The organism is Nostoc sp. (assembly GCF_036917635.1).
GTDB lineage: Bacteria > Cyanobacteriota > Cyanobacteriia > Cyanobacteriales > Nostocaceae > Nostoc.
Genome location: NZ_JBALCW010000012.1, coordinates 57672 through 115342, shown reverse-complemented (window position 1 = coordinate 115342; position 57671 = coordinate 57672). Strand labels below are relative to the sequence as shown.

55 protein-coding genes and 2 pseudogenes (2 of these 57 cut by a window edge) are annotated in these 57671 nt (G+C 41.5%); 33 read left to right on the top strand and 24 right to left on the bottom strand.

Annotation, left to right across the window (positions count from 1 at the left end):
• From V7K32_RS03040 to V7K32_RS03020, 5 genes are all read right to left on the bottom strand, one after another.
• Nucleotides 1-1327 carry the 5' portion of a ferredoxin:protochlorophyllide reductase (ATP-dependent) subunit N gene (locus V7K32_RS03040; protein ID WP_334990214.1) on the bottom strand. It extends 77 nt beyond the left edge of the window, so 1327 of the gene's 1404 nt are visible here — the first part of the coding sequence; it begins with the start codon at nucleotides 1325-1327; its stop codon lies off the left edge, out of view.
• Nucleotides 1328-1490: 163 nt separating this feature from the next.
• Nucleotides 1491-2276 (bottom strand): DUF5331 domain-containing protein, encoded by a 786-nt coding sequence (locus V7K32_RS03035; RefSeq protein ID WP_334990212.1) that lies wholly within the window; start codon nucleotides 2274-2276, stop codon nucleotides 1491-1493.
• 32 nt (nucleotides 2277-2308) lie between these two features.
• Nucleotides 2309-3175 carry a ferredoxin:protochlorophyllide reductase (ATP-dependent) iron-sulfur ATP-binding protein gene (gene bchL / locus V7K32_RS03030; protein ID WP_012410753.1) on the bottom strand — a complete coding sequence of 289 codons (867 nt, stop codon included), beginning with the start codon at nucleotides 3173-3175 and terminating at the stop codon, nucleotides 2309-2311.
• A 604-nt stretch (nucleotides 3176-3779) separates the two neighbouring features.
• On the bottom strand, nucleotides 3780-4034 hold the full coding sequence (locus V7K32_RS03025; RefSeq protein WP_334883809.1) for a TIGR02450 family Trp-rich protein: 255 nt from the start codon (nucleotides 4032-4034) through the stop codon (nucleotides 3780-3782).
• 71 nt (nucleotides 4035-4105) lie between these two features.
• Nucleotides 4106-4480 (bottom strand): hypothetical protein, encoded by a 375-nt coding sequence (locus V7K32_RS03020; protein ID WP_334990210.1) that lies wholly within the window; start codon nucleotides 4478-4480, stop codon nucleotides 4106-4108.
• A gap of 254 nt (nucleotides 4481-4734) precedes the next feature.
• Between V7K32_RS03020 and clpB the strand changes: the two genes are divergently transcribed.
• Nucleotides 4735-7365, top strand: a complete 2631-nt coding sequence (clpB, locus tag V7K32_RS03015; RefSeq protein WP_334990208.1) for an ATP-dependent chaperone ClpB — start codon at nucleotides 4735-4737, stop codon at nucleotides 7363-7365.
• Nucleotides 7366-7487: 122 nt separating this feature from the next.
• Here clpB and V7K32_RS03010 read toward each other — a convergent pair whose 3' ends face one another.
• Nucleotides 7488-8054, bottom strand: coding sequence for an SRPBCC family protein (locus tag V7K32_RS03010; protein ID WP_334990400.1), 567 nt, complete (start codon nucleotides 8052-8054; stop codon nucleotides 7488-7490).
• Nucleotides 8055-8473: 419 nt separating this feature from the next.
• Here V7K32_RS03010 and V7K32_RS03005 point away from each other — a divergent pair, with 419 nt between their 5' ends.
• The 3 genes and pseudogenes from V7K32_RS03005 to V7K32_RS02995 all read left to right on the top strand — a co-directional run bounded on the left by V7K32_RS03005 (nucleotide 8474) and on the right by V7K32_RS02995 (nucleotide 10154).
• The gene (locus tag V7K32_RS03005) at nucleotides 8474-8668 is read left to right on the top strand and encodes a hypothetical protein (protein WP_334990206.1); all 195 of its coding nucleotides are present in this window, start codon (nucleotides 8474-8476) and stop codon (nucleotides 8666-8668) included.
• A 54-nt stretch (nucleotides 8669-8722) separates the two neighbouring features.
• Nucleotides 8723-8872: pseudogene (locus tag V7K32_RS03000) on the top strand (rubredoxin); the annotation flags it as partial.
• Nucleotides 8873-8921: 49 nt separating this feature from the next.
• Nucleotides 8922-10154: an NAD(P)/FAD-dependent oxidoreductase gene (locus V7K32_RS02995; RefSeq protein WP_334990204.1), complete on the top strand. Its 1233-nt coding sequence runs from the start codon at nucleotides 8922-8924 to the stop codon at nucleotides 10152-10154.
• A 265-nt stretch (nucleotides 10155-10419) separates the two neighbouring features.
• Here V7K32_RS02995 and V7K32_RS02990 read toward each other — a convergent pair whose 3' ends face one another.
• The gene (locus V7K32_RS02990; protein WP_334990202.1) at nucleotides 10420-10902 is read right to left on the bottom strand and encodes an SMI1/KNR4 family protein; all 483 of its coding nucleotides are present in this window, start codon (nucleotides 10900-10902) and stop codon (nucleotides 10420-10422) included.
• Between the two features lie 424 nt (nucleotides 10903-11326).
• Between V7K32_RS02990 and lpxD the strand changes: the two genes are divergently transcribed.
• The gene (gene lpxD / locus V7K32_RS02985; protein ID WP_334990200.1) at nucleotides 11327-12379 is read left to right on the top strand and encodes a UDP-3-O-(3-hydroxymyristoyl)glucosamine N-acyltransferase; all 1053 of its coding nucleotides are present in this window, start codon (nucleotides 11327-11329) and stop codon (nucleotides 12377-12379) included.
• A 35-nt stretch (nucleotides 12380-12414) separates the two neighbouring features.
• Here lpxD and V7K32_RS02980 read toward each other — a convergent pair whose 3' ends face one another.
• Entirely contained in the window at nucleotides 12415-12615 is a 201-nt protein-coding gene (locus V7K32_RS02980; RefSeq protein WP_334990198.1) for an ATP-binding protein, read from the bottom strand.
• Nucleotides 12616-12867: 252 nt separating this feature from the next.
• A pseudogene (locus V7K32_RS02975) lies at nucleotides 12868-13008 on the bottom strand (IS4 family transposase); the annotation flags it as partial.
• Between the two features lie 296 nt (nucleotides 13009-13304).
• On the opposite strand from V7K32_RS02975, the gene V7K32_RS02970 reads away from it, so the two are divergent.
• Nucleotides 13305-13502 carry a hypothetical protein gene (locus tag V7K32_RS02970; protein ID WP_322648027.1) on the top strand — a complete coding sequence of 66 codons (198 nt, stop codon included), beginning with the start codon at nucleotides 13305-13307 and terminating at the stop codon, nucleotides 13500-13502.
• A gap of 20 nt (nucleotides 13503-13522) precedes the next feature.
• Nucleotides 13523-15178 (top strand): PRC-barrel domain-containing protein, encoded by a 1656-nt coding sequence (locus V7K32_RS02965; protein WP_334990196.1) that lies wholly within the window; start codon nucleotides 13523-13525, stop codon nucleotides 15176-15178.
• A 253-nt stretch (nucleotides 15179-15431) separates the two neighbouring features.
• Here the strand turns inward: V7K32_RS02965 and V7K32_RS02960 are convergent, their stop codons facing one another.
• Nucleotides 15432-16337 (bottom strand): CoB--CoM heterodisulfide reductase iron-sulfur subunit B family protein, encoded by a 906-nt coding sequence (locus V7K32_RS02960; protein WP_334990194.1) that lies wholly within the window; start codon nucleotides 16335-16337, stop codon nucleotides 15432-15434.
• A 418-nt stretch (nucleotides 16338-16755) separates the two neighbouring features.
• Here V7K32_RS02960 and acpP point away from each other — a divergent pair, with 418 nt between their 5' ends.
• From acpP to V7K32_RS02920, 8 genes are all read left to right on the top strand, one after another.
• Nucleotides 16756-17010, top strand: coding sequence for an acyl carrier protein (gene acpP, locus V7K32_RS02955; RefSeq protein ID WP_334882072.1), 255 nt, complete (start codon nucleotides 16756-16758; stop codon nucleotides 17008-17010).
• A gap of 239 nt (nucleotides 17011-17249) precedes the next feature.
• Entirely contained in the window at nucleotides 17250-18500 is a 1251-nt protein-coding gene (gene fabF, locus V7K32_RS02950; RefSeq protein ID WP_334990192.1) for a beta-ketoacyl-ACP synthase II, read from the top strand.
• Nucleotides 18501-18816: 316 nt separating this feature from the next.
• Nucleotides 18817-20844 (top strand): transketolase, encoded by a 2028-nt coding sequence (gene tkt / locus V7K32_RS02945; protein ID WP_334990190.1) that lies wholly within the window; start codon nucleotides 18817-18819, stop codon nucleotides 20842-20844.
• A gap of 130 nt (nucleotides 20845-20974) precedes the next feature.
• Nucleotides 20975-21250 carry a hypothetical protein gene (locus V7K32_RS02940; protein ID WP_334990188.1) on the top strand — a complete coding sequence of 92 codons (276 nt, stop codon included), beginning with the start codon at nucleotides 20975-20977 and terminating at the stop codon, nucleotides 21248-21250.
• A 158-nt stretch (nucleotides 21251-21408) separates the two neighbouring features.
• Nucleotides 21409-22410 (top strand): ATP-binding protein, encoded by a 1002-nt coding sequence (locus V7K32_RS02935; protein WP_334990186.1) that lies wholly within the window; start codon nucleotides 21409-21411, stop codon nucleotides 22408-22410.
• A gap of 28 nt (nucleotides 22411-22438) precedes the next feature.
• Entirely contained in the window at nucleotides 22439-25048 is a 2610-nt protein-coding gene (locus V7K32_RS02930; RefSeq protein ID WP_334990184.1) for a S8 family peptidase, read from the top strand.
• A gap of 73 nt (nucleotides 25049-25121) precedes the next feature.
• On the top strand, nucleotides 25122-25253 hold the full coding sequence (locus tag V7K32_RS02925) for a hypothetical protein (RefSeq protein ID WP_334990182.1): 132 nt from the start codon (nucleotides 25122-25124) through the stop codon (nucleotides 25251-25253).
• 389 nt (nucleotides 25254-25642) lie between these two features.
• A complete protein-coding gene (locus V7K32_RS02920; protein WP_334990180.1) occupies nucleotides 25643-26044 on the top strand; it encodes a hypothetical protein in 402 nt (133 codons plus the stop codon).
• Nucleotides 26045-26224: 180 nt separating this feature from the next.
• On the opposite strand, the gene V7K32_RS02915 is transcribed toward V7K32_RS02920, so the two are convergent.
• The 3 genes from V7K32_RS02915 to V7K32_RS02905 form a co-directional block, all read right to left on the bottom strand.
• Nucleotides 26225-26416 carry a hypothetical protein gene (locus V7K32_RS02915; protein WP_118167650.1) on the bottom strand — a complete coding sequence of 64 codons (192 nt, stop codon included), beginning with the start codon at nucleotides 26414-26416 and terminating at the stop codon, nucleotides 26225-26227.
• A 492-nt stretch (nucleotides 26417-26908) separates the two neighbouring features.
• Nucleotides 26909-28453, bottom strand: coding sequence for a hypothetical protein (locus V7K32_RS02910; RefSeq protein ID WP_334990178.1), 1545 nt, complete (start codon nucleotides 28451-28453; stop codon nucleotides 26909-26911).
• Nucleotides 28454-28564: 111 nt separating this feature from the next.
• On the bottom strand, nucleotides 28565-29167 hold the full coding sequence (locus V7K32_RS02905; protein WP_334990176.1) for a DUF3318 domain-containing protein: 603 nt from the start codon (nucleotides 29165-29167) through the stop codon (nucleotides 28565-28567).
• A 273-nt stretch (nucleotides 29168-29440) separates the two neighbouring features.
• Here V7K32_RS02905 and V7K32_RS02900 point away from each other — a divergent pair, with 273 nt between their 5' ends.
• On the top strand, nucleotides 29441-29701 hold the full coding sequence (locus V7K32_RS02900; RefSeq protein WP_229483281.1) for a hypothetical protein: 261 nt from the start codon (nucleotides 29441-29443) through the stop codon (nucleotides 29699-29701).
• 365 nt (nucleotides 29702-30066) lie between these two features.
• Here the strand turns inward: V7K32_RS02900 and V7K32_RS02895 are convergent, their stop codons facing one another.
• From V7K32_RS02895 to V7K32_RS02875, 5 genes are all read right to left on the bottom strand, one after another.
• A complete protein-coding gene (locus V7K32_RS02895; RefSeq protein WP_334990170.1) occupies nucleotides 30067-31737 on the bottom strand; it encodes an iron uptake porin in 1671 nt (556 codons plus the stop codon).
• A gap of 127 nt (nucleotides 31738-31864) precedes the next feature.
• Nucleotides 31865-32494 (bottom strand): Crp/Fnr family transcriptional regulator, encoded by a 630-nt coding sequence (locus V7K32_RS02890; RefSeq protein WP_334990168.1) that lies wholly within the window; start codon nucleotides 32492-32494, stop codon nucleotides 31865-31867.
• Nucleotides 32495-32916: 422 nt separating this feature from the next.
• Nucleotides 32917-33585, bottom strand: a complete 669-nt coding sequence (phoU, locus tag V7K32_RS02885; RefSeq protein ID WP_334990166.1) for a phosphate signaling complex protein PhoU — start codon at nucleotides 33583-33585, stop codon at nucleotides 32917-32919.
• Between the two features lie 26 nt (nucleotides 33586-33611).
• Nucleotides 33612-34931, bottom strand: coding sequence for a sensor histidine kinase (locus V7K32_RS02880; protein ID WP_334990398.1), 1320 nt, complete (start codon nucleotides 34929-34931; stop codon nucleotides 33612-33614).
• A gap of 53 nt (nucleotides 34932-34984) precedes the next feature.
• Nucleotides 34985-35737, bottom strand: a complete 753-nt coding sequence (locus V7K32_RS02875; RefSeq protein ID WP_334990165.1) for a response regulator transcription factor — start codon at nucleotides 35735-35737, stop codon at nucleotides 34985-34987.
• Between the two features lie 628 nt (nucleotides 35738-36365).
• On the opposite strand from V7K32_RS02875, the gene V7K32_RS02870 reads away from it, so the two are divergent.
• Both V7K32_RS02870 and V7K32_RS02865 read left to right on the top strand, forming a co-directional pair.
• The gene (locus V7K32_RS02870) at nucleotides 36366-37349 is read left to right on the top strand and encodes a hypothetical protein (RefSeq protein WP_334990163.1); all 984 of its coding nucleotides are present in this window, start codon (nucleotides 36366-36368) and stop codon (nucleotides 37347-37349) included.
• A 53-nt stretch (nucleotides 37350-37402) separates the two neighbouring features.
• Nucleotides 37403-38482 carry a hypothetical protein gene (locus V7K32_RS02865; RefSeq protein WP_334990161.1) on the top strand — a complete coding sequence of 360 codons (1080 nt, stop codon included), beginning with the start codon at nucleotides 37403-37405 and terminating at the stop codon, nucleotides 38480-38482.
• A gap of 737 nt (nucleotides 38483-39219) precedes the next feature.
• On the opposite strand, the gene V7K32_RS02860 is transcribed toward V7K32_RS02865, so the two are convergent.
• The 4 genes from V7K32_RS02860 to V7K32_RS02845 all read right to left on the bottom strand — a co-directional run bounded on the left by V7K32_RS02860 (nucleotide 39220) and on the right by V7K32_RS02845 (nucleotide 41235).
• On the bottom strand, nucleotides 39220-39354 hold the full coding sequence (locus V7K32_RS02860) for a hypothetical protein (protein ID WP_334990396.1): 135 nt from the start codon (nucleotides 39352-39354) through the stop codon (nucleotides 39220-39222).
• A 346-nt stretch (nucleotides 39355-39700) separates the two neighbouring features.
• Nucleotides 39701-40474 carry a 1-(5-phosphoribosyl)-5-[(5-phosphoribosylamino)methylideneamino]imidazole-4-carboxamide isomerase gene (gene hisA / locus V7K32_RS02855; RefSeq protein ID WP_334990159.1) on the bottom strand — a complete coding sequence of 258 codons (774 nt, stop codon included), beginning with the start codon at nucleotides 40472-40474 and terminating at the stop codon, nucleotides 39701-39703.
• 135 nt (nucleotides 40475-40609) lie between these two features.
• Complete coding sequence (locus tag V7K32_RS02850) at nucleotides 40610-40903, bottom strand: DUF3593 domain-containing protein (protein WP_229472636.1); 294 nt, start codon at nucleotides 40901-40903, stop codon at nucleotides 40610-40612.
• Nucleotides 40900-41235 carry a DUF2499 domain-containing protein gene (locus tag V7K32_RS02845; RefSeq protein WP_334990157.1) on the bottom strand — a complete coding sequence of 112 codons (336 nt, stop codon included), beginning with the start codon at nucleotides 41233-41235 and terminating at the stop codon, nucleotides 40900-40902. The genes V7K32_RS02850 and V7K32_RS02845 overlap by 4 nt, the downstream gene beginning before the upstream one ends.
• A 388-nt stretch (nucleotides 41236-41623) precedes the next feature.
• Between V7K32_RS02845 and csaB the strand changes: the two genes are divergently transcribed.
• The 5 genes from csaB (at nucleotide 41624) to V7K32_RS02820 (ending at nucleotide 45616) form a co-directional block, all read left to right on the top strand.
• On the top strand, nucleotides 41624-42667 hold the full coding sequence (gene csaB / locus V7K32_RS02840; RefSeq protein WP_334990394.1) for a polysaccharide pyruvyl transferase CsaB: 1044 nt from the start codon (nucleotides 41624-41626) through the stop codon (nucleotides 42665-42667).
• A gap of 232 nt (nucleotides 42668-42899) precedes the next feature.
• Nucleotides 42900-44354 carry a glycosyltransferase family 87 protein gene (locus V7K32_RS02835; RefSeq protein ID WP_334990155.1) on the top strand — a complete coding sequence of 485 codons (1455 nt, stop codon included), beginning with the start codon at nucleotides 42900-42902 and terminating at the stop codon, nucleotides 44352-44354.
• Nucleotides 44355-44435: 81 nt separating this feature from the next.
• Nucleotides 44436-44708, top strand: a complete 273-nt coding sequence (locus tag V7K32_RS02830; protein WP_334990153.1) for a hypothetical protein — start codon at nucleotides 44436-44438, stop codon at nucleotides 44706-44708.
• Nucleotides 44709-44918: 210 nt separating this feature from the next.
• On the top strand, nucleotides 44919-45236 hold the full coding sequence (locus V7K32_RS02825; RefSeq protein WP_334990151.1) for a hypothetical protein: 318 nt from the start codon (nucleotides 44919-44921) through the stop codon (nucleotides 45234-45236).
• A complete protein-coding gene (locus V7K32_RS02820; RefSeq protein ID WP_334990149.1) occupies nucleotides 45233-45616 on the top strand; it encodes an aspartyl protease in 384 nt (127 codons plus the stop codon). Before V7K32_RS02825 ends, V7K32_RS02820 begins: the two co-directional genes overlap by 4 nt.
• 92 nt (nucleotides 45617-45708) lie before the next feature.
• Here V7K32_RS02820 and pgeF read toward each other — a convergent pair whose 3' ends face one another.
• Nucleotides 45709-46494 carry a peptidoglycan editing factor PgeF gene (gene pgeF / locus V7K32_RS02815; protein WP_334990147.1) on the bottom strand — a complete coding sequence of 262 codons (786 nt, stop codon included), beginning with the start codon at nucleotides 46492-46494 and terminating at the stop codon, nucleotides 45709-45711.
• A gap of 77 nt (nucleotides 46495-46571) precedes the next feature.
• Between pgeF and V7K32_RS02810 the strand changes: the two genes are divergently transcribed.
• Nucleotides 46572-47390 carry a biotin--[acetyl-CoA-carboxylase] ligase gene (locus tag V7K32_RS02810; protein WP_334990145.1) on the top strand — a complete coding sequence of 273 codons (819 nt, stop codon included), beginning with the start codon at nucleotides 46572-46574 and terminating at the stop codon, nucleotides 47388-47390.
• 90 nt (nucleotides 47391-47480) lie between these two features.
• Nucleotides 47481-49070 (top strand): M23 family metallopeptidase, encoded by a 1590-nt coding sequence (locus V7K32_RS02805; RefSeq protein WP_334990143.1) that lies wholly within the window; start codon nucleotides 47481-47483, stop codon nucleotides 49068-49070.
• Between the two features lie 107 nt (nucleotides 49071-49177).
• On the opposite strand, the gene V7K32_RS02800 is transcribed toward V7K32_RS02805, so the two are convergent.
• Entirely contained in the window at nucleotides 49178-49855 is a 678-nt protein-coding gene (locus V7K32_RS02800; RefSeq protein WP_334990141.1) for a riboflavin synthase, read from the bottom strand.
• 339 nt (nucleotides 49856-50194) lie between these two features.
• Between V7K32_RS02800 and V7K32_RS02795 the strand changes: the two genes are divergently transcribed.
• The 8 genes from V7K32_RS02795 to V7K32_RS02760 all read left to right on the top strand — a co-directional run.
• The gene (locus tag V7K32_RS02795) at nucleotides 50195-50692 is read left to right on the top strand and encodes a bifunctional nuclease family protein (RefSeq protein WP_012406891.1); all 498 of its coding nucleotides are present in this window, start codon (nucleotides 50195-50197) and stop codon (nucleotides 50690-50692) included.
• A gap of 200 nt (nucleotides 50693-50892) precedes the next feature.
• On the top strand, nucleotides 50893-52023 hold the full coding sequence (locus tag V7K32_RS02790) for an aldo/keto reductase (protein WP_334990139.1): 1131 nt from the start codon (nucleotides 50893-50895) through the stop codon (nucleotides 52021-52023).
• Nucleotides 51992-52135 (top strand): hypothetical protein, encoded by a 144-nt coding sequence (locus tag V7K32_RS02785; RefSeq protein WP_334990137.1) that lies wholly within the window; start codon nucleotides 51992-51994, stop codon nucleotides 52133-52135. The genes V7K32_RS02790 and V7K32_RS02785 overlap by 32 nt, the downstream gene beginning before the upstream one ends.
• Nucleotides 52136-52288: 153 nt before the next feature.
• Nucleotides 52289-54097, top strand: a complete 1809-nt coding sequence (locus tag V7K32_RS02780) for an ABC transporter ATP-binding protein (protein ID WP_334990392.1) — start codon at nucleotides 52289-52291, stop codon at nucleotides 54095-54097.
• 166 nt (nucleotides 54098-54263) lie between these two features.
• Nucleotides 54264-54881 carry a Uma2 family endonuclease gene (locus V7K32_RS02775; protein ID WP_334990135.1) on the top strand — a complete coding sequence of 206 codons (618 nt, stop codon included), beginning with the start codon at nucleotides 54264-54266 and terminating at the stop codon, nucleotides 54879-54881.
• 83 nt (nucleotides 54882-54964) lie between these two features.
• Nucleotides 54965-55858 (top strand): DNA adenine methylase, encoded by an 894-nt coding sequence (locus V7K32_RS02770; protein ID WP_334990133.1) that lies wholly within the window; start codon nucleotides 54965-54967, stop codon nucleotides 55856-55858.
• On the top strand, nucleotides 55828-56967 hold the full coding sequence (locus V7K32_RS02765) for a restriction endonuclease, SacI family (RefSeq protein ID WP_334990131.1): 1140 nt from the start codon (nucleotides 55828-55830) through the stop codon (nucleotides 56965-56967). The genes V7K32_RS02770 and V7K32_RS02765 overlap by 31 nt, the downstream gene beginning before the upstream one ends.
• Nucleotides 56968-57113: 146 nt before the next feature.
• On the top strand, nucleotides 57114-57671 hold the 5' end (the start) of the coding sequence (locus V7K32_RS02760) for a U32 family peptidase (RefSeq protein WP_334990129.1). The gene runs 2088 nt beyond the window's last position; only the first 558 of its 2646 coding nucleotides appear in the window; the start codon lies at nucleotides 57114-57116; the stop codon falls past the right edge of the window.

Below are 57671 nucleotides of genomic sequence, written 5' to 3'. Positions count from 1 at the left end.
TCACCAACTCTAACATGTCACGCGCATTCGTAAAGCCGTGAATTTGAGCAAAAGTGAACTCCACAGACCACTTAGTATTAATACCGCGTGCTTCCAACGGGTTAGCGTGAGCCATACCAGTAATTACCAAATCTGGTTTCAACGCATAAATTCGCTGAAGTTGATTGTAATTATCCGGCTTCTCCACAATCCTTGGCAGGGGTGAATTCATCTCCTGACAAGTTTTCTCCAACAGCGCCAACTCAGCAGCTTGATAGCGCTTATCCATGTAAGGAATGCCGATTTCGTGAACAGTCATCCCACAACGGATTAAGAATCGTGCTTGGGAAATTTCCAGCAAGTTATCACCCATGAAGAATACAGACTTACCGCGAATCAGTTTCACGTAATCTTCCAAACCTGCCCAAATTTGTGCTTCCCGTTCATCCAAACCCTTGGGAGTAATCCCAAACACCGAGCAGATTTTCTCAATCCAAGCGCGGGTACCATCGGGGCCAATGGGGAAGGGTGCGCCAATGAGTTTACACTTGCGGCGGCGCATTAAGGTAGTAGCAGTGCGGCTGAGGAAGGGGTTGACACCAGCGACATAATACCCTTCTTCTAATACTGGCAATTCTGTAAAGCGCTTGGCGGGTAGCCAGCCGGAAACTTTGATGCCTTGTTTCTTCAGTTCCAAGGTTAACTGAGTAACCACGGGGTCGGGAAGGGAGCCAAAGAGAACTAAGGGTGGATGATCCACGTATTCAGATTCATCTTGGGCGACATCTTCTTTCTTTTTACCGAAGTTTAGCAATTTAGCGATCGCATTTCGTTCAATTTTCTCTGTTTCCGCCACCGGAGCCTTATCAGGACAACGGTTAGCCATAGCAGCTAATACGGTGTCTTCCCCTTGGGTGAAGGCGTAATCTAGACCATTTGCCCGTGCTACAACGATGGGAATCCCGATTTCAGATTCTAGCTTTGGTGCTAAACCTTCCAAATCTGTTTTGATAATTTCGGTGGTGCAAGTGCCAATCCAGACAATTACACTAGGATTGCGATCGCGTTTAATTTGCAAGCACAACCGCTTTAACTCTTCATAATCATTCAGTTGTGCCGAAATATCCCCCTCTTCCAACTCTGCCATTGCATAGCGGGGTTCAGCAAAAATCATCACCCCCATCGCGTTTTGCAGGAAGTAGCCACAAGTTTTTGTTCCAATCACCAAAAAGAAGCTATCTTCAATTTTTTGGTATAACCACGCCACGCAGCTAATTGGGCAAAAGGTATGGTAATTTCCAGTTTCACATTCAAAGCTTAAAGCTTCTGGTTGTTGAGCGATAGTCATTTTGGTTTTTTCTCCCCTTGATTTTTCAAGTTAGGAGCAATTAAGTTATGAGTTATGAATTATGAGTTATGAATTATGAGTTATGAGTTTTTATTCCTAACTCCTAACTCCTAACTCCTAACTTTTTTTAACTTCTAACTTTTCTTAACTCCTAACTTAGTAATTAAGCATTGGGGAAGAGACGGGCAATTTCTGATTCATCAAAAACGCCTGCTGGCAGTTCTTCCCCCAAAAAATCGTTACTTTCTTCAGCTTTTTGCAAAGCGGTTTCATCAATCCAGACATCTGACAACACGTCTTTAAACGCATTCTCATCTAGTGAACTATCTTCAAGCGCCTCGTCTTCATCCAGCTTTATTTCCATTGCATCTGTTGTACCGAAGCCCATGTCCCCAAACTCATCTGCTTCTAAACTAGAGGTTTTGAGAGACTCTTCTTTTGAGTCGTGTCCGTTGAATAAAGAAACATCACCAAAGGCGTCTTCAATTTCCTCTAACTCGCTGATTTCTAAGCTTTGCTCCTTAGAATCCACCATTGTGATTTCTTGAACTACCGCCACCGCCGTAAAGCCATTTATATGAGAATGTGTCAAAGTTTCGTCTTCAGGCTTTTCGTCAATGACAGCTGCTGCTTCTTCTACGAATCTCTCTATTTCTGGGTTGACGAAGCGATTACCGAGAGCGAAATCTGGGTCAAAATGCAAATCCAGCACTTCAATCAGGGTATCAGCATCAGGATTGAGTTTGGCAAAGGGCAACATTAACTGCGCTAGTTTTGGCTCTAGGGCGTTAACTACTCCCAGGATGAGGTAAGAAGGTGGTCGCTTCCCGCCATCAGGTGTGTACACCGATTCCACTTGCATGTGCAGCGTGATCCAGTCCCGATTGTTCTGGAAAAATTGCAACCACTTTTGCTTTAATGAACCTGTAAAGCTATGAAAGAATGCCATGTTATTGTCCCCCATCCTGAGAACTTGATGATTTATACAATCATCAAGTCTAGTTCCTCTTCTGAATTAGGAACCTGGGGTTTACCCGGATTTAGATAAAAATCAGATAACAAAGAGAACAACTCACGGTCTGGTGTGTCATTAGGCACAACACCTTCTGGACGTGCCAGAATTTGGTCAGCGATGTTGAGATAGTAGTCGCAAACGTAGTCTAGGGAAGGATCTTGCTCTGCCATCTCAAACAAAGTCTTACCTTTTACACGGGAAACACGGATATCTTCAATTAAAGGTAAAACTTCTAGAACTGGCATTGGCACTGCTTCTATATATTTTTCAATCAAGTCGCGCTTGGAGGTGCGGTTGCCAATTAACCCAGCTAGACGCAGTGGGTGAGTTCGGGCTTTTTCCCGGACTGAAGCCGCAATCCGATTAGCCGCAAACAAAGCATCAAAGCCGTTGTCTGTAACGATCAGGCAGTAATCTGCATAGTTTAGTGGTGCTGCAAAACCACCGCAAACTACGTCACCCAGAACGTCAAAGAGAATTACATCGTATTCATCAAAGGCGTTGAGTTCCTTAAGTAATTTTACGGTTTCGCCGACTACGTATCCACCGCACCCAGCACCCGCAGGTGGACCACCAGCTTCTACGCAATCTACACCGCCGTAGCCTTTATAAATTACATCTTCGGGCCAGACATCTTCGTAGTGATAGTCCTTTTCTTGGAGAGTGTCGATAATTGTCGGAATCAAAAACCCAGTCAGGGTAAAGGTACTGTCATGTTTGGGGTCGCAACCAATTTGCAGCACTTTCTTGCCACGTTTCGCTAGGGCGACCGATATATTACAGCTAGTTGTGGATTTACCGATACCACCTTTTCCGTAGACTGCTAGTTTCACTTTTATTTGCCTCTTATAGCTTTTTGTCAAACTTGTGGCTCAAACATTTGCCTTCACCTTTCCTGAGATGGCGATGCGTGAGGTCTGTTGATGTCATTATTGGGCAAATTACCTAGAAAAGAAAGTGGCTCTTAATTTGGAAAACGGTCTTATGTGATGAATGAAGTTGCAATTGTATTTATCTGGGCTTTTATGAGTCTTAAAGGCTTTATTAGCTCTAAAAAGCATAAATAAACAGTTTTTATTAATTATTTATATAAAAATAGTTACAAAATAAAAAAAGCTGAAATGGTATTTTTTGAATGCTTTTTATAGAATTAGCTGATGGTCGGACAACGTGTTTTCAAGGCATTGGGGCGCAGGGTCAAGGGTAAAGAGAGGTATATGCAGCCAGATGCTTGAAATATTAGTGGAATTTGCGTTACCGTAGCTCACCGAAGGTATCGCAGATAAATTGCCAGTTTTCAGTCGATAGTCACAACCATTTAATTGCTGCTTGAGAGTAAGTTACTCTACTTTTGTAAAAATTTATTAAATTCCCAAATTTAGGAGGCGGTAGCCCTTTTGATGGGCATTCCCAGCCAGAGACTGGGAACGACGCTAATTAGGACACCTCACTTTCAACTCCGTGGATTTCCTGTAATGTTTGCCAGCCAGCTTGCCACTGGGAGTTATCTTGTAATAATTTGGCATTTATCCAAAAACGGACTTTCGGATCGCAAGCAGCAACCATTTCGGCGTAAACCCAGTTAGCCTGATTTTTCCGATTGACTACTTGAAAGTGCCGCCAGCCATCAACCTTTTGCTGTGCCGTCCACTTAGAACCAACTAGGTAAGGAAATTTCTGTTTTTTAGTCATTTGTCATTAGTCATTTGTCATTTGCCATTTGTCATTTCTCCCCCTCATCTCCCCCACTCCCCACTCCCCAATTAAGATGTCACCAAATCACCATTACGGGTAAACTTATGACAATTCAACTCACTATCTTGCTGGACACATAGCGAAAACCATCTAATATGGCTCCAGCAGGTGTTGATGTTGTTGGTAATTTTGCGCTTTTTCTTGGAAAGGCGTTGTCTTACGACTTCATTAGGGCAAAGAATTTCTAACGTACCCGTACCATCTTCGTAATTGACGATGCGAAATAGACACTCTTGCAACATCGCACGGCTGCTGCTGTCGAAGAACCGCTTAAAGCGCTGTAGCTTTTCCCCTTCAGTCATTTGGCTGATGGGTTTTATTTTCAAGAAATCTTCATCTTCAAAATCAAAGTTATCATCTTCAAAGTCGTAGGGGTCAATCATTTTCAGCATCCACTAGGCGACCTGTGATTATGGTAACTCTGTGTTGCTCCCCGCAAAACGAGCCAACCATCGTTGTACTGCCAATGGGAAATCCCAACTACGGGAAAATACGACTTTTATAAGACGTGAACACCGATCTAGGCGATCGCTCCCCTCTTCATACAATATCTATTAAGAACAGAAATTTTATTGACTTGGTGTTCTGGTGGTAGCCTGCGACAAGCCACTACACCTTTACGTTACTGAAAAAGCCTATGCAACCTACTAATCCTAACCAATTTACAGAAAAAGCCTGGGAAGCGATCGCCCATAGTCAGGATATTGTTAAACAATATCAACAACAGCAAATTGAAAGCGAACACCTGATGAAAGCACTGCTAGAACAAGATGGTCTAGCAACTGGGATTCTCACCAAGGCGGGTGTTAACCTCCAAAAACTGCGCGATCGCACTGAACAATTTTTCCAACGTCAGCCAAAAGTATCTGGTACTAGCAGTTCTGTATACTTAGGACGCAGCTTGGATACACTTTTAGATCGAGCAGACGGATATCGCAAAGAGTTTCAAGACGAATATATTTCAATTGAACACTTATTGCTGGCTTACGGTAAAGATGACCGCTTTGGCAAAGCTTTATTCCAAGAGTTTGGTTTAGACGAAGCCAAGCTAAAAAATATTATTAAACAAATTCGGGGGAGCCAAAAAGTGACCGACCAAAATCCAGAAGGCAAATACGAAGCACTGGAAAAATACGGGCGTGACCTTACAGAAGCTGCACGTAAAGGTCAACTCGATCCAGTGATTGGGCGAGATGATGAAATTCGTCGGACTGTGCAAATTCTCTCTCGCCGGACTAAAAATAACCCTGTGCTAATTGGCGAACCAGGTGTTGGTAAAACTGCGATCGCTGAAGGATTAGCACAGCGCATTATCGCAGGTGATGTACCCCAGTCACTCAAAGACCGCAAGCTGATTTCTTTAGATATGGGTGCTTTGATTGCAGGGGCAAAATTCCGGGGTGAATTTGAAGAACGCCTGAAAGCAGTATTAAAAGAAGTTACTGAATCTGGCGGCAATATTGTTTTATTTATTGATGAAATTCACACCGTTGTCGGCGCTGGTGCAACCCAAGGCGCGATGGATGCTGGTAACTTGTTAAAACCAATGTTGGCGCGGGGCGAATTGCGCTGTATTGGGGCGACAACTCTGGATGAATACCGCAAACATATCGAAAAAGATGCCGCACTAGAAAGACGCTTCCAGCAGGTTTATGTCGATCAGCCTAGTGTAGAAGATAGTATTTCGATTTTGCGCGGGTTGAGAGAACGTTATGAAAACCACCACGGGGTGAAGATTTCGGATAGTGCTTTAGTTGCAGCAGCAATCTTGTCGAGTCGATATATTAGCGATCGCTTCCTCCCTGATAAAGCAATTGACTTGGTAGACGAAGCCGCCGCGAGATTAAAAATGGAGATTACCTCCAAACCAGAAGAACTTGACGAAATTGATCGGAAGATTCTGCAATTGGAAATGGAGAAGCTATCGCTGCAAAAAGAAAGCGATGTAGCTTCTCGTGAACGTTTAGAAAGACTGGAAAAAGAAATTGCCGATCTCAAAGAAGAACAAAGAACCCTGAATACTCAATGGCAGTCTGAAAAAGATATCATTGACAAAATTCAGTCTGTTAAAAAAGAGATTGAACGGGTCAACTTAGAGATTCAGCAAGCAGAAAATCCCAATCACCCTCGTTTCAATCTCGCACTTGGTTCAAAGTTAAAATATACTACATTAGACGACCTGGATCGTCAATTGAAAGCAGTAGAAGCTGAATTGGCAAACGCCCAAAGAAGTGGTAAATCACTATTACGCGAAGAAGTAACCGAAGCTGATATTGCCGAAATTATTTCTAAATGGACAGGAATTCCGATCAGCAAGTTAGTGGAATCGGAAAAAGAAAAACTGCTGCATTTAGAAGACGAACTGCACCGTCGCGTAGTTGGACAAGAAGAAGCAGTCACAGCTGTAGCGGATGCAATTCAGCGATCGCGGGCTGGACTTGCTGATCCCAATCGTCCCATTGCTAGCTTTGTTTTCCTTGGGCCTACGGGTGTGGGTAAAACCGAGTTGGCGAAAGCGCTGGCGGCGTATATGTTCGATAGCGAAGATGCCCTCGTGCGAATCGATATGTCGGAGTATATGGAGAAACACGCCGTTTCTCGTTTAATCGGTGCGCCTCCAGGATACGTGGGTTACGAAGAAGGCGGACAACTTACAGAAGCGATTCGTCGCCGTCCTTATTCAGTAATTCTTTTCGACGAAATCGAGAAAGCACACCCCGATGTATTTAATATCTTCTTGCAAATTCTCGATGATGGTCGCGTCACTGATGCCCAAGGTCATAAGGTGGACTTCAAGAACGCTATTATCATTATGACTAGCAACATCGGTTCGCAGTACATTCTTGATGTCGCCGGAGATAACGCCCACTACGACGAAATGCGCCGTCGAGTCATGGAAGCAATGCGAAATAGCTTCCGTCCAGAGTTCCTGAACCGGATTGACGAAATCATCATCTTCCACGGTTTAGATAAGAAGGAATTGCGGCATATTGTGCTATTGCAAGTTGAGAGATTGCGGAAAAGATTGAGCGAGCGCAAAATATCCCTCAAGCTCTCGGATGTTGCACTTGACTTTTTAGCCGAAGTAGGCTATGACCCCGTTTATGGGGCGCGTCCACTGAAGCGGGCGATTCAGCGAGAGTTAGAAACTCAAATTGCCAAAGCCATCTTGCGCGGCGAATTCACCGATGGCAGCACCATCTTTGTAGATGTCCAAAATGAGCGTCTTTCTTTTAGTCGCTTACCTGCTGAGGTGTTTACCAGCTAATTCAGCGCTTTGTAGGGGGCATTGTATATTTGTGGGATGGGCAAAATGAGCGTTCCTTGTATTTCCGGGCGGGCAGGATGCCCACCCCACAAGAATCATCCCTTGATTCAGCAATATCCGAATTACGAATTATTTTGTCCCTTACAAAGTACTTGTCGCATTTTACGCATATTTGCAGGTAACTCTAAATTCATTGCTTGTTGAATGAAAATTGATGGAATTGGAATAATAGGTGTAGCTTGCACAGTATAAGCAAGCATTGTGCCGTTACCGCAATCCTTGAGTTCTAAATGAGCGTTAAAATCCTCAAAAGTCCCTTTTTCCATGCGAAATTGGATTTGTTGCCCTAGCACTTCTACAACGTTGAGGTAAATTTCAACTTGAGCTGTGAAAAAGAAAAAGGCTTTTTGTGCTGCTTGATACAGGCGTTTGACTTCACCTTTGTGTAATATCTCGCTTTTAGTGATATCGGGAAAATATTGCACCCACCGGGGGTAATCAGTTAATTGCTGCCAGACTTGCGATCGCACCATCGGCACATACATCCAGGCTGTTACCGCGCCACCCCAGGTTTTGTGCGATCGCGTTTCTATTAAAATTTCCCCCTGTACCAGCAACTTTTGCTTGTCTTGACTCCAAGCCATATCTGAACCTGCAATAATTGAGTCTGAGATATGAGACGCAGATATCATGATTTTAGTTACTCCTCAACTCATCCACCTAAATGGAGTTGAAACTACAAGTCATAGAACTTGACTTAAATCCAACCCACTAAATTTTAGTTCCAGTGTAATGCCTATCTTTCCAGAAACGGCGACTTTTGGTTATTCTTTCAGTTATCTTACTGGAAAAACTGTAGTTCTTATCACAATTAACACAATTAATATTTACGTAAACTTGATAATAGCCGTATTTATAAATTAAAAACTAAGTTCTTAACAGGTAGAATTGCACAAACACCACTTAATATCAAGTATCTTACCCCAACGTTTGGATAGGATATCTTGATTTTTACGTGTTATTTCTGATGAAACTGCAACTTCATCGTAACTTCATATTTTATTGTCAATATCAAGTGTAATCTCTGTTGAGTTGAGAGGAAAAGTAGGTGAGTCAATCTTCTTTAAATCGTAGATTAATCCAGATTTTTGGTATCCTTCTCGGCATTAGTGTAGCCGTCTGGGTACTGAGAGGTTTTGGTATTCTTACTTTTATTCCAGGTGGAATAATTTGGCTACTGCTACTAGGGGCGATCGCTGTGGCAATTATCAGTTATGCCCAAAGGACTTGGTGGCGTATTTAATCGGGAAGCAATGCCAACAATTTACTAAACCAAAGGAACATGGCAAAGTAGAAATGTAGTGTTTGCGGCTATGAATATGATCCAGAAGTAGGCGATCCAGATAGCGGTATAGAAACGGGAACAGCCTTTGAAGATATAGGAGATGATTGGGTATGTCCGGTTTGCGGTGCGACAAAAGATCAATTTGAACTAGTTGAAGAGTGAAGATAACAGCTAGCCTAGTAAAGTACGTGCTATTGAGAAATTTTAGAACTTGCTACCGTTACGAATCGTAGTTATTGGGGGTGGGGCAGCAGGATTTTTTGGCGCGATCGCTTGTGCTAAAGCCAATCCTGATGCCCAAGTTACATTACTCGAAGCCAGTCGCCAACCCCTAGCGAAAGTGCTAATTTCTGGTGGCGGGCGCTGCAACGTTACTCACGCTTGCTTTTTACCTGAGGAGTTGGTGCAAAATTACCCCAGAGGTGCAAAAGCTTTGCGGGGGGCTTTGACTCGGTTTGGGCCTCAAGATACAGTAGCTTGGTTTGCTGCTGGTGGAGTCTATCTAAAAACTGAAGCGGATGGCCGGATGTTTCCTGTCACCAATACTTCAGAAACCATTGTGGAATGTCTGATAAAAGGGGTGGCGACATCGGGTGTCAAACTCCGTATCGGTACACACGTAACTTCAGTGACCGCAACAGATGGGGGGTTTGATATTCTTTTGAAGTCGGGAGATCCGATTAAATGCGATCGCCTACTTCTTGCGACCGGCAGCAGCCTTATAGGTTATAAAATTCTCAAAGAGTTAGGTCATCAAATAGAAGCGCCAGTACCCTCTCTATTTACCTTTAACATTGCCGATCCTCAATTGCGGGCTTTAGCTGGAGTTAGCGTTAACCCTGTGCAATTGCGGTTATCTCTGGGCGGAAAATCCCAATTACAACAAACTGGCCCATTACTAATTACCCACTGGGGTTTGAGTGGCCCGGCTGTTTTGAAGCTTTCTGCTTGGGGTGCGAGAGTTCTGCACCAAAGCCGCTATCAAGCCACATTATTGATTAATTGGCTGCCTGATTTACAACATGAACTTGTGCGAGAAAAAGTTTTAGCAGTTAAAGATGAATGGGGAAAGAAAGCGATCGCATTACATCGCGGCGTTGACTTACCCCATCGTCTCTGGCAATATATCATTGCCCGTGCAGGCATTACCACAGAAGACCGTTGGGCAGAAATATCTAATAAAACCTTAAATCAACTGGTACAAGAAATTAGTCAAGGTCAATATTTAATCAGTGGCAAAGGAGCCTTTAAAGAAGAATTTGTTACCTGTGGCGGTGTCAATCTTAAAGAAGTCAACTTTAAGACGATGGAAAGTAGGTTAGTTCCTGGTCTTTATTTTGCCGGAGAAATCTTAGATATTGATGGCGTCACTGGTGGGTTTAACTTCCAAAGTGCTTGGACAACTGGGTATTTAGCAGGGGTAGCAATGGCCAGTAGCGAGTAGTACCAGCATAGGGATTATGACAGCTTCAGAGAGTTCGTATTAAGAAATTTAGTGCTTACAAAATAAGGATTAAAGTCCTTAATACGAACTTATCAAAATTAATATAGCAGACTAAGCTGTTCCACATTTGAATTGCATAAGCTAGGCGGGCAAGATGCCCACCCCACAATAATTATATTTAATTCGATTATGCAAATTAGATGTTTTTTAACTTATTATAACGGTTATCGTTAAAATTTATTATCAAAAAGATAAAATTTAAATTTTATTTTAATCCTCTTTTTATCAAATATTCAACTTGTTCTATAAATCCCTCTATCCAATCCATCACAGATTTACTTGACTCTTTGATTATGTCATCGTCACCTAAAAAATAAACATAACAGTCATCTTGTCCATCGGCAATAATAAACCACGGATATCCATGTAAAGCACAGATACAGAAAGCATTTTCAGGTAAGCGTGTACATTCTTCTCCCTCAGCAATTGACTCAAGGATAACCTCTTGCTGCCACTCATTCATTTTGAGAAGTTGATCGAAGTAAAACTCAAATTCCAATCCTCTAACAAGCTTTCCAGCGCTATGCCCAAGTAAGCCTAAGATTTCCCTATAAGTCCTTGGTAAAACTCCATATTTACTCTCAATGTATGCAATTTCTTCTGGGGTACATCCTTGTAGCTCTTGCTCATCTTTTACTATTCCACTAGTAAACAAGCGCTCTCTTAATTCTTGTATATTATTAATCATTTCCAAACCTCGAACTTTCTGGAAGAGGAATCATCTCTATCTTAATTAGGGATTTCCAAAAAATAAATTATCCAATCTTGTAGGGTGGGCATCTTGCTTGCCTTTGGCAATGGGCGAGCGGGCAAGATGCCCACCCCACAAGAAATAGTTGAGTATTTTTTTATTTGGAAGTACCTTACTTAACCTCTTACCAAAGTCAAACACCTGCCCAAAAATAAATTTTTGGGCTAATAGCTAAAGTCAGTTTCAACCGACTAATGACAGTAGTTGTAGTCCGTTTCAACGGACTTTTGCTATTAGCCAGGGACTTGAGTCCCTGGCGGTTCAAGTATTTTCGCTATAGGTTTATTAATTATCTAGCTAGTACAAACTGGCAAAAATAAAGCTACCATCCTTTGTAGATCAATTTTGAACACACCCAACAATGAAATTCAGCGAAATCCTGTGCCAATTTGGTGATGCCGCTACCAATCATAGCCTGACTAGCAACCCAGACCATGACCCAGAGATTACAGGGGTAGCAGCTATTGATGAAGCTAGCAACGGTACTCTCAGCTACGTAGAAGGGGCAAAATTTGGGTCTTTTGTTGGTAAGACCAATGCTAGTGCTTTAATTTTGCCCCAGGATGAAAAATTACAGGTGCTTGCACAAGAGAGGGGTATTGTCTGGCTAGCAACCCCAGATCCGCGATTGTTGTTTGCCAAAGCGATCGCACTTTTTTACCAACCATATCGCCCCATAAGAGAAATTCATCCTACTGCTGTGATTCACTCTACGGCAAAAGTTGGTAATGATGTTTACATTGGCCCCCATGCTGTGATTCAGCAAGGGGTGGAAATTGGCGATGGCGCAATTATCCATCCCAATGTGGTGATTTATCCAGATGCCAAAATAGGCGATCGCACCACCTTACACGCTAACTGTACCATCCACGAACGCACCCGCATCGGTGCAGATTGTGTGATTCACAGTGGTGCTGTCATCGGCGCAGAAGGCTTTGGTTTTGTTCCTACCCGGACTGGTTGGCTTAAAATGGAACAATCTGGCTATACAGTCTTAGAAGATGGCGTGGAAGTTGGCTGCAACAGTGCCATTGACCGCCCAGCCGTCGGAGAAACACGGGTAGGTAGCAATACAGTAATTGATAATTTAGTGCAAATAGGTCACGGTTGCCAAATTGGTGCGGGCTGTGCCATCGCAGGTCAGGTTGGCATGGCGGGAGGTGTTAAACTGGGAAATCGTGTTATTTTAGCTGGACAAACAGGAATAACCAATCAAGTGAAAATCGGAGATGGGGCAATGACATCTGCTCAAACTGGAATTCACAGCGATGTTGCACCAGGAGAAGTTGTCTGCGGAACTCCAGCCCTTCCTTACAAATTATATCTCAAGGTATGTGCTGTTTATGGTCGCCTGCCAGATATGTATCAATCGCTAAAACAATTGCAACGTCAATCTAAAAATAGCAATGATTAATCAATAAAATTTGGGAATGGGGAATTCACAATTCCCTACCAAAGGGTTTTGTAAATTCTAAATAGGAATGGCGATCGCAAATTGGTACCTGCACCGACTTCAGACTCCACAACAATTTGACCACCGTCTTTTTCTACCACAATTTGACGAGCGATCGCTAATCCTAATCCTGTACCTTGACCAACTCCTTTAGGGACTTCCAACAAATAAATTACCCAATCTTGTAGGGTGGGCATCTTGCCCGCCCATATACAAGGGCGGGTGAGACGCGCACCCCACAATAAGTAGTTGAGTCTTTTTTTATTTGGAAGTCCCTTAGTTGTAAATAAATAATCAAAAATTCTCTCTTTTACCTCTGATATCATCCCATTTGAGCCTCAAGTGCGACTCATGGGCGCGATCTCAAATCCTAAAACTCCGATTTTTTCGTAGCAGTTTCTCGCTAGCCAGGGTAGTGAAACAGACGCTGGACGACTTTTCAAACATCCTCTAATTTCATTATCAGAAACTGGTGTAATTCTAACAGCAGGTAAATTGGTGACTAAGCGAAACTAAGTTTTCGTTTCTAAATCGCAAAAATTAATGACTTTATAAGCTTTAGCATCAGGAGAAGAACCAATTTTTACTAGCTCAGTCCCTAACCTGATTCCTATAATTTACAAAACATATTAACTAAAATTATCCTTAATCTATTATAGTTAAAATATTATTAAAGCTATCTATAAAAATCATTTATTTCTCAAAAGAATTTTGGTAATAGATAGCAAATACATGTACTTTTGGAAATATCTTTTTTAAGAATAAACTGGTAAATCGCATATTCCGAAAGGTATATGTGTACGGACAACTAATAATGATATAAACAAAGTTGTATGATTCTTATAGCAAGCTTCATGATAAAAAACAAGAAATTAAGAGGTAAAAAATGCCCAGGCTTGTAGGACAGCGCTCTAATACTGGAGCAAACATCACCGTTCTCATCACCCTTGTCGCTATCTTTGGGATATTTCTCGAATACTTTGGCGTTATTGATATTGTCCCCGGTTTTGGCAGAGAGGGACGGTATTTTCAACTAAAAATTCAGCCAACCAACGAACAAGTTACTGGACAACCAAATAAATAAAAACTATCAGGAATAAATAAATGCGTAAAGGTAGTGATGTTATCGATAAAGTAGTCGTCACATACGACAATGGTAAAAAAATTGAGCGAATTATAGATTTAATTTTTGATCAAAAACATAATCAACTTTTGGGTTTCCTGGTTGAAGAAAAGGGACTGTTTCGGGATGCAAAAGTCATTCCCTTAGAAGAAGTGCAAGCGATCGGGTTAGATGCGATCGTCGTTAACTCGAAAAAATCTGTTGTTAAGGCACATCGCGTAGCTGCAATTAAAGAGATTCTGCACCAGAATATGATCCTGAAAGGAACGAGAATTCTGACCACTGAGGGACTCGACCTTGGTGGACTAGTTGATTTGTTCTTCGATGAACATAGTGGACTGGTGGAAGGATACGAAGTTTCTGGCGGTGTATTTGCCGATGCTTATTCGGGGCGATCGTTCGTTCCCGCTCCCGAAACGCTGACAATTGGTTACGATGTTGCCTTTGTGCCTCCACAAACTGCTCAAATGATGGAAGAACAGGTCGGTGGTATCCGGGGAGCCGTCCAAGCAACTGAAGATAGCTTGCAAGAATCGGCCCAAATGGCTAACCACAGACTACAAAAAGCCAGCCAGTCGGCAGGTGAGCATCTGCAAAGCTCAGTAGAGAATGTAAACCGCAGGCTACAGTCAGTAAGCGATAATGCAGGTGAGCAACTGCAAGCTGCAACTGATGCAACTAGCAGCAAACTACAAGACCTGAATCGAGATGCATCTGCCTCCCTGACAAACAATCTGGTTGACCCTGCGGAGCAAAAAATATACGTGATTGGCAAGCATGTTGAGTGGGATGTGCTGACTCCAGACGGTAGTGTACTGCTACTACAGGGGCAGAAAGTGACACTAGTCAATGCAGAAGCGGCCGATCGCCTGAGTATCCTCGATGAACTCTATCGAGCTACGGGTGGTAGTTTGACTGCAAACATTAGCCGCAATTTGAAAGCAGCAACAGAATCTAGTAGTAATCAAATTCAGAGCGCAACTCACAGCGTTAGTGCTAACTTGCGTAAATCGGTTGATGGGCTGACAGAATATGTGGCCATCCAGCAGGCAAAAGGGCGGAGAGTTCTGCAAACAGTGCGGGCTGACGATGGCTTAATTATTGCAGCATCTGGGCAAATTGTAACTGAATCCGTCCTTGTTCGGGCCCAAACTTACCGTAAAGAAGCAGAATTACTAAATGCTGCTGGTCTGGCTGTGGTAAGTGCAGTTAGTTCTAGCGCAAGTGACACATGGTTAGAAACCAAAGTTCAACTGCGCGATCAAGCAAGCGTTGCTCAAAAGAACCTCAACACTTTCTGGCAAGCTTTGAAAGATCAGGCAGAAAAGTTACAAGGACGCAGCACACGGGCGTTGAAGAAGCAACGAATTGAACAAGCACTGGGTCGTCCAGTTACCCGCGTCATTCTCGATCCACAAGACAATGTGATTTTGAATGTGGGTGAATTGATTACGCATCGTGCTGTCCGTCAGGCTGAAGAAAGTGGAGTCTTGAATATCTTAGTGAGTTCGGTCTATATTAAGGAGCCAGAAATATCCGATCAAGAACTGCGAGCCCAAGAACATGGAATGGCCGCTCTGGCGCATCACACTAATGGGCGATCGCAAATTGAAGTCAAATCAATCTCAGTCAATTAATCCTCGCATTTAACACTATCGTTTACATCCCCATCCTCAGCGCAGGCAAGGTGGAGATATAAGCGAGTCAAAAACAAAACGCCCGATTACTGATTTTTCCCCTAGGTAAAAGAAGTGATAGGGAAGTTGAGTTTTTAATAGTAGTAGCTTTTTGGACTTTCTTGAGATCGTATATACTCTTTTGCTATTTTCAATGGTGCGCCACCAAGCGATAGTTGCACTTTGTGCCGCTTTGCTAAGGTGTATCTACATACTAAAATCCTAATTTATTTAATACTGGCTTGGTAGAAACAACGTGACGTTCTAAACCCAGTTCTTTTGGGCTAACCCCAAGTGCCAAAGCAATCAATTGGGGTAAATGCAACACTGGTAAACCTAACTTTTGCTCAATCACCTTTTCCACTTCTGGCTGACGCGAATCTAAATTTAAGTGGCACAGTGGACAAGGTGTAACTATACAGTCAGCACCAGATGTCAAAGCGTCCTGAATATGCATCCCCGCCATCTTGAAAGATTGGGTAGTAGCATAACTAGCAAGGGGCCAACCACAACATTGTGTCCGGCCTCGGTAATAAATTGGTGTTGCACCCACCGCCCGAAACATATTTTCCATCGCTTCCGGTTGGAAGGGGTCGTCATAGGGCATAGATTTTTGGGCGCGGAGGAGATAACAGCCATAAAAAGCCGCACATTTTAATCCAGTTAACTTCCGGGTGACACGTTTGGTAATTTCCTCTAAACCGTAATCTGTTACCAAGGCGTAGAGAAGATGTTTAACGTCGGTAGTGCCGCGATAAGGTGAACAGCCTTCTTTATCCAGTAAGCCATTAACCTGTTGAATGTACGCAGGATCGTTTGTCTGACATTCTTTCAGGTGTTCATTCACATGACCCATAACACCCTGACAAGTGCTGCAATGGGTAAGTAATGGCAAATTTAATTCTTCTGCTAGGGCAATATTTCTGGCGTTGACTGTATCTTCTAGCAGTTGAGAATCTTCTTTAAATGTGCCAGAACCGCAGCAGGCAGCTTTTTTAAGTTCAACCAGTTCAATACCCAGTGCTTGGGTAAGCGCTTGAGTTGATTGGTAAAGTTCCCGACAGGCCCCTTGGGCAACACAACCGGGGAAGTAAGCGTATTTAAGTGTCTGAGATAGCATAGAGGTATGTTTGGGTTAGAGCGATCGCTCTAAAACAATAACTGTTTTACTATTCCTTGTTAGCACCTAAGTTCTGATATTTGACCACCGTCTCTTTAACCGTCTAGGTTCAAAGCCGCAGCGTCTATATATTCTGATTGCTAGCAAGGCTTTAAATACTGAGCGAGACATTGTAAAAAAAGTTAGTAATAATTGGACAATCGAAACATTTACATGCTGTTGGCAATGGCATAGTCCGCTCCTATACCCAATTTTAAGAAAACTTACCCGATTTTTTTGAGGAACGGGAGGGATTTTCTAACAGAAAAAGCCTTGGTAGTATACGGGCGATCGCGCTTGACGATAAGATGTATATGCTCAAAACAATGTTTTCCGTAAAGAGCAGAACCTAGCAACTGGTTAAGGACTTTTATTATTTATGAGCCAAGCTGAACTTTTTGAAAAGGTCAAGAAAATCGTCACCGAACAATTGAGTGTTTCCGACCCTGCCACAATCACACCCCAGTCGAAGTTTATGGACGATCTCAACGCTGATTCCCTAGATACCGTTGAACTGGTGATGGCCTTGGAAGAAGAATTTGATATCGAAATTCCCGACGAAGCTGCCGAGCAGATTTTAACGGTTCAAGACGCAGTAGATTACATCAATAACAAAGTTACCGCATCAGCTTAAAGAAGTTTTGAGTCTTTGAAGTTTAGATGGCTATGTCTGGCCCCTGTGGGCATCTAGGCAAAAACCACCGCTTTGACTTTTGACTGGGTGCTGAACAGTTAAAAGTTTAGGAGTTAGAGTTTTAGGAGGCAAAAGTTCGGAGTTTTCTCCATCTTTAGGTGCTTCCAAAACTCAGAACTCAGACTCACAACTCAGCACTGTTTAATGCCTGCTGCTTTTTCGCCACCTTTAACTGAATCATGACAGATTATATACGTAAACGCGTTGTTGTAACTGGTGTTGGCGCGATTACACCTATCGGTAACACAGCAACAGAATATTGGGATGGATTATTGAGTGGACGTAATGGCATTGACCGCATCACATTTTTTGATGCGTCTCGCCATGATTGCCGCATTGCTGGTGAAGTAAAAAACTTCGATCCACATGATTACTTGGAGCGCAAAGATGCCAAGCGCATGGATCGATTTGCCCAATTTGGGGTTTCGGCAGCAAAACAGGCTCTAGCTAACGCGCAGTTAGTTATAAATGAACTGAATGCCGAACAGGTAGGTGTCATGATCGGTTCTGGCATTGGCGGCATTAAGGTATTAGAAGACCAGCAAACTATCTACCTCAACCGTGGGCCAGATCGCTGTAGTCCATTCATGATACCGATGATGATCGCCAATATGGCAGCAGGATTAACGGCAATTCACACGGGTGCTAAAGGGCCAAATTCCTGCCCAGTAACTGCCTGCGCTGCTGGCTCTAACGCTGTAGGCGATGCTTTTCGCTTAATTCAAGGGGGATATGCCCAGGCGATGATTTGCGGCGGAACAGAGGCAGCTGTGACACCATTATCGATGGCTGGGTTTGCCGCTTGCAAAGCCCTATCTTTTCGCAATGACGATCCGCATAAAGCTTGCCGTCCCTTTGATCGCGATCGCGATGGATTTGTCCTGGGTGAAGGCTCAGGAATTTTAATTCTCGAAGAACTGCAACACGCCCTCACTCGTGGCGCTCACATTTATGCCGAAATGATCGGCTATGGTATGACCTGTGACGCTTACCATATCACTTCCCCCGTCCCTGGTGGACTCGGAGCCGCTAGAGCAATAGAACTAGCGCTCAAAGATGCCAACATAACCCCCCAACAGATTAGCTATATTAATGCTCACGGCACTAGTACCCCAGCTAATGATTCAACTGAAACCTCAGCCATCAAAAAAGCTTTGGGAGAACATGCCTATAAGGTGGCAATTAGCTCCACTAAATCAATGACAGGTCATTTATTGGGCGGTTCTGGAGGTATTGAAGCAGTCGCAACAGTACTGGCGATCGCTAATGACCAAATTCCACCGACAATAAATCTCGAAAATCCCGATCCAGAGTGTGACTTAGATTACGTGCCTAACTATAGCCGCGCTCAAAAAGTCGAGGTGGCAATATCCAATTCTTTTGGATTTGGCGGTCATAATGTCACGCTGGCCTTTAAGAAATACGTCTAAAATTCGGCAGGGAGCAGGGAGCAAGGGGAAGATGAGGAAGTGAGGGAGTGAGGGACAATAATTAATAACCAATGCCCCATGCCCAATGCCCCATGCCCCATGCTCCATGCCCAAAGTATCATAGATATCATTCCGATATAACTTAAGCGTTCAGCATGACCCAATTATCAGCTTGATTTATCACCAGAAACTCAGGAGATCCCGCTTGTCCATCAACAAGCGGGAGTGGGATGATGAGGATACTGTGGGGAATCTAAAATAACCCCAGTAAGAGAAGCTACGAAGAGTGCTAACCCGTCGTTAAAAACAAGAGATTATGACTGTTGCAACCCAATCCGCCAAAGAACTGTCCGTCGAAGAACTTTGTATTAACTCGATCCGCTTCTTGGCTGTTGATGCCGTAGAAAAAGCCAAATCGGGACACCCAGGATTACCAATGGGCGCGGCTCCGATGGCTTTTGTCCTCTGGGATCGCTTTATGAAGTTTAATCCCAAGAATCCCAAATGGTTTAACCGCGATCGCTTTGTCTTATCAGCCGGTCATGGCTCAATGCTGCTGTACGCCCTGCTGTATCTGACAGGCTACGATAGCGTCACCATTGAAGATATCAAACAATTCCGTCAATGGGAATCTAAAACCCCTGGACACCCCGAAAACTTCATGACCCCAGGCGTGGAAGTCACAACTGGCCCCTTGGGTCAAGGAATTGCCAATGGAGTCGGTTTAGCGATCGCTGAAGCGCACCTTGCCGCTAAATATAACAAACCCGATGCCAAGATTGTTGACCATTACACCTACGTAATTGTGGGTGACGGTTGCAATATGGAAGGAATTTCTGGTGAAGCTTGTTCTTTTGCAGGACACTTGGGATTAGGCAAACTCATCGCTCTGTACGACGACAACCACATTTCCATCGACGGTTCCACAGATGTGGCATTCACCGAAGATGTTTCCAAGCGCTTTGAAGCTTACGGCTGGCACGTTTTGCATGTTAAAGATGGTAATACCGATTTAGAAGCGATCGGCAAAGCAATTGAAGAAGCTAAATCTGTCACCGATAAACCATCAATGATTAAGGTGACAACCACCATTGGTTATGGTTCTCCCAACAAACAAAACACTGCTGGTATTCACGGTGCTGCTTTGGGTGGCGACGAAATTGCCTTGACTCGGAAAAATTTGGGTTGGGAATACGAGCCTTTTGATGTTCCACAAGACGCCCTCAACCACACACGCAAAGCAGTTGAGCGCGGTGCAGGCTACGAAGACGAATGGAACAAGACCTTTGCCGACTACAAAGCTAAGTATGGCCAAGAAGCGGCTGAATTTGAACGTTACCTAAGCGGCAAGCTAGCCGACGGTTGGGATAAGGTACTACCCACCTACACCCCCGAAGACAAAGGATTGCCCACCCGCAAACACTCAGAAAACTGCCTCAACAAACTAGCGACAGTTTTACCTGAATTGATTGGTGGTTCGGCTGACTTAACCCACTCCAACTTGACCGAAATCAAAGGCAAAGGCGACTTCCAAAAAGGGAACTACGAAAACCCCAACATCCACTTTGGTGTGCGCGAACATGCAATGGGCGCAATCTGTAATGGTATAGCGTTGCACACTTCAGGATTAATCCCTTATGGTGCTACCTTCTTGATCTTCACAGATTATATGCGTGCTGCCATCCGTTTATCCGCCCTTTCTCAAGCTGGCTCGATTTGGGTGATGACTCACGATTCCATTGGACAAGGTGAAGATGGCCCCACACACCAACCCATTGAAACTCTAGCTTCCTTACGAGCTATTCCTAATTTATTAGTGTTTCGTCCCGCAGACGGTAACGAAACCTCTGGCGCTTATAAAGTAGCGATAGAAAAGTCGAAGCAAAACGCTCCATCTCTATTGGCGTTCACCCGTCAAAACGTTCCCAACTTGGCAGGTACATCAATTGAGGGCGTAGCGAAGGGTGGATACACCGTAGTTGATAGCGAAGGGACACCTGATATCATCCTGATTGGTACTGGTTCAGAATTGAGCCTCGCCGTCGGCGCAGCCGAAAAACTCAAGGCTGAAGGTAAGAAAGTTCGTGTCGTCTCGCTACCTTCATGGGAACTGTTTGAAGCACAGGATGCGGCTTATAGAGAGTCCATTTTGCCGAAAGCTGTCACCAAGCGTTTATCTGTAGAAGCTGCTAGCAGTTTCGGCTGGCACAAATATGTGGGTACTGAAGGCGATTGCCTTAGTATCGATCGCTTTGGTGCTTCGGCTCCAGGTGGTGTTTGTTTAGAGAAGTTTGGCTTTAGCGTTGATAATGTATTAGCTAAAGCTAAACAATTGTTGGGTTAATAGCAACAGAATAATTTCTAATTTATGTGGGGTGGGCATCTTGCCCGCCTTTTTTATTTTTGAAATGCAGAGGAGCGCAGAGGAGGATTGTTTATAATTTGCGTAATTAGTTGATGAACGAGGGAAAATTATGCAGGAACTTTCGAGGGAGAAAGAAGAACTTCTAGCTCGGATTACAAAAATAGTAGAACATTTAATGCAAAAGGATAGTAGCTATCAGTATTACCTAGATAAAAATAAAGCTATTCAAATGATATTTAAATACTATTCTGAGAAAGTTTCTATGGAGGAACTAAAAGCTATGTCTGATTTCAGATTAACAGGATTTGTTGAGGGAGATATGATGACTTTGTTATTGATTGAAGGGGAAGATGATATAGACTTGAAAGCAATCCCTTATGGTTAGATATGTTAAATTCCTAAGCACAAGCATGATTTTTCATTTACATAACTTAATATAATGATCAGGGACAAGGTGATCGCGTTATAATTTTTAATGCACTATACAATATAGTACTATAGTACTATATCAATCATAAATTACTATTTATACTGAGAGGCAGTATGAAAGCAGAGCTTCTCAAGAGATTTTTTAGAGCGATCGCTGGTTCAGATCAAGACGCGATTGATAAGCTTACATACCTAGTGATTGAGGAAGAACGCAGTAAGGGACATACTCTCTTAGCTGACCAGTTAGAGAATATCACTAAAAAAAGCCAGAAAGAGAAGCCTACTAACATCAGCAAACCTGCTTCTTCATTATCAGAAAACTTACAGACATTAACTGAATTACCAACTAGCAAGCGATTTAATCTTCCCTTAGTAACTATCATACCAAGGGATCATTTGCGGCATCACATGGTGTTGCCAATAAATATTGAGAAACGTTTCTGCCGAATTGAACGTGAATATGCGGCAAGAGATAGGCTTGCTCATCATGGATTGCGTTACAGACAAAAAATTCTTCTATATGGGCCTCCTGGCTGTGGAAAGACGCTAGGAGCAGAACGTTTAGCTTGGAATACAGGTTTACCACTCCTGAAAGTTCGGTTTGATGCAATGGTGTCGTCTTTTTTAGGGGAAACTGCGAGCAATTTGAGACTTGTATTTGAGGATGCTTCAAAAAATCCCTGCTTATTGTTTCTTGATGAATGTGACTCAATTGCTAAGACACGAGAAGACTCTCAAGAAGTAGGAGAAATTAAGCGAGTAGTCAATACATTTCTTCAAATTTTGGATGAGTATCAACCGTCTTCTGGGCTTTTAGTAGCAGCTACAAACCTAAATAAATCTCTAGATACTGCCCTTTGGAGAAGATTTGATGATTTGATTGCAGTACCCAAACCCGGAGAACAAGAGCTAGAATTTATACTAAAGGAAACACTATCTGCAATTGAAGTGGGATCTATCAACTGGCCAAGGATTATTGAGCAGATGAGAGATTTTTCTGCCGCTCAAGCTGTGAGGGTTGCACAAGATGCAGCTAAAAGAGCAATCCTTGAGCGAGAGGAGCTAGTGATTCAGGAACACTTAGAAGAAGCGATCGCAGAAATCAAAGTTTCCTAGTATTAATTTTTGGTGTCTGGATAAATAAATGGTTGAAAGTTCTCAGGGTTTTCCGCATATTACGCTTAGGTTGACAAAACAAGGAAGCGCTGTACCACCAACAGGAGGAGGAAAAAAGAATTCCATCACAGTCGTTAATCTGGGGAATCGCCAGGGACATGGAAGTAAACTCAAAGGTTCGGTTGAATCCTTAATCTTTGATTGGCAAGATACTCAAGAAAAACGTGAGCAAGAAGGAAAGCCACCACTTCCTGAAAAATCTAAACCTATCATTTTAAAGATAGATCCTATTGCTTTCGATGTAGAGGATCTGAGAAAGTATGGTATTGAGGTCATTGCTGAATTAGAACATGGATATATTATTGGGGCTTCTGCCAATGATCCAGAACTTAGTAAACTACAAACAAAGATAGAACAATTTATTAAAGCAGAACGAGGTGGTAATAAAATTGCCGAAATATGGGAAATTTTGAATGGAACTAGAAGACCAGAATACATTTTATCACCAGAATTGCTTAATGAATGGGAACAAATCACTGACGATAACATTTTTATAGTAGATGTGGGAATTTCCTGTATAGGCACTAAGTCTCAATTTTCTGATTATCCAGAACAAAAGCCTAACGAAAGTGATGAAAGATATACTAGACGAGTTAGGGAATGGATAAATAAACGTGATTCAACATACCAACAATGGGATGATATAAAGTCAGAAAGAGAAGATGATTTTACAGATTTTGTTCAAGGATATCAAGGAGAAATTTTCAATATTATTGATGGACATATTCCTAATTCTGCTCAACTACCAGATAGCTTTTCTTGCAGAATTGAAATTTCTGGTAAGGGATTAAAAGATTTAGTTTTAAATTTTCCGTATATTTTTGATGTCAGTTTACCTGATGATATAACTGAATTTGTTAAGTCTGAAACTTTATCAGATGTTGGTAATATCGATTTTCAACTAGAGCCACCAGAATCAAATGCTCCTAATGTATGTGTTATTGATAGTGGTATTCAAGAAAGTCATTTTCTTTTAAAAGCAGCGATTGATTCACAAAGTTCAAGGTCTTGGGTTCCAGGAGAAACTCATACAGCTGCTGACTATTATCGCAACGGTGGACATGGAACTAGAGTAGCTGGTGCGGTTCTTTACCCCAGGACTATACCCCGCAGTGGCAAGGAAAAATCTATTTGCTGGATTCAAAATGCAAGAGTTCTAGATGCTAACTGCGAACTGCCTAAACAGCTATTTCCCCCAATTTTTCTATGTGAAATTGTAAAAATTTACTACGACCAAACAAAAACAAGAATTTTTAATCATTGTATTGCTGGGTCTGTTCCCTGCCGAACCCAGTATATGAGTTCTTGGGCAGCAACAATTGATAATCTGACATGGACAAAGGATATCCTGTTTATTGTCGCAGTTGGGAATTTACCTTCCGAAGGCGGGAAAATAGGCTATACAAGATTATCTGTGAAAGAACATCTGGCAGCTAATCGACCATATCCAGATTATCTATTAGAGGATTCATGTAGAATTGCTAACCCTGCACAAAGCTTTCAAGCTTTAACAGTTGGTTCAATTGCTCTAAGTTATTACCATCAATTTCCCTATTCTTCTATCTCACAGAAGGATAAGCCTTCAGCCTTTTCATGCTCTGGATTGGGAATTTGGAAGACAATTAAGCCAGAAGTAGTTGAATATGGTGGGGATTTTGTTATGGACGAAGGTACACCACCTAACATTACATATCCTCAAAATGTTTGTCCTGAATTAGTGCGTTCAACATTGAATGGTGGGCTTGCACTTGCTGCTGACAATGTAGGAACATCATTTGCAGTACCAAAAGTAAGCCATATTGCTGCACGTCTAGCTGCTGATTTACCCAATGAGAATTGCCTTCTTTACCGTGCATTAGTAGTGCAATCAGCAAGGTGGCCTGAATGGACAATGGCAGATGATGTTCAAAAATTGCACGTTCTTCGTCAAATTGGTTATGGTCTTCCCAATATTGATCGTGCTTTGGGTAATGCTCCCAATAGAATCACTTTGATGACAACAGGAGAGCGCCGTATTGTAGCTAAACAAGCTCATGTTTACCAAGTAAAACTACCAGAAAAATTACGTTCTCAAGGAGAGTCATTTAAAATTCTTCTGGAGGTTACTTTATCGTACAAAGCCCAACCACGTCGAACCCGTAGAAATCGCCGAAAATATCTTTCAACTTGGCTGGATTGGGAATGTAGTAAAAAAGGAGAAGATCCAGAACGCTTTCTGAAAAGGATTTTGAAAGAGTATGATGCTCCAGAGGATGCTGAAAAGGGAGAGGGTATTTTTAAATGGATGCTAGGAAAACAAAATAATCACGGAATAATTAAAGATGTATCCAGAAGTGCAGGAACCCTTCAAAAAGATTGGGCTATTCTAGATTCATTTGAACTCACAGAAGCATTTTCTATTGCAGTTGTTGGACATGAAGGGTGGAACAATGACCCAGAAGCTAGTGTTCCATACTCTCTAGTTGTTAGCTTTGAAGCCATACAAGTTGATATTCCAATTTACACGTCAATTATCGAGGCTCAAGTTGAAATAGAGATTCAACCCCCTATAGAAATTCAATCTATTGTATTTAGCTGAGGCGATCGCACCATCGCAACTAACTATAAAAAATGCCATATTACTTATTACTCCCTACATCTAGGAGGTTTCCATGACCTGGTTGCGCTGGTGGAATAATCAGGGTAATTCGCTACAAACAGGATGGGAGCGGAGCGATCGCAGCAAGCAGAAGCGCGATGTCTACGACGGGCTACGCCTACGCAATGCTTGCCTGCTAAACTAAGAGAATTAAATATTAACCCCGATTAGTTAGTTAGTTATTTTGTCAACTATCTTTAGATAGATAGGGTAAACAGTACGCGATTTATCATCAGAAATCGCTGGCTAGTACTGAAAAAATCAAACTTTCATCCCTAAAAATTTACACTGCATCTTTAGCTTATTTTGTCAATGTGTAATCTCTAGTATCGCCTAATAAATCAGCAAGCCCTTCTGAAGACTTAATTTATATTCATGCTTTCAGTGGATGCAGTTATCACTTTATAAATGCGATTATGTATATGTCCTCAAACAATAGATAGTTGCTGTTGTCCAATTGAAAAAATATGATTTTCTCTGACTCCAGTAACTTTAGATTTATCCAATTGTTTGATGTTTTGAGAAGGTAACACAATGAATAATATCCTAAGACGCACACTTCTACCCAGCCTGATGGCTGCAAGTTTAGCTGGTGTCACCTTAGTTCCCGCAAAACCGGCTGCTGCTGATGACCAAGTACTAAGAGATGCAGGTATTGGCGCTGTTACCAATGTAGTCACCGGAGCAGTTATGGGACATGGTAATGTAGTAAAAAATGCTGTTAGGGGTGGTGTGACTGGCGCAGCCGTTAATGGTGCAAATGGTCTGAGAAAGCGTCGCAATCGTCATCATCGGAATCTTGGTCAAGATGTCGGAGTGGGTGCAGGCGCTAGTACATTGACTGGTATAATTACTGGCGATCGCAAGCGTACCCTTAGCAATGCTGTTGATGGTGCGGCTGTAGGTGGAGCAATCCATGTATTAACCAATCATTAGTTGAAATACTTTCCAACGGTTAACGAACTTATCCCTTCCTATCCCTAATTCTTCTGCTTCGTAAAAAGAGCAAACTCAATCTCCCTTTCCTATTCTATTAGGGAAGGGAGATTGCGAGTTTAGATTTATCTTGAGATATATGCCACCATCAGGCTCGGATGACGTTCGACTTAATAGTATTTAGCCCTTCAACGCCTTTCTAAAGTTTCGACGATAGGATTGATTTGTAATAAACAAAGCTGGCCATAGCAAAGATAAACCAATGCGATTGGTCAAAGTTGGATTAAAATTAGTCCGTCCAAATCCATTCCAAAACTTCCAAACGCCGCCTCCGTAAACTACTATCAAGGCAAAAATAATAAAGTTACCCATTCCTATCAACTCCGCTAGTAACTGACAGAATTTAAGTTAAGTTTTACCACATGAGGTAAGCACATCATAACCAATACCAAGAAGGTATGACTAAACTCCTTAGCTTTGAATATCTAAGTTAGTTAAACGCACATTCTCTTATTCCAGTGTAGATTAGCCCCACGCATCGCAGCTAGTTATCACTGGTGGCAAGTTAGGTCTAAGGACGTAAAAGCGTTATTTCTGGGGTGTTTGGGCGATACATGTTGCTTGTATAACAATCAAGCCTTTAGTTTCTAAGACAGAACAGCACTTTAAAATGCCTAAGAGAGTAGTAGTCTGTCAACATAAAAATGACGGATGTAGAGACGCGAAATTTCGCGTCTCTACAAGGTTTTGGATAGTACAAACAAGCTTAACAAAATCAAATTGACATACTAGTAGGATTAGTTTCTTGCTGTAGCTTTAATAAATATCTTCTGCCTGAGAACTGCAAAATTCGGCTGATTATCCTTATGCTTCATCTACCCAATAAAGATAATATCGTTCAGTATCCACCCAGCCTTTTTGAAAATCTTTGATTGGAACAATTCTCAAATCATTACGATTGACATTTAGTTTACGATTTAAAATAAGCAAAATTTCCTTTTGCTTATCTTGATTTTTGAGTATAGAATTAATTTGGCTTAATATTTCACCTTGTTCGACATCTTTACGACCGTTTTTAAATAGGGTAAAACTTCCCATTTTTTGAATTTCAGGATAGTAAAACTTTCGATTGAGATAACCTGATAAAGGAGCCATATTTGCATCTCGGCTGGCAACAATAAACTTATTCTCTAACCCAGCTTTTTGAATATATTGAACTGTTTCTCGACTTGCAGAAAATGGTACAACTAAATCTCTTGAAAAACTATAAATACCTCCGAAAAACTGGACATAAAGAATTAGCATCAAAGCGATATGATGCCATTTTTGAACAAATATAATGGAATTTGGAAAAACAGAAAATTTATTGAATATAACTAGAGACTCTTGATAATAACTTCCCAGCCATAAAGCCGCTATCAGAACTAAATAGAAATGTCCAAAATGCCGAGGCATACCTAGAAATCGGAAATATGTAAAGGCAAATATTACAGAATTACCTATAATGTAAAAAAACAATGGAACTGGCTTTTTAGATAATTTAATCGAGGTTAAAATTACAATTAATAGAGCAATTGTCGCACAAATAATTAAATCCAGCCATCTTTTGTGTTGAGGAATAATTAATAAATAAGCACCAAATATTCTACTTATGCTTCTCAATAAATGACGAATATCTAATTTTATGAGCCAACCATTATTTAACCCACCATGAAGATAACTATCTGTCGGAGGAGTAATAATATAAATGGATAAAATAAAAGAAAATGTGATAATTACAATACTTAAAAATAAGTCGTATTTTTGGCTTTGACTAAAATACTGCTGGCGATGTTCACTATCAAAACAAAATTCAGCTAGCAAAGTCAATGATAAAGAAAATGATACCAATAAACCATAAGCACTACTATTTGCTAGTAAACCCAATAAAATTGCCAAATAAGTATAAGTTATTTTTCTGGATGAAAAAATAGTACAGAATGCAAAAACAAATAACATACTAAAGGCATAGTTTCGAGAAATTAAAAGATATTCATAAAAAGGGAAGAAACCAAAGGAAAAAAGAAACTTCTGTTGATAGTTAAAAGGACTATATAGGCAAAAAAGAGTAACCGAAATAACAGTAATTCCCAAATGAAAAATTTGCATAATAATCGGATTATCGACTATTTTTATCAGAATTTCCAGAGAAAAATACCATAGAACAGGATGACCTTCATAACGAATATTTGCAATTAAATCCCCTAAAGATTCACTATCTCTGACAATGAGCCAGGGATTTAGTTCATCTCGCCACATCGAATGGTTAAGGATACCTATTAAACCAAGAACAGAAAAAACAATGATAATAAACCAAGGAGAATGAAAAGGTAATTTTGAAGTATGTTTGATGAGTTTCTTGTTTAGCATTGTTAGTTAAAAATCTTTCTCAAAATGCTATCACAATCTGAGACAAAACTTATTCATCTAAATATTATCTTGATTCTTTAACTATTTAGACGAATGGATTTTTTCTGATTTCTACTTATAACTTTCTGGCATACCTACTGCTGATAAACCCGCGATCGCTCGTAAGTTTTGGCAACGAATTAACTCGGTAAAATCTAAACCAGAACGCCCTTCAATTTTGGCTACCGCTTCAATTGCAGATAACAGGTGCTGCGCGGCTTCAGCTTCTGAATAACCACGCCGTTGTGCTATACGAATTGCTGCTGCATCGGCATTTAACTCTGACTCAAGAGACTTATTAGTGCGCCAGATCTGAAAAGTGGCGATCGCACTTAATCCCCCAGCTACGACTACACCTACAACATCAGACTGTGCTGCTTCTAATAATCCGCCTAATAGCCCCGCTACTACTACACCTTGATAAATGTCGGGTTTAAACCACTTCACCCCCGTCAACCAGCTAACCATCTGCAACAGCAGCAAGTCTCGTTGCGGCTTGGTCAGGCGACGCCACAAATCGAAATTAATATATATCGGCCGCGCCTGATTCCAGGGTTGGGGAAAGGAGGCGTCAATCACTTTTGCTTGCTCTGGCTTACTAACGATTTTTGTCGTCATCCGACCAGAAGCAGGCATCACATCTAACAAACGGCGAATTTCAACATTTGGCTCCATAAATTTAATTATTAGGCATAATGTGCATCGTAACTATTTTAGTTGTCATTCGTGTTAACCTTTGATTTGTGAGATGCGATCGCAGTCTTTCTAAATGGTTGTTCTATTAGTGAAAACTTCTATAAATGGCGAGAAAATGAATAGATTCAGATCAAGCCATAAGAATATTGATTCAGCAGTTTGATAGTGTGGCGGGATTTTATCGTATCCGTTTGCCGCTAAATTCAAAACCTCAAAGTTTTGGATAACCATTGCTACTACACTTGTAACAACATGGACGCTTTTGCTACCCTCCCGCCTGAATGGACAAATAAGGCAATACATGCATACAATTTTTGCTGTCCTAATTGCCACTCAAGTAGCCGAGAAGCTGAAAAAGTTTGGCTAAATCGGCGATCGCCTGTACTTACAGAAGACCGTCGTCGCAAATGGCAAGAGTTTTACTACTGTCACTGTGGCTCTGTGTGGTGGGCTTGGAGTAGCGATCGCCCCCCAAAAGATATATCCAATCAGCCAGATTATAATCCCACATAGCTAATTTTCTTCCTAAGCAGGACTTACGCACAGGTAACGGAAAATCGAACCTTATTAGGCGCAGAGAAGGCAGTGCGCCCTTGCGGGTTAAGAGACTTGAAGCAACTGGCGCGACACGGAGGAATAAGAGTTTGAGAGGTTTTTTGCGTAAGTCCTACTAAGGAATGTGAATTAAATAACATCTAAATATGGTTTTTGACCTCACCCCGCCTTTGACTTTCGTCAAAGTTTCCCCTCTCCGAACTCACGGACAGGGGTTGGGGGTGAGGTTTTGTACTTTATTAAATCCGCGTTCCTAAATAAAACCCCACCTAAATGTGGGGTTTTGTTTATCTAATTCTGAGCTTTATATTTTATCGCCAATTTTAGAAGGTGAAGGTAGTACGTAAAGTGCCTACATATTCAGTGCTGTTAGCGTCGTTATGCTCTGGATTGAAGATAACCAACAAGCCAGGAGTGACTTGAATATTATCGGAAATCTTGTACTTGTAAAGACCCTCTAAGTGATAAGAGGTACTGTCGTCTAAATTAGTATTACCGGCGACATTTTTGATGCTACCACCAGTAACTTTGGGTGGTTGACCAAAGATAACACCCAAGACGTTGCCTTCCCCACCAAAGTCTTTCAAAGCAAGCGCTCCAGCCCAGTACCAAACATCAGCATCTGCACCCGCATTAATGCCAGTCTTAGCATCAGCAATTGTATAACCTCCCCAACCACTTAGAGCCAACTTAGAGCCTAGTTGGAAGGTAGCTTCTACACCGTAGTTGTTGGATTCAGTACGAGTACCATTCCCAAAGGGGTTATTGGCAAATGTGCTACCTGTACCTTGGAAGAAGCTGTTGGCAGCATTACCAGCGAAGTAACTACGGGCGTAAGTTAAACCAATATTGAAGGCTTTGCTGGGTTGGAAAGATAACTGACCAAAGATGGTGTTATCACCATCCAACAGCCCATTATTAAGACCGGGATTATTAGCACCAAAGATCCCACCAGTACCACTTGTAGGTGCTAAATAAGCACCAGTCAAACTAATCGGTCCGCCAGGATTTAAAGTAACTGTCAAACCAGCACCATTTTGACCTTGACGATAAATTGGGCTGAAACGTCCATAGCGAGAGAGCGCACCTCTACCAGAGCTAGCAAAGTCAGGGTTGAAGGTGTTTACGTTTTCGTATAATTCACCACCACTAGCGTCAACTTTGACACGCAACGCATTAGCAAAGTTGAAAGCATAGTTGATTTTATCAATCACAACGGAGTTACCAGTATCACCGTCAAAAGCCAAGCGACTCATGTTAGTACCACTACCAGTACCGCTTGCAGCAGTACCAACATTAGAAATGGTATTGTTAGCATTCAAGCGGATTTGCAACTGGTCTGTACCAGTAAAACTGCTGTACAAGTTCAAACGCACCCGGTTAGAAAAAGTGGTGTTATAATTCAAGTCTTGATTTGAATTACCGGCAGCAACTGCTCTCTTGTCACCAAAAACATCAGATACGGCGAAAACTCCTTCTCCAACCAACTTGGTGGTAGTAGAGAACTGATTAGCTTCCAACTGAGCAGTGCGGGCTTCTAATCCATCCACGCGACCGCGCAGGGTTGATAGTTCAGCAGAAAATTCTTCTTGTAAGCGCTGTAAAGTAGCTAAATCTTGTTTGCTGACCAAATCGGCAGTAGCTGTAGCAATCAGTTCGTTAACCCGGTTTAAACAGGCATTCAAACCTGCGGCAAATTCATAACGGGTCAAAGCACGATTACCACGATAGGTTGCGTTAGGATAACCTGCAATACAGCCGTAGCGCTCAACTAGAGATTGTAAAGCTTGGAATGCCCAATCTGTGGGTTGCACATCCGAAAATTGCGAAACTGATGTTACTTGGCTCATGTTGTTATCTTGAGCTTCAGATAACTCGCCAACATTTGTTACCTGTTCCTTTACTTCAGCAGCTACAGCGCTATTAGCAACGAAAAATGCAGCAGCTAAAACAACCGGACTAACCTTACAAAGATTCCAGAATCGTTTTGTCATGTTATTACTCTCACTCACACCTAGATAATCCAGTCATGATAAAATGCTTAAAACACTTTACTTTCAGGAATTTTACACACAATCACAGTCATGATAATACCCTTATACTGTGATAAATACAAGTACTTTAATATAGTGCTGAACCATAATTTTTAATTAATTTATTTTGTAACCGCAAAATAATGCGGCGTTTATGGCGTAAAACTGTTCCTTCTTCCTCCAACTGTTGTAGGAGTCGGGTAACTGTTACTCGCGTGGTATTTAACACTTCAGCAATATCTTGATGGGTAACATTTAAATCAATTAGCTTGCCCTTCTCTACATCACGTCCAAATTTTTCACTTAACCACACTAAAAACTGCCATAAGCGTAGCGAAATTGGTTTTCGATGCACAATGCTTAGTAGATTTTCTGCCTGTTGAATATGAGACAATAAAGCATTAATATCTTGATGCCACAAATGAGGCGGCACAATGCTTATTTCCACACCTGTAAGACATTCAATCTGGTAGGGCTTGACTCTAGACAAAGGATAGCCAATTAGATCCCCTAGTCCCCAATAACCGAGAGTAATGAATGTTCCATCTTCACTCCATGTTAAGGTACGAACTGCACCATGCTCAATCCGCCAAATCACATCATTTTCAAGTGGAATTACTTCCCTACGGGTAAATATCTGCTGGGGTAATTGTCCGCCCAAAGCAGAGCTATTTGACAGGACAGAAGAGTTTGAAGTAGGAGTTGTGGAATATATCATTAACCGTAACTACAAAATTATCAGGGAATCTCGCTATTTACAATCATTAAGAAACTCTAATAATTGGTATCAAATTTTACCTATATAGTTGGCAGTGTCTTCTTCTCAATTAGAGCTAGAGACTAACTAAAAATTTTTTTATAGATAGAAACAACTTATACATTGAGGTATCTACCAGTAACATAGACCGGACATTTTTAAGTTCTTTATCTGTTACTTTAATTGTGCAAGTTTAAGAATAGGTAAGCTTTTAGTAAAATATTTAGTTAACTTACTTTTAAGTATTTAAAAAGTCTGCGCTCCTGGAGCATTTAACTAATTCGCCACGGCTTTACGCAAAGCTGTACGAGTAGCCTTTGTTTGTAGAGGTAGTGGTGTTTGTAGAGGTAGTGGCTAAAGGCTGTGGACTGATGAAGCGTCAATTAAGAGCGTTGACCGGTGACAATATATGCTACCCTTTGACCGATATTAGTGGCATGATCTGCCATGCGTTCCAGACAACGAATTGCCAGTGCTAGCAGTACAATTGGCTCAACTACACCAGGTACATCCCGTTGTTGGGCTAAAGTCTGATAAACGCGATCGTATGCATCGTCTACAGTATCATCTAGGTGCTTTAAACGGCGTCCACCGGCTTCATCGAAATCTCCCAAAGCCTTCAAGCTAGTTGCTAGCATCGACTGCGCGTGAAGGGACATAGCTTCTATGTCGGGCATTGACGGATGAGGCGGGTAAGGAAAAATTTTAATTGCAATCTCAGCTAAATCCTCAGCATAATCGCCAATGCGCTCTAAGTCGCGCACTAGCTGCATAAAGGCACTCAAGCAGCGCAAATCTTGAGCCGTAGGCGCTTGCAGCGTCATAATCGCCGTACAGTCTGATTCGATTTGTCTGTAAAAGCGATCGATCTTTTTATCTAATCGGGGAAGTTCCTCAGCTGCTGTTAAGTTACGAGCAAATAACGCTTGGTGGCTGAGGCGAAATGATTGTTCTACCAAAGCACCCATGCGTAATACATCACGTTCTAAGCGCCTAATGGCGCGTGCGAGTTCGGGTCTTTGAGGATTGGGACTATAATCGATAGCTTTCACACTTGTTGTCTCAAACGTGAATATTATCAACTATAGTCTTGGCTTAAGGAGTTTGCCATAACTTCACAAAATTGGAGTTGCATCCACGCACCACCAGTTTCTGGATGATTCATAGCTTTGATTGAGCCACCGTGGGCGAGAATAATTTGCTCAACGATCGCTAATCCTAATCCATTGCCAACGATCGCCCCTATGGAGTTACCATCTTGTGAGGAATGGGTTCGCGCTTTATCTCCTCGATAAAATCGTTCAAAAACATGGGGTAAATCTGCTTCAGAAAATCCAACTCCAGAATCAATAAGATTTATTTCGAGAATTGGAGAAGCCGCATGATTATCCTTTGTTGATAATATTTTCGCTTCAATGTAAATACTTGTACGAGGAAGACTGTACTTAATGCTATTGTCTAGCAAGTTGAGAAAAACTTGGTAAATACGGGCTTGATCTGCCTTAATCCAAAGATTTTCTGGGCCAGAATAAGAAAGAGAGAGATGTTGTCGCCCTGCCAAGGGTTCTAGTGTTTCCCAAACGGATGTAATTAGCGATCGCAATTCTACAGCTTTGGCTTGCAATTGCATGTTTGGGTTTGCTTCCATTTGGGTGAGGTCTAGCCAGCTTTGCACTAGGTTAATCAGCCGGTCAACTTCTTGCATTAGGCGGTTAACCCAGCGATTTAAAGGTGGTTCCAAGCGAATTTGTAAAGTTTCTGCAACTAAGCGAATCGAGGTTAGTGGCGTTCTGAGTTCGTGGGCTAGATCAGAAAAAGAGCGATCGCGTACTTGATTTATATCTAATAGGGGTTGACGATTTTCTAAGAATACTCCTACTTGTCCATTGGGTAAAGGCAAGCTAGATGCCCGCAAAGCCAAAGATTTTATTGTTGCCATCTCTGCTGCATCATCACGAGATGGATGAAATATCCATTCTCCCATCTGTGGTTTTTGCAAATCACGAGTTTGCTCAATTAAATGGTCAAGTTCATAAGACCTTACCAACTCCAGTAACAAACGCACCTGTTCTGGTTGCCACCTTTGCAGATACAAAATTTCCTGCGCCTGTCGATTGCACCACAGCAGTTGATTTTCCTCATCCACATGCAAATATCCCACTGGTGCAAAATCTAGCAGGTCTTGGTAAGTTTGCAACGACTGCTGCAAATCTTGGCGCTGCTGCTTCACCATCGCTATTTCCTGCCGCAACCCAGGAATCAGCAGCAGTCCCATCTTGTCAGAATGCGAGGTTAACGGTCGCAGTAAGCGCCCCAGGTAGCGCTTAAGTTGAACTTGTTGCCAAACCCAAAACCCAATGCCTACCGCTAAACCCAGAAAAAATCCCAATAAAAGCATTTGAGTTGTTAGTTTCTTCGTCACTACTAAAAACTAACAACTATCCCAACTAATTATCCAAATCTATAGCCAAAACCTCTTACAGTCACAAGATATTCGGGATGACTGGGGTCTTCCTCTAATTTTTCGCGCAACCACCGAATGTGAACGTCTACAGTTTTACTATCGCCAACGAAATCTGGCCCCCAAACCTGGTCTAGCAATTGTTCTCGTGACCATACCCTGCGGGCATAACTCATAAACAGTTCCAGCAAGCGGAACTCTTTAGGGGAAAGATTCACTTCTTGACCACGAACCAGCACGCGACATTCTTGGGGATTCAAGGTGATATCCTTGAATTTTAATACTGGTACTGGCGGTAAATTACTTAGGCGTTGGCGGCGGAGTAGAGCGCGACAACGAGCCACTAACTCGCGCATACTAAAGGGTTTGGTCAGGTAGTCATCTGCTCCCACTTCTAACCCCAGCACGCGGTCAGTTTCACTACCTTTAGCACTCAGCATTAAAATTGGTACTGGGTTTCCTTGATGACGCAGCAAACGGCAAATATCTAGCCCATTGATTTGCGGCAGCATCAAATCAAGAATGAGCAAATCAAAGGGAAGTTCCCCGGAATTGGTTTCAAAACTTTTGAGATACTCTATAGCCGACCGCCCATCGGGTGCTGTTGTCACCCCGTAACCTTCCTCTTCCAGGGCTACAGCTAGCATTTCCTGGATTAATTCTTCATCTTCTACTACTAAAATCCGGCTGGTTTGCCCAATGTCCGTTCTAGCAGAATATTTGGTCGATTCAGTGGTATACATTGATATCACAAAAGTCTAGGACTGTGGTTGTATCAATTAGGATGATTGAATCTATTATCTAGCCTTACTGCAACCACTCTTCTAATAGGGTTGATTCTTTTAGATTTTCTTTACAAAAAGTAACATACGCCACAGCACCCTTTCTTAAATCAAAAATCACTCTTAACAATAAAACAATAGGGAGCAGGCGATCGCAAAATAAATTTTCATCTTTTGTTGTGTGACGCAATCTTAAATGAAGGATTATCTTGACAAGAGCAGATTAACTTGGGTATATTTACTTTAGTACAAAAATACTAAAAATTTCAAAGGGAAAACTATAGCGATTTTCCTTTGTATGTAATACAATCCGGCCTCTCTCTAGCTTTAAATCTTACTCCCCTTCCCTAGTAGGGAAGGGGCTGGGGGTTAGGTCACTATTGGACTCAACTGAGAAACGCTACATACCCGAAAAACATCAGGACATATATGTGGAAAATTCGTACTACCTAAGTGTCCTCTGCTAATCTTTCCGTGTTTACACTGGGTTAAAAATGTTGATTTTAAAGCTATTCTGATGTCTGCATAGGGTAGTCATTGGTATGGCTTGCTACCCAATAAATCATTGCCTATTGAAGGGAGTTGGAAGATGACTACAGTTGGAGTCAATGACAGCAAACAACAACTAATGCAAGCATTTCAACAAATTATTATCCAAAGAAAAAAGCTGGAATCTAAAATAGCAACCAAACAAGAGGAAGCAGAAAAGGCAAAAAGTCAAGAAATTCTGCAAACAGCTTCTGCATATACGGTTGATAGTATTGTCAAAGGTTTAGCTGATTTACAATTGGAGTTTGGCAGTATTCTGAATGGATTATCTGAAAAACTAGCTCAGGAAAATTCTAAGTTAGATGAATTGAACCGAGCTATAGAAATTGAAACTCAACGCTTACAAGAGCTTCAACAAATCAGAGTTATAGCGGATACTCTAGACATTTTAAGTCAAGAACACCAAGAAAAATTAAAAACCCTAGAACAAGATACTATCAGCAAAAGGGAAACACTAGAGAAAGAAATTACAATCAGGCGGAAAGAATGGCAAAAAGAGCAAGCAGAGTATGAAGAGAAACTCCAAGCATATAACGATTTATTAGCCAAAGAGCGCCAGCAAGAACAAGAAGAATCTCAGTATAAGTTAGAAACTACTCGTAAACTCAATACAGATAGCTACGAAGCTAAAAAACGCCAACAGCAAAGGGAAATACAAGAAAATTCTCAAAATAAAGACAAAGATTGGGCAGAACGAGAAAAGGTATCGGCGGAACGTCAACCACTCTTTGCAGACTATGAACAAAAGGTAATTAAATTTCCTAACGAACTGGAAGAAACCGTTAAGAAAGCTAGGGAAGATGCAATTAAAGAAACAAGCCAAAAAGCTAAGGTTGAGGCTGATTTATTTGAAAAAGAATGGGAATCTAACAAACAGAGTTATGAACAAAAAATTCAATCTCTGGAAGAAACAATTAAGAAACAGTCTGAGCAAATAGAAGGTATTTCTGCTCAATTACAAACTGCATTAAAACAAGCACAAGACTTAGCTATGAGGGCTTTTGGTAGTTCTAATCCTAAATAGTTATGAGTTTGTTGCATCTTAATCATTCTTAATTCCTGAAGAGGAGGTTTGTCGTGGTCGTGAAAAAGCCAACTGATAAGAATACTAAAGTAGAAATTCTTCAGGCGTATGAGGAGTTAGCTAAAGAAAAAGCAGCGCTGAAATCGCAACTTGAACAAGTTGCTAAGGAAGACCAATCTGGAACTAAAGAACAGCCTAAATTAGAACAAAAAACAGCTATGACTCAGCTTTCTAGTGTCCAAGAGAAGATGAATAATACAATTGAAAGCTTGGCGAAGATTCAATTAGGTTTTGGTAGTGCTGCTAATGAATTATCAGAACAGCTAACTACAAAGGCTTCTAATTTAGAAGAAATTAGGCGAACTTTAGAAGAAGAAATCCAACAATTAATACAGCTGCACAATTTAGAAATTTCTGATGATATTTTGGATACTCTCATCCAAGCCTATGAAGATAATATTAAAGCTTATCAGGAAGAATATAGCCAGCGTTCTGAAGTGTTGTTCCAAGAAATATTAGAGCAAAGGAATACTTGGGGAAAAGAACAAGAGGAACAGCAACGGGCGATAAAAGAACAAAATGAAAACTTGAATAAAACTCGCCAACGCGATGCTTCAGAGTATAAGTATAATTTAGAACTCCAGCGACAATTGCAAAGTGGCGAATACGAACAAGAGCAGAAAGCACTATATAAGCAACTGGAAGAATTACTACAAGAAACAGAAAAAGAGTGGGCTGAACGAGAGAAAGCAATTTCTGAAAAAGAGAAACAATTTGAAGAATTAAAAGCAAAGGTAGAGGCTTTTCCGAAAGATAAAGAAGCAGCCATCAAAAAAGCTACAGAAGAAGGCAAAGGCATCGCCCATTACCAAGCTAAAGTAAAATCAGATTTATATTCTAAAGAAGTGGAAGGCCAAAAGCGTTTCTATGAACAAAGGCTGCAATCTCTAGAACAAACTATTACTAATCAAGAGACGCGGATTCAAAATCTTTCTAAACAACTTGAATCTGCTCTTAAACAAGTTCAAGATTTGGCAGTTAAAGCTATTGAAGGTAGTTCAAATGTTAATTCATATCAGGCTATTAAAGAAATAGCTTTAGAGCAAGCAAAGACTCAAGCGAAAAATAAATAAGCTGATTTTTTTGATGAAAATTGTAGAGACTTAATTTAATTTAAGTCTCTACTGGGAATTATAGCGGTTCTCGGTTGAGTAGCTACTCAACCCCACCCCCAACCTCCTAAGAGCAAGCGATGAGGGGGCTATGATATACCTTATATAATACTTTTTATTCGGTTTTATTTGGTTTTTTGATGTCTGCGGGAGGTTGTGGTTTCTTCTTCTTTGTTCCGGTAGCTTTTGTTTGCTTAGATGCTTGATTGGAATTTTCTTCTTGACTAGACATAATACTAAATTTTAAAATTTACTACAAGATTATCTACATCACGGGTATTGCCGATTACATAAATATATCACATAAAATTTGAGTTCAACTAGTAAAATTTGGTAAATAATGTTACATCTATAAAAAGCTTCACTTTTAACGAGATAAATACATATCTTGATATATGAGTGAGCGATCGCTTGGTAGCTGGACAAAATAGGTAATAGAATGTGATATCCGAGAATGCGACCATAGGGCTTAATTTTTGATACCTTATACCAATTCTGTATGAAGATGCGCTAAACCATATTTAAGTACAAGAAAGAAAAACGAACTGCAAAGTCCGCAAAGAACACAAAGAAAGAAAAAAGAAGTTAAGAGGGTTTGGCGCAGCCTCACAAAGAAATGGTATTACTATCTAGTGTTGAGTGTTCCCAAAAACAGGGCAGGATTTACAACTATAATTTAGTGATACCAAGTAGCTCCGTCATCTCGGCATTGATTCAGGTTGATGAACTGGTATCTCAATCATAAATTTGGTACCGTTTCCTAATGTGGAATCACACCACATCTTGCCATGATCTTTTTCTATGACTTTTTTGTAGGTGATGGATAAGCCCAAGCCAGTGCCTTTACCGATGGGTTTGGTGGTGAAAAAAGGATCGAAAATGCGCGATCGCAACCGCACCAACAAGGCTTGTTAATAAGGAAATGCCAACAAAACTTCTAAGCAGTTTGTGAGAAATTTTCATCGCCATAAATCAGCTATAACCATGTCAACCTAAAGTTAGTATTCCCAGATATTTGAACCAGAAAGTTTTGAAAACTGAATGATCTTGGTAAAACTGGTAAAATTTCTGAACTGTAGGCTTTTAATTTGGCGAAGGTATTGCTGATATGGGGGGTTTAGCACAACGTAAGGGATCTTACGGGGAGACAAAAAGGGCTAGGATGCAGAAAAAATAATGTCAAGCAAAGGTAGAAAAACCGAGATTCGGTGGGATATCCTGAATCCGCCCTGGCCCGATCGCTCGTAATGCTTCTTTGAGTAAAATATCCCCAGTATACAAGGCACGTCCGACAATTACACCAGTCACGCCTTGAGGTTCTAACGCCAACAAACTCAACAAATCGGTAAGAGAACTTACGCCACCAGAAGCAATTATCGGGATAGAAATTACTGCTGCAAGTTCTCGCAAAGCTTCTAAATTGGGGCCGATAAGTGTACCGTCTCGGTGAATATCTGTGTAAATGATGGCGGCTGCACCCAATTCTTGCATTTGTACAGCCAGTTGGGTGGCTAAAACTTCTGAGGTTTCTAACCAACCGCGAGTTGCTACGCGGCCGTTACGGGCATCAATGCCAATAATAATCTGTCCGGGAAATTCTTCACACAGTTGTTGCACTAATTGGGGTTGTTCTACGGCGATGGTTCCGAGAATTGCCCACTGGATGCCTAGATTGAATACTTGTTGTACGCTGGTGCGATCGCGCAATCCTCCACCAATTTCAATGGGTACTGACACCGCATGAGCGATCGCTTCAATTGCCCCCAGATTTACTATTTTACCTGCTTTGGCACCATCTAAATCAACTATATGTAATCTGGCAGCACCTTGATCTACCCACTGTTTGGCAACATCAGCCGGATTATCGCTAAAAACTTGGGAGCGATCGTAGTCTCCCTGATATAGTCGTACACAGCGACCTTCTAATAAATCAATTGCTGGAATTACATCCATTTATTTCTTCCTTATAACTCAATGCCATCAAACACTAGTACCGCAAGGTGGAAGTCACGCATTCAAAAGTCAAAAGTCTTATGAAATAAGCTTTTTAGGGATTTTAAATGGTTGCTCTATTTCCGCCGTGGTGTACTAGTTTTTCATTTTTAATTGCCTTACAGCTTGCCCAAAACCCAGCACAAGCAAGATGTTAGAAAGGGTCAAAAATACTTCTGCACCACCGTGCAACCAATCTATATTGGCCAAAGACTCGCCATAATGCAGTTGGGCATAAATTCCGGCTGGGATGGTGATGGCAACAAAGACGAGAGTACCATAAAATCCATACAGCGCTAAACGCGGCATTTGCGGACTGCGGCTGATAAACCACAAGAAACCCAAATAGGGAAACAGTGAAAGTGCAAACAGGGTTTCTTTAGAAATCATTGCTCTGATTTAATAGGTTTTGCTTCGACAGTGTTAGGAGACTTGGTAGAACGCCAAATCAAATACGCTGCTGCCCAAAGCGTAAAATTACCAACTAAAGTCATGGTAGCTTGAAGCGTTACCAACCATTCTAAAGATTCGGCGTTGTCGAAATAATGCCAGGTACAGGCACACATGGCGCTGACCAAAGCTGGTAACATGGCAAGGGATAATCCCCACCAATTGCGATTATTAGTGAGTTCGCCGTAAGTCCAAATTAACCAAATGGCGACAATCCACTCAATAACGCTAGAAATATGAATAATCCAGGTGGGAATCGAAAGGGCTTGCATAAGAAAGTTAGGAGTTAGGAGTTGAGAGTTGGAAGCAGGGCTATTTAATTCTTATCTAGCCCGCCTCAGAATGAATTCTGAGTCTAATAGCGAAAGCCCGCCTCAGAATGAATTCTGAGTCTAATAGCGAAAGTAGTCTAAAGACTACTGAGAAAAGTTATATTCCGTTTTAACGGACTTTAGCTATGAGCCGGGGAACTTTAGTTCTGGGCGGTTTATGTCTAGAACGAAATAGCCTATAGAGTAAGGAGTTCTTTTTATCTTCCTCTGTTACGAAGTTTGAAAATAGAAATTGTGAATGAGTCTACTATCTGTATTAACGACAGATATTCTGTATAAAAAAACTTGTTAATCTAAAATCCAAAATCTAAAATCCAAAATGGTCAAGATGCGGGCGTTATTGTCTGGATATTACGGTAAAGGTAATGGTGGTGACGAAGCTTTGTTGGCAACGCTTTTGCAAATGTTACCATCTCACGTAACTCCTGTGGTACTTTCGGGGAATCCAGAGGAAACGCGCGATCGCTACAATGTAGAAACTTGCGATCGCATGGCTCTTTTACCTGTACTGCAAGCTTTACGCTCAAGTGATGCCTTGATTTGGGGCGGGGGGAGTCTCATTCAAGATGTTACCAGTACTATCAGCCCATTTTATTATGGCGGACTGATGGCATTGGCGCAGAAAATGGGTTTAAAAACTGTTGCTTGGGCGCAGGGTATTGGCCCATTAGTGCGTCCCCAAACTCGTTGGTTGGCACGAATTACCTTTGGTAATTGTACCAAAATTAGTGTCCGCGATCGCGCCAGTGCTGCATTATTATCTGATTGGCAAATTCCTTGTATTATAGCTCCTGACCCGGTTTGGGCGTTGGAATCTAAACCAGTTCCCGGACTTTGGGATTTACCTGCGCCCAGAGTTGCACTAACGTTGCGATCGCATCCCCAACTTACAGAAACACGCCTAGCAAACTTAACTCGTGCTTTGGTTGACTTTCAAAAAGCGACGCAGGCTTTTATTTTACTACTGCCATTCCAAAAAAGTGAAGATTTAAGTATTGCCGAAGTCATTCAACCACACCTTAAAGATGTTAGCAAGATTTTATGTCTAGAAGATCCGCAACTTTTAAAAGGTGTGTTTCGCGGCGTGGAAATGGCAATTGGGATGCGCCTACACAGCTTGATTATGGCAGCATCTGTTGGTTGTCGCTGCTTTGCTCTCAGTTACGATCCTAAAGTAAATCGTCTCATGGAAGACTTAGAAATGCCTGGATGGGATTTAGCTAGTTTACCAGATGACCCTAATTTGATTAGTCTGACTTGGATGGAGCATTACGCTAATGGTGATCCTTTATCACCAGACCAAATACAATCTTTAGTAGATAGAGCATTAATCCACCGCGAGTTGTTGAGCGACGCTTTATGTAATAAGTAAAATTAAATAATGTAGACCGAAGAAAATGCAAAATTTATATAACTTACAATCTGTACAAAAGAATCATTTTGTGTATCTACTTAAATACCTCTTTTCCGGCTTTTATTAATCATTCTTTCGGCGGGAAGCGAGTAATTATCAAAAATCTATGAAGTAGTTATAAAAATACCTTAGTATTTATTGCCTAGATTCACTTTAGCGATATTATTTACTAAATGCAAAAATAATTATAATGATAAGCTTTGGTTTTTGGAACCTAATTATAGTAATTTTAGTTGCTGTAGTTCTCAGAAATAATTGGCGATTAGATGAAGAAAAGGCAGCCTGGAAAAATTCTTTATTCTTAAAATCTTCAATGATACAACGGTTGATACAATTTTGTCGTCAACCAATTGTTAACTTACTCCTCCAAGCAGGTGTTGTATTAGTCGTTACAAGATTCCTCTGTTATACAGGTTGGCTACTTTATTTCCTAAACCAGCCAAATCCACCTTTATGGGATTTTCAGTGGTATTATGTGGCGAGTAAATTGGCTCATCAGCATGTGAGTCCTTTTAATGTCGAAATTTTTAATCAGACTTTCTGTAACATAACTACGGTATGTGGCTCTCTTCCACCGTTTGTCTATCCACCTAATATTATTCCTCTCATCTGGTTTCTCGGTTATTTTTCGATGAATACTGCATATAAAATCTCGATTTTAATGCATATATTAGCAATCGGTTTGTCCTTATGGGGAGCGAATATATTACTAGAGTCTAAGTCACGAGCCTTCAGAACTATTTGCACAATTTCGGTTGCCTTGATTTATGGCATAATCCGCGATCTTCAAGTTGGTAATGTTGCAATTTTTATTGCAGTTCTTATCTTATGGATGTTTATCTTAGCTAGAAAAAATCAGGATATTCCAGCAGGGATTTGCTTGGGGATTGCCCTTTTTAAACCAACATTAGCTGCATTATTCGTTCTGTATTTTCTACTTAAAAGACGGTTTTCTCTAGTTTTTGTATCTGTTATCACAGTAACTTGCCTAGCATTTTTAGGTCTAGCCTTGACAGGTAATTCTTTGACACAATTCGTGTCGGATGCATTTCGTGGATTTTCTCTCTGGCAAAACGATCCCGCGGTTAGCCCTTATATATCGATTAGTCGTCTCGATTTGATGGTTGTGGGGCCAAGATTACTTCCCAATAACCCATTCTTTGCCAAGCTATTGTCAAACTTAATTGTTCTGATACTTCTTGGTTTGGCGGGTTGGTATTGGTATTTACAACAATCTCTCACCGACTGGTCAAAAAAAATATATTTAGCAGAAATGGCAATAGTTTCTTGCTTGAGTATTGGCATTACCTATTCGCAGGAAACTAGTTCTGTAATGTTAATACCTGCTGTGGTTTTTTTGCTAAATGATTTGCTATATCAGATTAGGCATTGTAAATTCTCTAGAATCAGAATGTCTATTTGGTTAGCAGGGGTTTGCTGTCTTGCAGTGCAAACAGCAGTTATTCATGGCTGGCTTATCCACTCTTTAGCAAACCGATGGAACGTCAAAGCAGGGGAATTACCATACGTTATGAAAATAACTATCTTCGCCCTACCGAGTTATGCGGTTTTAGGAATAACTCTGAGTATTTTAATCTTAGCAATTAGTTCCCTTCGTCAAAAACAGGTTATGAAATATGATTAGAGAAAATGCAATCTTTGGTGGATGGTGCTTTAATGCACTGTGAGTGTTTAGTCAAGCCTTGAGTTAAGTTTTTGTCTAGATATGAACAGGGAAAATTTTAGTTATGACGGCAAGTCTGAAAACTTGCAGAAAGCTCTCGATGTTCATAAATACGGAGGTTGTGTTTTATGTGCAGTATGTGGCTATGAATTAAGAATAATTACTAGCGAAGATAAAGAATTAATTAGAAAGCACAATTTACAGCCTGGGATTTATTGTGCATTTAGCCCAAAACATATCTATCAAATATTTATCTTGGCAGAACCATTTGAAAAATTTAGGCAAAGATTTGGATGTAATGAAGAAGACCCGTAATTACGTATAATTATTTTGGAGAAGTTAATAATGGTCAAAAAATGGCATAGAAAATATATGTGGATGGCTAACAGCTAAAAGCCTATTACCTTACTCAAACACAGCGCTAGTGGTTTGAGTAGAGGAAGAAAACCTAAATCTAGATAGTCTGTGGGAAGTACTCGAAATCACGCCATAATAAAATCACACAAGCGCGTACATTTTATTGATATGACACAGGTATCGCACCCACGACGCACCCGCATTATACAAGCATTAACCTTAGCATCTCAAAGAGTACCCCACTGTCAGGAACAACGTGATGCTTTTGCTATAAAGTGTCGTGTTGTTTTCGAGCGCTTACGTCCAACTCTGATTGAAACGCATTACAACTGGCATATTGCCATCGATCCTGAAACAGAACAGTACCTGATTGATCCAACATTCTTAGGAATAACGCAAAAAATCCATGATGCTTATGGCAATACTAAGGAAGTAAAACTCACTATATTCCGACTCAACGATACAGGAACCTGCGGCAGGTTATGATTGCAGGTTCGTTTGGGGATAATGGGGAGCTACTATTTCAAATTGAGCTTGTTGCTGCTAATGATGAGAAATTTTATGTTGAAGCTTTATTCGATACCGGGTTTACAGATGGCTGGTTAGCCATCAATACTCAAGACTTGGAAGTATTGGAGTGGTCATTAATGAGCGCACAAATCGAGATGCAGACAGCGCGAGGCGAAGCACGATTTGATATCTATGAAGGCAAACTCATTATTGACGGAACTGAATTTGTAATTCCCGTTCATGTTGGAGATGATATCCCTGATACTATCATAGGTTCCTTGTGGCTGGACATCATGCAGTTGGTCGTTAACAAACCGAAATGTTTATTAACCCTTGAGATATTGGTGAGCAGTTAAGTTCCCTAAACCAATTCAGGCAAGAATTAGCAAGAATATTTTCCATTCTCCAAGTTCCGATCTTAGATGAGAATCTAATTTGAAAATAGGGGTTACTGATTAGTTTTGCCACTGACAATACCTGACCATTGAACTTTTTTCTCTTTCTCGCGGCGGTAAGAAAAGAAATGCTCTGGAGTTTGGAAAGTACAATAAGGTGCGATCGCAATTTGTTCTGCACTAATACCCATGTTTTCCAGTTGTAAAACATTCACTCGCCGGACATCCAGCCGTACTTTACCTGGACTAGAATCTTCCAGTAAGGGTGAATTCGGTAATTCATGTAATGCACTTACAATTTTTTCTTCGTCGTTATATGGTATAATGCTAGCTCCAATTTCGGCAGCCACTTCGAGAGAGACTTGGTAAACCTCACCAGCGATCGCAGGTCCCATCGCAATACGTAAATCATCGAGTTTACTGCCTTGAGATTGTAATCGAGCGATCGCTAAGGGGACAATCTTCTTAGCAGTCCCCCGCCAGCCGGCGTGTAATGCTGCCACGCGTCCAGTTTGCACATCCCCAATCAACACGGGTGTACAATCTGCACTAGCTACCCAGACAGCTTGTAAAGGCTGTTCGCTAACTAAACCATCCGCCGATGCTAAATCTTCCTGTGCAGTGTTTATGAAGCTCTCAACTTCTTGAGGGGTGAGAACAGTATTGCCATGAACCTGCTTTAAGCGATAGACTGATGCCTCTGGTTGCAATACTTCTGTGATAACTTGTGGCGATCGCGGCCAAAACTGCTGGGTAAAGAAGCCGTGATGCCAACATTCCAGAATACTACAAGTTAGATAGGGCAGTCCTTCCCAATTGCGCCAGTGCCAAGTGTGCATCTTCAACCAAACCTAAACAGAAATCACTCATCAGCCAATCAATGCTAACTTGAACAACGGAATTTGGGTTAAATGCTGTGGGATTTAATTTGCAAAACTTGGAAGCAGCCTTGAAGGCAGCGCGTAAATATACATATTTACCATTTTCCCTGCACTTTTTTGAAAGCGTCTCTTCAACAAATCAAACCCTCTGGAACTTACTCAACCAAAGGGCTATTTCAGGAACAGTAGTAATCGCAACTGTGCAAACGGCTGGACGGGGACAATGGGGCCGTGAGTGGATTTCTCCAGTTGGCGGATTATATGTTTCCGTGGCGATTTCTTTTGACCACAAAATAGAGGCTACTGATAGCTACCAGCTGACTTTTGCTACTGCTTGGGGAATTGCGTCTCAATTGCGCCAATGTGGTGTAGATGTTGGGATAAAATGGCCTAACGATTTAGTTTTAAATGGTCGCAAACTAGGCGGCATTTTGACAGAAACCAAAGTAAACAAAGGACAAATCACTCAAGCAGTAATTGGTGTTGGTATTAACTGGACAAACCCAGTACCAGAAACTGGAATCAATCTGGAATCGTGGCAAGCTTCCCAAGATTTTAGACCAATTTCTTGTCTGGAAATGCTCACCTCTAAAGTCTTGCTGGGAATAGAATCCGGTATGGAGTGCCTTTGCCAAGAAGGAGTACAGGTACTCTTGTCTCGCTATTTAGATTTGCTTACAAATATGGGCGATCGCGTCTACGTCAACAATATTTCAGGTACAGTAGTTGGGGTGACTCCTCAAGGAAATTTACGAGTTGATTTAGAAACAGATGATACAAAGGAACTAATTACACCGGAAATTTATATTGAACCCGGTACAATCAGTTTGGGGTACCATAAATCTTCCGTTTAAATTTGAGGTTTGTTTAAAATTCCGCTCTTTGGGCAAGACAAACCACTAGCATCATCTCTTTAGGCTAATTACACACAACTGAGAGAACAAATGACGCAGCGCAAAAATTCTGCCCCTCATCGTTTGCATTACTTATGGCAGCAAGGTCTAACAAAAAAACGTTTTGCCTCAACACTACCAGCCCAGAGCCTCTGTTGGCTGAGTAGCGTCAGCCTCCTTAGCGGCGGCTTTGTGTTTGCCCAAACCGAAACACAAATAGACAACATCGTTCCCACAGTTGAAACTTCCCAGCCAACAGCAGTTATAAACCCAGTTAACACTGAGCGAAGCCAAAGTGTTAAAAAACAGGCTGTTGCGCCCGAAACCGCTCAAGCCCAACCGGAATTTTCCCAACGGCGAGCTAGACTCAGAAAGAGATTGGCCAACCCAGAAGTTGCTCAATTAAAAGAGCCAGTTAGGCAGTCTACACCCAAAATCGAAGCCGCCCAACCTGTTGTGATTATCAGACAATCAAAACCCAAGGTAGAAGCCTCCCAGGTTACTCCTGCACGGGTGAGACAGGAAAAACCTAATACCCCTTTCCGCTCTTTACCTGAAAAACTTCCAGAAGTTGCTCAACCATCAAATAACTCCAACAGCCCTGTCAGTGCAACAGCGGAAAAAACCAAGGATTATAATAACGCCTATATTGATCCTAATAATTATGACAGTGGTGCCACAGCTACTTATCAAGCACCAAATTCTGTAGTTCTGACAGAACGCTCCAGTGGTTGTCGAGCCATTTTGCCATCAGGGCAAAGTGTATTAGGCGGCATTTGCGCCAAAATACCGCAAAAGAGTGTAGCTGATTCTAATAGTAAACCGGCACCTACTTGGCTTAGAAGAAGTCAAAATGCACAATTAGCAGTAGTTCCACCAGTGCGGCAGATTGCATCTTCTACTGGCAACACCAACAGATGGCGTCCTACTGCAACTCAAACTGGTTCTAGTGGTGACACCAAGAGCGGATTTAACCCGAATCGGTTTATACCAAGTCCTAGCGAGTTCAGCCCCACGAGAGTGAGTGCAACTCCCATCGCACCGAGCGGTGGTACTTTACCTCCACCAATGGCAGATGGCAACATTGCACCCCGCCCCAGCAACGTAGCTTATGACTTCTCGCTAGCATCAGTATTGCCGCAAATCCCCTACATAGGAAGAGTCGCCTATAGTGGTACGGGAATAATGTATCCATTGTCTATACCCGCTCCCATTACTTCTTTGTTTGGTTGGCGAATTCATCCAATCACAGGTAATCAACGCTTCCATGCTGGTACAGACTTGGGTGCGCCTACAGGAACACCAGTTTTGGCTGCTGCTGCTGGTCAAGTAGAAACTGCTAACTGGATGGGTGGTTATGGTTTAACTGTTATCCTAAATCACAAATCTGCTGAACAAACTCTCTACGGTCACATGTCAGAAATCCTTGTTAAACCCGGTCAGTGGGTACAACCTGGAACTGTCATCGGGCTAGTTGGCAGCACCGGGAACTCCACAGGCCCTCACCTGCACTTTGAAATCCGCCACCTAACACAGGATGGGTGGGTTGCTACTGACCCAGGCGTGGAACTACAAAGCGCCCTCAGCCAGTTAGTGGGAGGCTTGCAAACTGCTCAGGTAAGCCAGGAACCAGGTAGTTAGAAGAAAGTTAGGAGTGAGGAGTGAAGAGTTATGAATTTAAAACTCCAAACTCCAAACTCCAAACTCCAAACTCCAAACTCCAAACTCCAAACTCCAAACTCTTTTAGTTACAAATACCCGTGTTCTGCTAGGAATGCGGGTGTAATGCCATCCATACTAGTTTCATCAGTGGTGGTGTGTGAGTTTCCAGGATAAACGAATTTTTCAACGTATTTGCCGAGAATATCCCCTTCTAGATTCACCCAACTCCCAGGAACCAAATAGCGAAGATTTGTCTCGGTGTATGTGAGGGGAATTACTGCCACCTTGAATTGGCAGAGTTCTGGCTCATAAGCGGCTACCGTGAGACTGATGCCATTGACGGCTATGCTACCTTTGGGGACAATATACCGGGCGATCGCCTCGGATGCAATAAAGGTCATTTCCCAAGAACTAGCCGTTTGTTCTGCCACTAGCAATCTACCGATGCCGTCTACATGACCCATCACAAAATGACCGCCAACTTTGCTCCCCACCCTGAGCGACGCTTCTAAATTGACATATCTCTGTTGCGTTTGCTCACCTCCCAACGTCGTGCGGCGTAGAGTTTCCGGTGAAGCCGTGGCAATAAAGCCGTCTTTTAAAACTTTTTCAACTGTCAAGCAAACACCATCTACAGCAACACTGTCACCATAAGCCAAATCTTGCCTAATTACTTCACCCGACTGGCTTACGCAAGTAATTTGCCAAGAATCGCCCCCCAAGGGTTCCATCGTACCTAATGCCTGGATTAATCCTGTAAACACGGCTTTTTTGTCAAACTAACTCTATTTATTGCCTATTTTTGCTTGAAATCAATTGGTAATTCTCACAGAAATCTCCAACATCCAAGTATATTTTCTCACTTTTTTCGTATAGGAATATTAACACATTAGCATCCTTCACAGGGCATACTTGGGTAAGAAGGTTATTGTCTAAGAAGACCAATTTGACTTACTCTGGTTTTCACCACAAGTTCGGAGTTTAATAGAAGCAATTATAGAGAACGAATGCTTATGTTTATTACTGTCACCAACCCGCCTAAAAAGGGGTGCTATTTATTACATAGCATCCCAGGCTCTGAAAGCATTGTAGAGGCTTAGGCAATGATTGAAATGAAAGTCGCTGGCATAGCATTAGATGCCATAACCCGCAGCCCGATTGTCCTTTTGAAAGATTCTTCAGATCGGCGGGCTTTGCCAATTTACATTGGTCAGGAACAGGCTAGGGCAATTATGGGCGCACTGGAGAATCAAAAGCCTCCCAGACCCTTAACCCACGACCTGATTGTGAATCTTCTAGAGACTTGGAATATGACTCTAGAAAAGGTGATCATTCATTCCCTGCAAAAGGATACATTTTATGCAGCTTTAATCGTCCAGCAAGGCGAGGTCAAAAAAGAAATTGATGCTCGTCCTAGCGATGCGATCGCCATTGCCCTCCGTACAAATACCCCCATTTGGGTAATGGAAGAAGTGATTGCTGATGCTTCTATTCCTGTCGATCGCGATGCAGATGAAGCCGAACAGCAAGCTTTCCGTGAATTTATTTCCAATCTCCGTCCTGAAGATTTGATTAAGCGCTTTGGTAATGGCGACAGTTGAAAAAGTTATGAGTTATGAGTTAGGAGTTAGGAGTTATGAGTTATGAGTTATGAGTTAGGAGTTAGGAGTTAGGAGTTAGGAGTTATGAGTGATTTTGCTTCCTCTTAACTCCTAAGCAAAAAAAGTTAAAAGTTAAGAGTTATGAATTACTTCCTTCAACTTCTAACTCCTAACTTTAAACTCCTAACTCTTTGTTAAAAATGCAATACCGACGCTTTGGGAAAACGAATCTACGCCTCTCGGTTTTTTCTCTGGGAACAATGCGCTATTTGGCTGATTTTGAAAATGCTCACCAGACTATCGAACAAGCCTTAGCGCTAGGAATTAATCATCTAGAAACCGCCAGAGGTTACGGCAAAAGCGAGGAGTATCTTGGTAGGGCGTTAAAAGCTGGGTTGTCAGTACCCCGGACGAGGCTTTATATTACTACCAAAATCTCAGCCACAGCAGATGCTGACACCATGCGTCGGTGCATCGACGAATCCCTAGAACGATTACAGCTAGATTATTTGGATTGCTTAGGCGTTCATGGCTTGAACACCTGGCAACATTTTGAGTGGGTGCAAGCCAAAAATGGCTGTATGCAAGCCGTAGAAGAAGCTGTTGCTGATGGTCGAGTGCGACACGTTGGTTTTTCCAGCCACGGGTCATTAGAGCTAATTCAAGCTGCAATAAATACAGGTTTTTTTGAATTTGTCAATCTGCATTATTACTATTTTTTCCAACGGCACGCACCAGCGATTCAACTAGCTGCCGAAAAGGACATGGGCATTTTCATTATTTCCCCGGCTGATAAGGGGGGACGGCTCTATAGACCACCCCAAACTCTTAAAGACCTGTGTTATCCGTATTTGCCCTTAGAATTAAATTATCGTTTTTTACTTGGTGATAGCCGTATTACTACTTTGAGTATCGGCCCAGCAAACCCAGATGAATTAAGGGAACCTTTGCGAATCGCTGACTATGATGGAGAGTTAACATCAGCCGAACATTCTGCTTTTGAGCGATTAGAAAATCACCAAAAAGTTGCTTTAGAAACTGATAATTGTAGCCAGTGTTATGCTTGTTTGCCCTGTCCAGAAAATATTAATATTCCAGAGGTATTGCGGTTACGAAATCTTGCAGTGGCATACGATATGACTGACTATGGGCAATATCGTTACGGAATGTTTGAAAATGCCGGTCATTGGTTCCCTGGAATGAAAGGCAACCGTTGTACAGAATGCGGTGACTGTTTGCCTCGGTGTCCAGAAAAATTAGATATTCCAGCTTTGTTGGCAGATACTCACGAAAGATTAAATGGGAAAGCAGGTAGGAGGTTGTGGGGATGAGCAGGGGGCAGGGGAGGCAGGGGAGGCAGAGGAGGCAGGGGAGGCAGGGGAGGCAGGGGAAGTGATTTGTATCAATTATTTCGTGAAATGGTATGACTACCCCGAAACATAAAAACCTCAAAAAGTTTTTATGTTTTAACTTTGGGGTTTTCAGCGAACATTCTTAGAAAAATGTAAAATTAATAAAGATTTAATAGAGTCAGGAAGATCCGCCCAAGCTGGGGTATCTCGCGGCAAGAAAAATGAAGATTAAAAAAAAAGAAATATTCTACGCCAATCACTGACGGTTTTCCGTTACAGTGGACGGGCTGTAAACTTAGTATGGACTACTAGCCGATCGCTTACTATTCTTTTGGCTACTTTAACTTTAGTGGCTGGTCTTTTACCGGCGGCGGTATCTTACCTCAGTAAATTAATTGTTGATGCAGTGGTATTTGCATCTCAAGTTCATTCACAAAACAACGGTTTTGTCAATATTTATCACCCTTTTTTGTTTGTAGGATTTGAAGCGATCGCTGTAATTCTACTAGCAGGTAGTCAGCGAGGAATCATCATTTGTCAGTCGTTATTGCGGGCGCTAATGGGCCAGCGAGTGAATGTACTCATCTTAGAAAAGGCACTGACACTCGATCTCAGGCAGTTTGAAGACTCAGAATTTTATGATAAATTGACCAATGCCCGACGAGAAGCATCAGTTCGTCCGCTTTCGTTAGTCAGTCGCACCTTTGGGTTGGTGCAAAATGCCCTTTCCCTCATCACCTACGGAATTTTGTTAGTAAATTTCTCAGTTTGGGCAGTGGTAGTACTAATTTTGGCAGCTATGCCTGTATTTATTGCCGAAACTAAATTTGCTGGGGAAGGCTTTCGCTTGTTTAGTTGGCGTGCGCCAGAAACTCGCCAGCAGAATTACTTAGAAAATCTTTTAGCAAGGGAAGATTTTGTCACAGAAATCAAACTCTACCAACTGGGAGAGATGCTGCTAGGGCGTTATCGCAATCTGTTTAATCAACTCTATGGCGAAGACCGCGATTTGACTCTGCGCCGGGGATTGTGGGGATATCTCTTCAGTTTAGTGAGTACTGGGGCTTTTTACTTAGCTTATGCTTGGATTGTCTTGGAAACAGTTCTAGGTAAAATTTCTTTGGGAGATATGACAATGTATCTCACCGTGTTTCGCCAAGGACAATCTACTTTTTCTAATGCCCTCACTTCTATTGGAGGGATGTATGAGGACAACCTATATTTATCCAATCTCTACGATTTTTTAGAAGAAGAAGTACCAAAGTCTTGGGGTCACGCAACCATTGGTTTAAATCCTCAAGATGGTATCCGTTTTGAGAACGTATCATTTACTTATCCAGGAAGTTCTAAGCCAGCGTTGAGAGATATTTCGCTGCATTTGAAACCCAGAGAAAAATTAGCAATTGTAGGTGAAAACGGTTCTGGTAAAACTACCTTAATCAAACTCCTGACGCGACTTTACACCCCCGATTCTGGGCGAATTTTCTTAGATGGCTTGGATTTGCAAGAATGGGATGTGGATGTGTTGCGTCGTCGCATTGGTGTAATTTTTCAGAACTTTGTCCGCTATCAGTTTACTGTGGGTGAAAATATTGGCGTGGGTGATGTAGAACATCTCGAAAATAAAAACCGTTGGCAAACTGCTGCTGAAAAAGGGATGGCTGAATCTTTTATTAACCAATTACCCCAAAGCTTCCAGACTCAACTTGGCCGTTGGTTTAAGGGAGGACAGGAACTTTCTGGGGGACAGTGGCAGAAAATTGCTTTGTCTCGTGCTTTTATGCGATCGCAAGCAGATATCTTAGTATTAGATGAACCAACATCAGCGATCGATGCCCAAGCTGAGTTTGAAATTTTCAATCATTTTCGCGCTATTACTCAAAATCAAATGGTACTTTTGATTTCCCATCGCTTCTCAACGGTACGCATGGCTGACAAAATTTTAGTAATAGAAAACGGGGAAGTTATAGAACAGGGAACTCACGAAGAATTATTACACTTAGGAGGACATTATGCCAAATTGTTTCTATTACAAGCAGCAGGTTATCAATAGGAGTAAATTGAGATAGCGATGCCTAAGTTGGGCTGCGCCTACGCTCACTTTGTACAAAGCACATAACACCTCTATCTAAACACGTTAAACTGTTTGGTAAACATGGTTAAAATCTCTTTAGTACCTAAACGCTCCGTATTGTTAAATATTGCTACCCAATAGAACTATGCAAATAACACAACAGCGATACTATACCCCAGAGGAATATTTAGAGCTAGAGGAAGCTGCTGAGTATAAAAGTGAATACATTGATGGGGAAATAATTCCTATGGCGGGTGGAACGATAAATCACAATCGGATAGCTGGGAATTTCTATGCTGTATTAAACTTCGCGTTCAGACAACAAGAATACGAAGTGTTTAACAGCGATATGCGTCTATGGATACCCAAACGGCACTTCTATACTTATCCAGATGTGACAGTTATAGCGGGTGAACCACAGTGTTTTAACAACCGAAAGGATATAATTCTGAATCCACAGGTGATTGTTGAGGTTTTATCACAATCGACCAAAGGGTATGACCGCGAAGATAAATTTCAGGCTTACCGAACTATTTCTACCTTTCAAGAATATCTATTAATTGACCAAACACGGATTCATGTAGAGCAATTTTCTAAAACTGGGAAAAAGCAATGGACGCTTCGGGAATATGATGAAGAAGATGAAGCGATCGCACTTGTAACTGTACCCTTTGAAATTTCTCTACAAGATATATACAACAAGGTAAACTTTGAGGTTGTTGAGTCGGAAGGGGAAAGCGTTGATGTCGAGGGATTGGGGTAAGCTTGCGATCGCTGATTTCATACTTTTGTGTCATAGTATTTTAGACCTCTTCTCAAAGATTAGAAGCCTACAAGGATAAAAAAATGGGTAAAAACAAGCTGATAGCTTTTGGCTGGTATGGTGGCAAATTCAGCCATCTTGATTGGCTTTTACCTCTTTTACCAGATGCCCAGCATTACTGTGAACCATTTGGAGGTTCGGCGGCAGTTTTACTCAATCGAAATCCCTCACCAGTAGAAACGTACAATGATTTGGATGGTGAATTAGTAAACTTTTTTCGCGTACTCAGGGAGCAAAAGGAAAGCCTGATTGAGGCTATTGGTTTGACTCCTTTTTCTCGTGAAGAATTTGAAATAGCAATCTCCGAACATACCCCAGATTTATCTGATTTTGAACGAGCTAGACGATTTTTTATTAAGGCTAGACAGGTTAGAACTGGGTTAGCACAAAAGGCAAGTTCTGGCAGGTGGGCGCACTGTAAACTAACAAGCCGTGCAGGGATGGCTGGTGCAGTTTCCAGATGGTTAGGAAGTGTAGAAGATTTGCCTGGGATTGTTCAAAGACTTTTACGAGTTCAGATGGAGCATGACTCAGCAATTAAAGTGATTCAACGCTACGATTCTCAAGAGACTTTGTTTTACTGCGATCCTCCATATCCACATGCTTCAAGAGGCGATCGTCAAGCTTACGCTTACGAAATGACAGATGAACAACATCGCGATCTGAGTAATGTTCTTCATAATATCCAAGGTAAAGTTGCTATCTCAAGCTATCAATGCTCTCTCATGGAAGAACTTTACAGTGATTGGAAATGCATCCAAGCACCCACTAAAGTTTGCCATTCTACAAAAGGATTGCGAACAGAAACACTGTGGGTAAATTATGTACTAGATGATATTATAAAAAATACTATTAATAGCACTCAAACACAACAGGCAGACTCTCAATGTCAACCCCACCAGCTATCCTTGATTTAGCTTTTCAAAGGGTCGTTTCGGATTTGACGCAACCAATTGTAGATGATGCTGCTATCTCTAGTAATGTAGAATTTGTGTGTCGTAACCCTCAAAATCGGGCGGGTGTTAGATTACTATTAGCCTGTTGTTTAGCAAAATCTCATAAACCAAATCTAGATATTCGCAAACCCTATACAGAAATTGGTGATTTAGACTGTTATTCAGGGCGGACATACGATGAAGCATATATCACCAGCTTTATTAATAAACATGAATTACCATGTAACCCAACAACAGCTTTTCTTACTCCAGCACTTCGTAATAGAAATATTTTTTTGACACCAGAAGTTAATTTAGTTGGCAAACCTCCAATTCTTTACAAAACTGTACTATCTTTACTCGATAACGTTTATTTAGGCAGAGTCTTAGCTGAAGATATGCTTGCCGAAACTATCAGATATCTTTTAATCGTTAAAAATGAAAAACGTCAACGCATTGCTAGTCTACTAGCAGATTTAAAAACAGTTGAAGGTGGGATTCCGCTCTCTACTGAAGCAATTATCAAATGGATTGAGCAGCATTTGAATTGTCGTAATTCTAGTCGCTTGCCTGTCTTGATTGTAGCTGCTGCTTACCAAGCGGTTTCAGCTTATTTGGGACAAAGCCATTTAGCTCTTGCAAGCCATAATGCTGCGGACAAACAAACAAGGGCGCTTGGAGATTTAGAAATTATACTTCTCAACGAAGAGAATGTAATCACTAGCTATGAAATGAAAATGAGGAAGGTTACAGTAGATGATATTAACCATGCCATCCAGAAAATTAGAAACTCTCGTCACAATATTGACAACTACATCTTTATAACTACAAATTTGATTTATCAATCTGTTCAAAAATATGCTTCAGACGTTTATGAACAAACAGGTGGAATTGAAGTTGTAGTTCTGGATTCTATCAATTTTATTCGTTATTTTCTACATCTTTTTCATCGATTACGAATGGTTTTTTTGGAGGGATATCAACAATTAGTACTTCATGAACCTGACAGTGCTGTGAGTCAACCTTTAAAAGAGGCATTCCTCGCACTACGCCAAGCTGCTGAAAGTAGTAAAGAGGAGTTAGAAGAATAAATGTCATTTACGCCACAAGAATTTTAGGGAAAGTCTCTTTTCTGGAAGTCCCTTAAATTGCCAGAGAAGAAATAGCGATCGCTCCTTCCCTCTTTCCCCCACAAACTTCGATAAAATCACTATGGTGCTAGTTAACCCTAAATCTGATGAAAAGCGATATCTCCGATGGGCAAAGCCTACGCTCCTCTGCCCCTCTTTCTCTTCAACGTCCTGAACTCCTCGCGCCAGCAGGTAATTGGGACTGTGCTAAAGCTGCTGTGGAAAATGGGGCAGATGCGATATACTTCGGTTTAGATCGCTTCAACGCCAGAATGCGGGCTGAAAATTTTACTGAAGCAGACTTACCCCAATTGATGACATTTCTCCATCGTCGCGGCGTAAAGGGTTATGTCACTGTCAACACACTAATATTTCCCAAAGAACTAGCAGAAGCACAGCAATATCTCCGCACAATTATTGCCGCAGGTGTAGATGCCGTGATTGTCCAAGATGTGGGTATATGCCGCCTCATCCGTCACCTGTCGCCCGATTTTCCCATCCATGCTTCCACCCAAATGACCATCACCAGTGCAAAAGGGGTGGAATTTGCCAAATCCCTCGGCTGTCAATTAGTCGTGCTGGCGCGTGAATGTTCTCTCAAGGAAATCAATAAAATACAGCAGCAGATTGCCCTACAAGAAACTTCGCTGCCCTTAGAAGTCTTT

Coding starts and splice junctions, on each gene's coding strand:
- V7K32_RS02970 (WP_322648027.1), top strand. CDS start 13,305: ATGCCCAGGCTTGTAGGACAGCGCTCTAATACTGGAGCAAACATCACC.
- V7K32_RS02875 (WP_334990165.1), bottom strand. CDS start 35,737: ATGTATACCACTGAATCGACCAAATATTCTGCTAGAACGGACATTGGG.
- V7K32_RS02980 (WP_334990198.1), bottom strand. CDS start 12,615: ATGCCCACCCTACAAGATTGGGTAATTTATTTGTTGGAAGTCCCTAAA.
- clpB (WP_334990208.1), top strand. CDS start 4,735: ATGCAACCTACTAATCCTAACCAATTTACAGAAAAAGCCTGGGAAGCG.
- V7K32_RS02910 (WP_334990178.1), bottom strand. CDS start 28,453: ATGCTAAACAAGAAACTCATCAAACATACTTCAAAATTACCTTTTCAT.
- pgeF (WP_334990147.1), bottom strand. CDS start 46,494: ATGCACACTTGGCACTGGCGCAATTGGGAAGGACTGCCCTATCTAACT.
- V7K32_RS02920 (WP_334990180.1), top strand. CDS start 25,643: ATGAATAATATCCTAAGACGCACACTTCTACCCAGCCTGATGGCTGCA.
- V7K32_RS03020 (WP_334990210.1), bottom strand. CDS start 4,480: ATGATTGACCCCTACGACTTTGAAGATGATAACTTTGATTTTGAAGAT.
- V7K32_RS02790 (WP_334990139.1), top strand. CDS start 50,893: ATGCAATACCGACGCTTTGGGAAAACGAATCTACGCCTCTCGGTTTTT.
- V7K32_RS02960 (WP_334990194.1), bottom strand. CDS start 16,337: ATGCTATCTCAGACACTTAAATACGCTTACTTCCCCGGTTGTGTTGCC.
- V7K32_RS02785 (WP_334990137.1), top strand. CDS start 51,992: ATGGGAAAGCAGGTAGGAGGTTGTGGGGATGAGCAGGGGGCAGGGGAG.
- V7K32_RS02805 (WP_334990143.1), top strand. CDS start 47,481: ATGACGCAGCGCAAAAATTCTGCCCCTCATCGTTTGCATTACTTATGG.
- V7K32_RS02915 (WP_118167650.1), bottom strand. CDS start 26,416: ATGGGTAACTTTATTATTTTTGCCTTGATAGTAGTTTACGGAGGCGGC.
- V7K32_RS03025 (WP_334883809.1), bottom strand. CDS start 4,034: ATGACTAAAAAACAGAAATTTCCTTACCTAGTTGGTTCTAAGTGGACG.
- V7K32_RS02830 (WP_334990153.1), top strand. CDS start 44,436: ATGAACAGGGAAAATTTTAGTTATGACGGCAAGTCTGAAAACTTGCAG.
- V7K32_RS02990 (WP_334990202.1), bottom strand. CDS start 10,902: ATGATTAATAATATACAAGAATTAAGAGAGCGCTTGTTTACTAGTGGA.
- V7K32_RS02965 (WP_334990196.1), top strand. CDS start 13,523: ATGCGTAAAGGTAGTGATGTTATCGATAAAGTAGTCGTCACATACGAC.
- V7K32_RS02825 (WP_334990151.1), top strand. CDS start 44,919: ATGACACAGGTATCGCACCCACGACGCACCCGCATTATACAAGCATTA.
- V7K32_RS02890 (WP_334990168.1), bottom strand. CDS start 32,494: ATGATATATTCCACAACTCCTACTTCAAACTCTTCTGTCCTGTCAAAT.
- V7K32_RS02850 (WP_229472636.1), bottom strand. CDS start 40,903: ATGATTTCTAAAGAAACCCTGTTTGCACTTTCACTGTTTCCCTATTTG.
- V7K32_RS02845 (WP_334990157.1), bottom strand. CDS start 41,235: ATGCAAGCCCTTTCGATTCCCACCTGGATTATTCATATTTCTAGCGTT.
- V7K32_RS02870 (WP_334990163.1), top strand. CDS start 36,366: ATGACTACAGTTGGAGTCAATGACAGCAAACAACAACTAATGCAAGCA.
- V7K32_RS02900 (WP_229483281.1), top strand. CDS start 29,441: ATGGACGCTTTTGCTACCCTCCCGCCTGAATGGACAAATAAGGCAATA.
- lpxD (WP_334990200.1), top strand. CDS start 11,327: ATGAAATTCAGCGAAATCCTGTGCCAATTTGGTGATGCCGCTACCAAT.
- V7K32_RS02935 (WP_334990186.1), top strand. CDS start 21,409: ATGAAAGCAGAGCTTCTCAAGAGATTTTTTAGAGCGATCGCTGGTTCA.
- V7K32_RS02930 (WP_334990184.1), top strand. CDS start 22,439: ATGGTTGAAAGTTCTCAGGGTTTTCCGCATATTACGCTTAGGTTGACA.
- V7K32_RS02765 (WP_334990131.1), top strand. CDS start 55,828: ATGTCAACCCCACCAGCTATCCTTGATTTAGCTTTTCAAAGGGTCGTT.
- V7K32_RS03035 (WP_334990212.1), bottom strand. CDS start 2,276: ATGGCATTCTTTCATAGCTTTACAGGTTCATTAAAGCAAAAGTGGTTG.
- V7K32_RS02895 (WP_334990170.1), bottom strand. CDS start 31,737: ATGACAAAACGATTCTGGAATCTTTGTAAGGTTAGTCCGGTTGTTTTA.
- V7K32_RS02820 (WP_334990149.1), top strand. CDS start 45,233: ATGATTGCAGGTTCGTTTGGGGATAATGGGGAGCTACTATTTCAAATT.
- csaB (WP_334990394.1), top strand. CDS start 41,624: ATGCGGGCGTTATTGTCTGGATATTACGGTAAAGGTAATGGTGGTGAC.
- acpP (WP_334882072.1), top strand. CDS start 16,756: ATGAGCCAAGCTGAACTTTTTGAAAAGGTCAAGAAAATCGTCACCGAA.
- V7K32_RS02925 (WP_334990182.1), top strand. CDS start 25,122: ATGACCTGGTTGCGCTGGTGGAATAATCAGGGTAATTCGCTACAAACA.
- V7K32_RS02775 (WP_334990135.1), top strand. CDS start 54,264: ATGCAAATAACACAACAGCGATACTATACCCCAGAGGAATATTTAGAG.
- V7K32_RS02770 (WP_334990133.1), top strand. CDS start 54,965: ATGGGTAAAAACAAGCTGATAGCTTTTGGCTGGTATGGTGGCAAATTC.
- V7K32_RS02835 (WP_334990155.1), top strand. CDS start 42,900: ATGATAAGCTTTGGTTTTTGGAACCTAATTATAGTAATTTTAGTTGCT.
- V7K32_RS02880 (WP_334990398.1), bottom strand. CDS start 34,931: ATGCTTTTATTGGGATTTTTTCTGGGTTTAGCGGTAGGCATTGGGTTT.
- V7K32_RS02795 (WP_012406891.1), top strand. CDS start 50,195: ATGATTGAAATGAAAGTCGCTGGCATAGCATTAGATGCCATAACCCGC.
- fabF (WP_334990192.1), top strand. CDS start 17,250: ATGACAGATTATATACGTAAACGCGTTGTTGTAACTGGTGTTGGCGCG.
- V7K32_RS02940 (WP_334990188.1), top strand. CDS start 20,975: ATGCAGGAACTTTCGAGGGAGAAAGAAGAACTTCTAGCTCGGATTACA.
- hisA (WP_334990159.1), bottom strand. CDS start 40,474: ATGGATGTAATTCCAGCAATTGATTTATTAGAAGGTCGCTGTGTACGA.
- V7K32_RS02905 (WP_334990176.1), bottom strand. CDS start 29,167: ATGGAGCCAAATGTTGAAATTCGCCGTTTGTTAGATGTGATGCCTGCT.
- tkt (WP_334990190.1), top strand. CDS start 18,817: ATGACTGTTGCAACCCAATCCGCCAAAGAACTGTCCGTCGAAGAACTT.